This is a genomic window from Serratia sp. G204Y (assembly GCF_051172435.1).
Taxonomy (GTDB): Bacteria; Pseudomonadota; Gammaproteobacteria; order Enterobacterales; family Enterobacteriaceae; genus Serratia; species Serratia sarumanii.
The window spans coordinates 171,708-227,360 of record NZ_JBPIZA010000007.1 but is presented as its reverse complement, the minus strand read 5'-3'; the positions used below and the strand labels follow the sequence as shown (position 1 = coordinate 227,360).

The window sequence follows — 55,653 nt, the reverse complement described above, 5'->3', positions numbered from 1 at the left end:
CCGCCGGCGCCACGCCGCTGCAGGTGATGACCGCCGTCAGCCTGCCGATGGTGCGGCCGTCTATCCTGTACGCCGGGGTGCTGCTGTTCTTCCTCGGGCTGGAAGTGTTCGGCCTGATGCTGGTGCTGGGGGATCCGGAGGGCAATCTGGTGCTGGCGACCTACCTGTACCAGTTGACCAACAAGCTGGGCACGCCGTCTTACCACCTGATGGCGGCGGTGGCGGTGGTGCTGATCTGCATCACCATTCCGCTGGTGATGCTGCAGCGCCGGCTGATGCGCACCGCCAACCGCTTCGTTACCGTCAAGGGCAAAGCCTCGCAGGCCCGTGCGCTGCCGCTGGGCAAATGGCGCTGGGTGGCCGGCGCGGTGGTGGTGTTCTGGCTGACCGTGACCATCGGCGTGCCGCTGATAGGTGTGGTGCTGCGCGCCTTTATCTCCAACTGGGGCGTGGGCGTGTCTGTTTGGGACGAGCTGTCGATCAACACCTTCCGCACCATCTGGGCGCAACCCAACCTGCTGCGCGCCATCGTCAACTCAATGGCGATTGGGGTGATCGGCGGGGCGCTGGCGGTGGCGTGCTACCTGTTCATCGGCATCGCCATGCACCGCAAGCCGGATGGCGCCACGCGCTTCCTCGACTACAGCGTGCTGGTGCCGCGCGCGGTGCCGGGGCTGCTGGCCGGTCTGGCGTTCCTGTGGGTGTTTCTGTTCCTGCCGATGTGGTTGGACAAATCGCTCAAGGAGGGCTGGCTGTCGGCGCTGCCGATGGCCGAGTGGCTGCGTGCTAACTGGATTGTCTGGCTGCGTTCGCTGCGCAGCACCATCTTCAGCGTCTGGCTGGCGTACACCGTGGTGTGGATGGCTTACGGCCTGCGGCTGATATCTTCCACGCTGCTGCAGGTGGGGCCGGAACTGGAGGAGGCGGCGCGCAGCGCCGGCGCCAGCCGTGGCCAGATCACTCGCCACGTCACCATTCCGCTGTCGCGCTACGGCCTGATCGGCTCCTGGCTGCTGATGTTCCTGATTTTTGAACGCGAATATTCTACCGGGGTGTATCTGCTGTCTCCGGGCACGGAAACCATCGGCTCGATGCTGGTTTCCCTGTGGGCCGCGGGCGCTATCGATATCGTCGCCGCGCTGTCGTTCATCAATATCCTGCTGGTGGTGCTGGGGCTGGGGATTGCCTTGCGCTTTGGAGTGAAATTACATGATTGAACTTTCGGTAGAGAATCTGCATTTGACCTATGGCGACAACCCGGTGTTGAAAGGGGTGTCGATGGATCTGAAACGGGGCGAAGTGGTCTCGCTGCTGGGTCCGTCGGGCAGCGGCAAAACCACGCTGCTGCGGGCGGTGGCCGGGCTGGAGAAACCGAGCCAGGGGCGGATCGTCATCGGCAATAACGCGGTGTACAACGGCAGCGCGCGCAGCGAAATTCCAGCCGAAGAGCGCAATCTGGGGCTGGTGTTTCAGTCCTACGCGCTGTGGCCGCATAAAACGGTGTTTGAGAACGTCGCTTACCCGCTGAAGCTGCGTAAGATCGCCTCGGCGGAAATCACCCAGCGGGTGCAGGCGGTGCTGGATCAGCTCGGGTTGGGGCATCTGGCCAAGCGCCATCCGCACCAGCTTTCCGGCGGCCAGCAGCAGCGCGTGGCGATCGGACGGGCGCTGGTCTACAACCCGCCGGTGATCCTGCTGGACGAGCCGCTGTCCAACCTTGACGCCAAGCTGCGCGAAGAGGCGCGGGTATTCCTGCGCGAGTTGATCATCAAGCTTGGCCTGTCGGCGCTGATGGTGACCCACGATCAGAACGAGGCGATGGCCATCTCCGATCGCATCCTGCTGCTCAATAACGGCAAAATCGAACAGCAGGGCACGCCGCAGGAGATGTACGGTTCGCCCACCACGCTGTTCACCGCCGAGTTCATGGGCAGCAACAACCGCTTGCCGGGCAAGGTTGTCGCGCTGGAAGGCGACCGGGCGCGCATCGAAGGCAAGGATTGGGCGCTGTGGGGCAAAGCGGGCGCAGGCGTGCAGGTCGGCCAGGAGGGCTCGGCGGTGATCCGCGTGGAGCGCGTGCGGTTGGGCGAAGATCCGCAGGGCAACCAGCTTGAGCTGCCGCTGCTGGCCAGCATGTATCTCGGCGATCGCTGGGAATACCTATTCCGCACCGTGGCCGAGGATTTCGTGGTGCGCGCCTATGGCCACGAAGCGCGCGATCGGGCGCTGTGCCGGCTCTCCCTGCCGGCCGAGCATCTGTGGATATTCCCGAAAGCCTAATCAGGACGCCCGCAGGCGCGGGCGTTCCGTTTACAGAGTTAAACCGCTAGCGGCGATCTTTTCCGGGCGGTGTACGTTTCCCGGCTGGCAACGTCGGCGAAAGTGCGGGTGACGGTCGAATTTTTGCGCGACTATTTCCGCGAGCACTACGGCGAAACGGGGCCGGCGAGTGAAAATCCGCCGCGGCCTTGAAGCCAAAAATGTGCGCCAGATCATCTTATGCTCGTAAAACTCCCCTCCGTTACTTGTGGAACTGTTGCACCTGTTCCTTTTGCCAAAACTTTGGTTTATGCTCAGCTGAAGCGTTTCAGTTGAAGCACTCTTCGACAGAAATGCCGATGTGACGGCGGCGAAAAGCCGCTGAAACGCGGGAATAATGCAAACGCGGCGATTCACAGCGGGCGGTGCGATCCACTACTCTATGCGGGTTAGTGAGACAACCAGTCAGCGCCGGCCCGGCGCCGGTGAGTCAGCCCGGCGGGACGGCCCTTTTTCAGGAGCAGCATGACCATCCGCATAGCGATAAACGGCTTTGGCCGCATCGGCCGCAGCGTATTGCGCGCACTGTACGAATCGGGACGACGGGCGGAAATCTCCGTGGTGGCGATCAACGAGCTGGCGAACGCCGAGGGCATGGCTCATCTGCTGAAGTACGATTCCAGCCACGGCCGCTTCGCCTGGGATGTGCGGCAAGAGTGCGACACGCTGAGCGTCGGGGACGACGCGATTCGCCTGTTGCATCAGCCGGCGGTGGAGCAGTTGCCCTGGGGCGAGCTGGGCGTCGACGTGGTGCTGGACTGCAGCGGCGTGTACGGCAGCCGGGCGGATGGCGAAGCCCATCTGGCGGCGGGGGCGAAGAAAGTGCTGTTCGCCCATCCGGGCGGCAACGATCTGGACGCCACCATCGTGTTCGGCGTCAACCATCAGACGCTGCTGGCGGAACATCGCATCGTGTCCAACGCCTCGTGCACCACCAACTGCATTATTCCGGTGATCAAGCTGCTGGACGACGCCTACAGCATCGAATCCGGCACCGTGACCACTATTCACTCGGCGATGAACGATCAGCCGGTGATCGACGCGTATCACGCGGATTTGCGGCGCACCCGCGCGGCGAGCCAGTCGATCATTCCGGTCGACACCAAGCTGGCCGCGGGCATCACCCGTATCTTCCCGCAGTTTTGCGATCGCTTCGAGGCGATCTCGGTGCGCGTGCCGACCATCAACGTGACGGCTATCGATCTCAGCGTCAGCGTGAGCGCCGCGGTGAAGGTGGCGGAGGTCAACCAGCTGTTGCAAAAGGCCGCACGGGAATCATTTCGTGGTATAGTTGACTACACGGAATTACCATTGGTCTCGATCGATTTTAACCATGACCCGCACAGCGCTATCGTCGACGGTACGCAGACCCGGGTCAGCGGGCAGCACCTGATAAAGACCTTGGTCTGGTGCGACAATGAATGGGGCTTTGCCAATCGGATGTTGGATACAACACGGGCAATGGCCGCCAGCGGTTTCTAGTACGGCGGCGCCGGCGTGATTGGCGCGCTGCTCAGGCAATTTTATAGAGATTCAATAAAGAGGGTTCACCATGTCTGTAATTAAGATGACCGATCTGGATCTGGCGGGTAAACGCGTACTGATCCGCTCCGATCTGAACGTGCCGGTAAAAGACGGTAAAGTGACTTCCGACGCGCGTATCCGCGCTTCCCTGCCGACTATCGAAGCTGCGCTGAAGCAAGGCGCCCGCGTGATGGTAACCTCCCACCTGGGTCGTCCTACCGAAGGCGAGTACAACGAAGAATTCTCCCTGCTGCCTGTGGTCAACTACCTGAAAGATCACCTGAAATCCCCAGTGCGTCTGGCGAAGGATTATCTGGATGGCGTCGACGTCGCCGAAGGCGAACTGGTGGTGCTGGAAAACGTCCGTTTCAACAAGGGCGAGAAGAAAGACGACGAAACCCTGTCCAAGAAATACGCGGCGCTGTGCGACGTGTACGTAATGGACGCGTTCGGCACCGCGCACCGCGCGCAGGCTTCCACCCACGGCGTGGGCAAGTTCGCGCCTGTCGCCTGTGCCGGCCCGCTGCTGTCCGCCGAGCTGGAAGCGCTGGGCAAGGCCCTGGGCAACCCGGCCCGTCCGATGGTTGCCATCGTGGGCGGTTCTAAAGTCTCCACCAAACTGACCGTGCTGGATTCCCTGTCCAAAATCGCCGATCAGCTGATCGTCGGCGGCGGCATCGCCAACACCTTCGTGGCGGCGCAGGGCAACAACGTGGGCCAGTCCCTGTACGAACCTGACCTGATCCCGAACGCGCAGAAACTGCTGGAAACCTGCGACATCCCGGTTCCGACCGACGTGCGCGTAGCGACCGAGTTCTCCGAAACCGCGACCGCGACCGTGAAGCAGGCCAACGAGATCCAGGACAACGAGCAAATTCTGGATATGGGCGACGTCTCTGCCGAGCGTCTGGCCGTTATCCTGAAGAACGCCAAGACCATTCTGTGGAATGGCCCGGTTGGCGTATTCGAGTTCCCTAACTTCCGTAAGGGCACCGAAATTGTCGCCCGCGCGATCGCCGATAGCGACGCTTTCTCTATCGCTGGCGGCGGCGACACTCTGGCAGCCATCGATCTGTTCGGTATCGCTGACAAAATTTCCTACATCTCCACCGGCGGTGGCGCATTCCTGGAATTCGTTGAAGGGAAACCGCTGCCTGCAGTCGTGATGCTGGAAGAGCGCGCTAAGCAGTAATTCAGACAACGGGAGGCGAAAGCCGCCCGTTTGTTTTATACCGCGCGGCTCACGCTGCGCGGCGTGAAAACATCGATTTACATCCATCTACGGCCGACGAAACAGGACAAAGTAACATGTCTAAAATTTTTGATTTCGTAAAACCGGGTGTCATCACGGGTGATGACGTTCAGAAAGTCTTCGCAGTTGCTAAAGAGAACAACTTTGCGCTGCCAGCGGTAAACTGCGTGGGTACCGACTCCATTAACGCAGTGCTGGAAGCCGCGGCTAAAGTGCGCGCGCCGGTCATCGTTCAGTTCTCCAACGGCGGCGCCGCGTTCATCGCCGGCAAAGGCGTGAAGACCGATGTGCCTCAGGGCGCAGCGATTCTGGGCGCTATCTCCGGCGCACACCACGTTCACCAGATGGCTGAACACTACGGCGTGCCGGTGATCCTGCACACCGACCACTGCGCGAAGAAACTGCTGCCATGGCTGGACGGCCTGCTGGACGCCGGCGAGAAGCACTTCGCCGCTACCGGCAAACCGCTGTTCTCTTCTCACATGATCGATCTGTCTGAAGAGTCTCTGGAAGAAAACATCGAGATCTGCAGCGCCTACCTGAAGCGCATGGCCAAAATCGGCATGACGCTGGAAATCGAACTGGGCTGCACCGGCGGTGAAGAAGATGGCGTGGACAACAGCCATATGGACGCTTCCGCACTGTACACCCAGCCGGAAGACGTGGCTTACGCGTACGAAAAACTGAACGCCATCAGCCCGCGCTTCACCATCGCTGCCTCCTTCGGTAACGTGCACGGCGTGTACAAGCCAGGCAACGTCAAGCTGACCCCGACCATCCTGCGTGATTCTCAGGACTACGTGTCCAAGAAATTCAACCTGCCGCACAACAGCCTGAACTTCGTGTTCCACGGCGGTTCCGGTTCTACCGATGCAGAGATCAAAGAGTCTGTGGGTTACGGCGTGATCAAGATGAACATCGACACCGACACCCAATGGGCGACCTGGGACGGCATCCTGCAGTACTACAAAGCGAACGAAGCTTACCTGCAGGGCCAACTGGGCAACCCGAAAGGCGCCGATCAGCCGAACAAGAAATACTACGATCCACGCGTATGGCTGCGCGCAGCGCAGACCAGCATGGTGACGCGTCTGGAGCAGGCCTTCAAAGATCTGAACGCGGTAGACGTTCTGTAATCTTCGGCACCTGTTGCACGATGCAAAAGGCTCCCTGCGGGGAGCCTTTTTCTTTTTCAGCCCAGCAGGCCGGCGCCGACGTTGATAGACAGGCCCAGGATCAGCATGTTGAACGCGAAGGAGATCACCGACTGCAGCAGGGTGACCTTACGCACCTCCGCCGCCCCGACCGCCACATCTGCGGTCTGCGACGCCACCGCGATGGTGAAGGAGAAGTAGGCGAAGTCCAGATAGGTCGGCTCGGTGAGGTTGCCGGGGAACAGCAGCGGCAAAGGCTCCTGCTGCGCACCCTGGCGATAAAATTGATGGGCGTAGTGCATGGTGAAGGCGGTCGGCAGCAGCAGCCAGGAGACCGCCAGCGTTCCGCCGGTTAACGCCAGATGCAGGGTTTTCAGCGAGTCGCTGGCCTGTTTGGCGCTGCTCAACTCGAACAGGATCGCCAGAATGCTCACCAGACAACCGAAACTAACCAGCGCCAACACCGTGCTGGCGCTTTCATCCTGCCGCCGAGCGATCTGGCGAATGTGCTGCGGCGTGCTGACCAACATCAGCCGCCAGAGAAACAGCAGGTAAAGCCAGGCCAGCGTATTCCAGCCGATCATCAGGCGCTGTAGCAGCGAGAGCTGGGCGGGCAACAGCAGAAAACACAGCAGCCCGGCGCCGACGGAAAACAGCAGCCTGGGCCGCACTTGCCAATAATGTTTGAGCGAAGAGCGAACGTGCATGATTAACGGATCCCTTGTCGTGAAATGGCCAACGCGCTGTTCTCAGCATAGAAGAAGCGGCGGGCGGTTTCGGCTATTTTTAACGCTGACGGTTGGCATGAGCCTTTAATGTTGGTTACCCTTAGGCGGTGGTTTCCTACTGGCTGCCGAGGCCAGTGTATTTTTGCGAGTTTCTCCCGTTAGGGACTGAGTTAGGACGACACGAATGAAAGATTTGAATGTAGTAGACGGCATCAACGGTGCCGGCAACTGGTTGGTGAAGAACCAGGATCTGTTGATCCAATACGCGGTGAATATCGTCGCCGCCATCGTTATCCTCATCATCGGTTCGATCGTGGCCCGCGTAGTCGGTAATGCGCTGAACCGCGTGATGAAACTGCGCGGCATCGACGCCACGGTGGCAGACTTCCTGTCGGCAATCGTGCGCTACGGCGTGCTGGCGTTCACCTTCATTGCCGTGCTGGGGCGCGTCGGCGTGCAGACCACCTCGGTGATCGCCGTGCTGGGTGCCGCCGGTTTGGCCGTCGGCCTGGCGCTGCAAGGCTCGCTGTCCAACTTCGCCGCCGGCGTGCTGCTGGTGATCTTCCGTCCGCTGCGCGTGGGTGAATATGTCGATCTGGGCGGCGTGGCCGGTACCGTCGATCAGGTGCAGATTTTCTCCACCACCCTGCGCACCGCAGACAACAAAACCATCGTGGTGCCGAACGGTAAAATCATTGCCGGCAACATCATCAACTATTCTCGCGAGCCGAACCGCCGCGTGGATATCGTGGTAGGCGTGGCCTACAACGCCGATATCGACGTGGTGAAGAAGGTGCTGGGCGACGTGATCGCCGCCGACAAGCGCATCATGCACGCCAAAGGCGTGACCGTGCGTCTGAACGAGATGGCGCCGTCTTCCCTGAACTTCGTCACCCGTTCCTGGACCACCAACGCGGAATACTGGAACGTGTACTTCGATCTGATGGAAAACTTCAAGCGCGCGCTGGATGCCCACAACATCGGCATTCCGTTCCCGCAGATGGACGTACACCTGTATCGCACCGAAGACGCTTCCGCCAAGGCGGAATAACAGAGAAGGGGGCCTTGGCCCCCTTTTTGATTACAGGCCGAGACGTCTCCAAGGGCGTCTCGGCCTTTTCTTTTCCGCGAGTTCAGGCGCCGGCGACCGGCTTGGCGAGCGGCGCGCGGCGGCGCAGGCTGAGGCGATAGAGCAGGAAGATGGCGGCCGCGCCCAGCAGCGCCGGCAGCGCCAGCCAGAGGAAGAACACTTCCGCCGAGCCGGCGGCGGTCATCATCCAGGCGCCGAGCATCGAGCCGACGATTGAGCCGAAGCGGCCATTGGCCATGGCCCAGCTGACGCCGGTGACGCGGGCCGCGGTCGGATAAAGGGTGGCGGAAACCAGATTCAGGCCGTTCTGCGCGCCGGCCACGCCGAAGCCTATCAGGAACACGACGGCGGCCAGCGTGTAGACGTCGCCCATCAGATACCCGGTCGCGCCGATCACCAGCGCGGCCCCCAGGTAGGAGACGGCCAGCACGCGGTAGGGCCCGATCCGGTCCATCAGCAGCGCCATCAGGATGGCGCCCAGGGTGCCGCCGAGCGGCACCATCGCCCCGATGCGCGAGGCGTGGACGATATCGTAACCGGCGTCTTTAAGTATCGTCGGCAGCCAACTGGTAAGCAGGTAGAACACGAACAGCGAGCAGAAGAACGCCGCCCACAGCAGCAGGGTGCGCGCGGCGCGCCCTTCGATAAACAGGTGCGAGATCGGCGACTTGGCCTGCGCCGGGCGCTCGTCATCGACAATGGTTATCCCCGTCCAACGTTGGCCGGTGATACGCTCGACCACCCGGCGCAGCCGATCGGCATGCCTGGCGCTGGCGGCCATAAAGCGTACCGACTCGGGCATCTGCCAGGCCAGCAGCGGCAGCAGCGCCAATGGCGCAATGCCGCCCACCAGCAGCACGCCGCGCCAGCCGAACGCCGGGATGATCTGCCCGGCCAGCAGGCCGCCCAGAGCCAATCCGGCGGTAAAGCCGCTCCAGCTCAGGGTGACCATCAGCATGCGGCGGCGCGCCGGTGAGTACTCCGAGCTGAGGGTGATGCAGGTCGGTATCGCGCCCCCGAGGCCAATGCCGATGATGAAGCGCAACAGGGTCAGGGATTCGATTGAGTGCGTATAGGCCGAAGCCAGGGTGCAGCCGCCAAATACCAGCACCGCGACGAGCAGCACGCGTTTGCGGCCGATGGCGTCGGCGATCGGCCCGAACAGCAGGCTGCCGATCAGCAGGCCGAACAACCCCGCGCCGAAGGCGGGGGAGAGCTGCGAGGGCTGCAGGCCCCACTCTTCGCGCAGCGCCGGGGCGATATAGCCGATGATGGCGGTATCGAACCCGTCCAGCAGGGCGATCAGGAAACACAGGGTGAGGATGAGGATTTGATAAGGCGAGATCCTGGCGCGATCGATAATTTCGCTGATGCGAGCGGTATCTGGGCTCATGAGGGTTCCACTGTTATTAAGCTGGTGTGGGCTGGCTGAGGGGCCGTTCAGGCCGCTGTGGCTGGCATCGCGTAGAAATCCGAGTATACACCAGAGCGGGGGCGTTGCGGGGAGGGGGAGTCGATGATCATCGCCCGCCGCAGGAGGCTACTGCGGCGGGCGATGGCGCGATTATTTGGCCAGCAATTCTCGGCGCACGATCTCGGCGCCGGCACTCAAGGCATTCAGCTTGCCGCTGGCGACCTGACGAGGCAGGGGAGCCATGCCGCAGTTGGTCGACGGATAGAGCTTGTCGGCATCGACAAACTGCAGCGCTTTGCGCAGCGTAGCGGCCACTTCCTCCGGTGTCTCAACGGTATGATTCGCCACATCAATGGCGCCGACCATCACTTTTTTGCCGCGAATCAGTTCCAGCAGATCCATCGGGACGTGCGAGTTATGACACTCGAGCGAGATAATATCGATAGTAGACGTTTGCAGCTTGGGGAACGCCTCTTCATATTGCCGCCACTCTGAGCCCAGCGTCTTTTTCCAGTCGGTATTGGCCTTAATGCCGTATCCATAGCAGATATGCACCGCCGTTTCACACTTAAGCCCTTCAACGGCCCTTTCCAGGGCGGCGATGCCCCAGTCATTCACCTCGTCAAAGAACACGTTAAATGCGGGCTCATCAAACTGAATAATGTCGACGCCGGCGGCCTCGAGCTCTTTGGCTTCCTGATTGAGGATCTTGGCGAACTCCCAGGCCAATTTCTCGCGGCTTTTATAGTGGTTGTCATAGAGCGTGTCGATCATGGTCATCGGCCCCGGCAGGGCCCATTTAATCGGCTGCTTGGTCAGCTGGCGTAAAAATTTGGCGTCTTCAACGAAAACGGGCTTTTGGCGCGCCACCGCACCCACGACGGTTGGCACGCTCGCCTCATAGCGATTGCGGATTTTAACCACTTCGCGTTTCTCGAAATCGACGCCGCTGAGGTGCTCGATAAACGTCGTGACGAAGTGCTGGCGCGTTTGCTCGCCATCGCTGACGATATCGATGCCGGCCTGTTGTTGTTCAGCCAGCGACAAACGCAGGGCATCCTGTTTCCCTTCGATTAATTCTTCATTTTGCAATTTCCAGGGCGACCACAGGGTTTCCGGTTGGGCCAGCCAGGAAGGTTTGGGCAAGCTGCCGGCGGTCGAGGTAGGGAGCAATATTTTCATAATAGATGACCTGTATTTGAGTGAATCAAAGCGCGTAGTGAGCAGACCATTGCTCAAGAATGGGCTTGTAGGGTTTGATAAATTGCTCTTCCGTAAATTTCCCCTGCTCAATCGCTAACTGGCTACGCTCTTCGCGATCGTAAACAATCTTGGTTAATGAATAGTCCTGGTTATTCAGGCTTGGCTGATAGCATTGCCCCGCCGCCGAGTTGGCATTGTAAATTTCAGGCCGATAGATTTTTTGGAAGGTCTCCATCGTGCTGATGGTGCCGATCAGCTCCAGATCGGTGTAATCGCTCAGCAAATCCCCGGGGAAATAAAACGCCAGGGGCGCGACGCTATTTTTCGGCATGAAATAGCGCACCTGCAGGCCCATTTTTTTAAAATACCGGTCGGTCAGCGAAGCGCCGTCTTGCCGATACTCGTCGCCCAACACCGGATGTTGATTGCCCGTCCGATGATAGGTGTCTTTGCTGGACACGCTGAGGCAGATCACCGGCGGTTTGCTGAAATTCTCATGGTATTCGTTTGAATTGACGAAGTGCTTAAAGATATTGCCGTGCAAATCGCCGAAATCATTCGGGATAGTGAATTCCGCCGTGTTTTTATTGTGCGCCGGCAGCAAGACGCTAAAGTCATAATCGCGCACGTAAGACGAGAAGTTGTTCCCGACGATGCCCTCAATTCGCTTTTGCGTTTTTTTATCGATGATGTTGGTTTTCAGGATTTCGATCACCGGGAAGCTGGCGCCCTGATCTTCAACGCGCATCTCCACCGAAATGATGTCAAGCTCAACCGAATAGCGGTCGGCCTTGGGGTTATCCCAATGCGCCAACGAATTGAAGCGATTGTTAATCATCACCAGCGTGTTGCGCAGGTTCTCCCGGCGGTTTTCCCCTCTGGCCAAATTGGCGAAGTTGGTGGTGATACGCGTACTTTCAGAAGGGTTATAATCTTCATCGAAAGAACTGCTCTTAATCGTAAAGGCAAAGTCTCTATTCATCGTCTTATAGCATCCTGTTATATGATATGAAGGCTGGATTTATCCATTTCTTTCAATGGGTTGTTTTTCTCTTTTTTTATTCAGCCGATTTCATATTGTCTGTCGTTAATGAGGTCTATTTTTGCCAGAGTCCCGCAGGGAGTGAAAGAGACTTAATTTCATTACCACATGAGCGGTATTCATGATCTGGCGTTCGGGCCGGTTGGCCGCCGTCGCCCTGCGGCGCAAACCGCCAATGCGCAGGGCCGGCAACCTGGTGCAGCCTGAAAAATTACGGGTATAATCCCCCCATGATCCCACGGCTTCAGACACGAACATGACAAAACTCACCTTACAAGAGCAGATGCTCAAAGCGGGCTTGGTAACCAGCAAGAAAATGGCCAAAGTCCAAAGAACGGCTAAAAAATCACGCGTTCAGGCCCGCGAGGCCAGAGAGGCGGTGGAAGAGAATAAAAAGGCGCAGCTTGAGCGCGATAAGCAGCTGAACGAGCAGCAAAAGCAGGCCGCGCTGTCCAAAGAGTACAAGGCGCAGGTGAAGCAGCTGATCGAGATGAACCGCATCGTTCTGGCGAAAGGCGATATCGGTTTCAACTTCACCGACGGTAACCTGATCAAGAAAATCCTGGTGGATAAGGCGACGCAAACCCAGCTGATCAATGGCCGCCTCGCCATTGCACGCCTGGTGGTCGAGAACCGGGAAGAGTGTGAATACGCGATTATCCCCGCGAGCGTCGCCGATAAAATCGCGCAGCGCGATGCGGCCAGCATTGTGCTGCACAGCGCGCTGAGTCAGGAGGAACAGGATGAAGACGATCCGTACGCCGACTTTAAAGTGCCCGACGATTTGATGTGGTAAGCCGCGTTTAGAACGGCGCGGCGTGACGAGCGGCGATCCGCTCCCCGCTAATGGGGTGCACAAAGTCCAGCTCGCTGGCGTGCAGCATCAGCCGCGGCGTCTGTTCGGTACCTGGCAGCAGTCGCCCGCCATACAGATCGCAGCCTAAAATAGGGTGGCCCAACTGCCGGCTGTGAATACGCAGCTGGTGGGTGCGCCCGGTCTCCGGGATGAGCTGCACCCGCGTCAGCGGCAGCGAGATCCCGTCTTCCGCTTCACGATAAAAACGCTCGACGACCCGATAGCGGGAGCGGGCGGGCTTGCCGTGGAGGGCGCAAATCGACATCAGCGGGAACAGCGCCGGATCTTTGGCGATCGCCGCGTCTATTACCCCTTCGTTATCCGCCAGATGGCCGCACAGCAGCGCGCTGTACACTTTGCCGACGGTGCGCTCGCTGAACTGCCGGCAGAGTGCGGCGTTGACGGCCTTGTTGCGGGCCACCACCATCAAGCCGGACGTGCCGAAATCCAGGCGGTGCACCAGGGTGCAGCCGGGGAAGATCTGTACCAGCCGATGGTGTACCGAATCGAGATTCTGCGGATTCTTGCCCGACAGGCTGAGCAGCCCGGCCGGCTTATTGATCAGCGCCAGATGATCGTCCTGATAGAGGATCTCTATTTGGTCATGGCATGGCGGGGCGATAAAGGTATCGGTGACGGTAGACATCGGGCGGCCGGCTGGAGGGTGGGTGCGGATGATAGCGAATTTTTCGCCGATGGGCGAATCTGGCGGCGCGCTCATTTAATCATTAGCATCTCTGATACTGGATTAGAAACATCAATTTCACCTAATGATCGCTTCCTCGTATGATGCGCGTGTTGACCGATACGCGCCCTCGTCCGGCGCCTTTTATCATTCGAGGAATCTCCCATGTTAGCCGTCTTCCTGCAGGGTTTTGCCCTGAGCGCCGCCATGATCCTGCCGCTGGGCCCGCAGAACGTATTTGTGATGAATCAGGGCATTCGCCGCCAGTATCATTTGATGATCGCCTCGCTGTGCGCGTTGAGCGATATCGTGCTGATCTGCGCCGGTATTTTCGGCGGCAGCGCGTTGCTGACCCGCTCGCCGCTGCTGCTGGCGCTGGTCACCTGGGGCGGGGTGGCGTTTCTGCTGTGGTACGGCTGGGGCGCGTTCCGTTCCGCCTTCAGCCCGCAACCGGCGCAGGCCGCGGCGCAGGAGCTGGCGCAGAGCCGCTGGCGCCTCGTGGTCACCATGCTGGCGGTCACCTGGCTGAACCCGCACGTTTATCTGGATACCTTTGTGGTGCTCGGCAGCCTGGGCGGGCAACTGACGGCGGACGTGCGCTCCTGGTTCGCGCTCGGCGCGGCCAGCGCGTCGGCGGTGTGGTTCTTCGGGCTGGCGCTGCTGGCCTCCTGGCTGGCGCCGTGGCTGAACACCCAGCGGGCGCAGCGCATCATCAACGCGCTGGTCGGGCTGGTGATGTGGGGCATCGCGCTGCAGCTGGCCTGGCAGGGGGCAAATTTATAAGAATTTGCCACTAATCCGAATTCAAAACGCCGCGCGATATGCTACGTTTGATGCCAGGAATCCGGCGGTTCTCACAGGGAAAAGCCGGCGATCAGAGACAGTCTGTCATTAAGGAGACACTGTGAAGCTAAAAGCATTGGCTATGGCCGCAATGGTCGGATTAGGGACGTTACCGATGGCGCTGCAGGCGGCTGAAGTGCCTGAAGGGCCGCACGTCGTCACCTCCGGCACCGCCAGCGTGGACGCCACGCCGGATATCGCCACCCTGGCGATCGAAGTGAGCGTTTCCTCCAAAGACGCCGCCCAAGCGAAGAAGCAGGTGGACGAGCGCGTAGCGCAGTACTTTGATTTCCTGCAGAAAAATAACATCGAGAAGAAAGACATCAGCGCCGCCAACCTGCGCACCCAGCCGGAGTACGACTACCTGAAAACCGGCGAGTCGGTGCTGAAGGGCTACCGGGCGGTGCGTCAGGTGCAGGTGACCCTGCGTCAGTTGGACAAGCTGAACGAGCTGCTGGACGGCGCGCTGAAATCCGGCCTGAACGAGATCCGCGCGGTGGAGCTGGGCGTCGCCAAGCCGGACGTGTATCGCGAGCAGGCGCGGCAAAAAGCGATCGAGAACGCGACTCAGCAGGCCGAATCCCTGGCCAAAGGCTTCCACGCCAAGCTGGGGCCGGTGTACAGCATTCGCTACCGGGTTGCCAACTACCAGCCGATGCCGGTGGCGCGGATGTATAAGGCGGCCGGTGCGGCGGCGGAAAGCGACGCGGCGCAAACCTATGAGCAGCAAAGCATTCACTTCGACGATCAGGTGGATGTGGTGTTCGAGCTGCAGCGCAACGCCGCGCAGTAAGGTGTTCGTGTTGAAGAAAAGGTTCGCTGCGGCGAACCTTTTTTCGTTTTAATCCTGGCGCAGCACCTGGTGGCCGTGTTCCAGCAGCGCGTCGGTCACTTTGCGCATCATGCGGCTTTCCGGCGCGAAGCGGTGCCAGTACAGCATGCGGCGCTGATACAGCCCCGGCGTCAGATCGATCAGCTCACCGGAAGCCAGCTCCTTTTCGATCTGCAGATGCGGGATCATACAGCAGGTGGTGCCCTGACGCGCCAGCTGCACGAAGGCTTCCGACGAGTTCACGATATGGCAGGGCACGCTGCCCGGCGACAGATCGAAGTTCTGCTGCAGGAACGCCTGATGCATGTCGTCGAGATGATCGAAGGCCACCGCCGGCGCTTTCAGCAGCGCGGAGCGGGTGACGCCGCTCGGGAAGTAGCGCTCGGCGAAGCCGCGGGAGGCGACGAACAGATAATCCAGCGCCCCCAGCCGATCCACCAGGCAGCTCGGCAGCGGCTGCGGCTGAATACTCACCGCGCCCACCACCTCACCGCGGCGCAGCCGCTCCTGGGTGCGGGTTTCATCTTCCACCTGCAGATTCAGGCGAATGGGGGAATCCGCCAGCACCGGCTTCAGCGCCGGCAGCAGCCAGGTTGCCAGACTGTCGGCGTTGACCGCCAGCGACAGCAGCAGCGGCGTATCGACGCCGGTATCGTTGCCCAGCCACTCTTCTTCCAGCAATTCCACCTGATGCAGCAGCGCGAGCAGCTTTTGCCCTTGTTCGGTGGGGCGCGGCGGCACGGTACGGACCAGCAGCGGTTGGCCGAACAGATTTTCCAGCTGTTTGATGCGTTGGGATACCGCCGATTGCGTGATACAGAGTTTTTGAGCGGCGCGCTCGAAGCCGCGCTCACGGATCACCGCGTCCAGCGCTTGCAGCGTACGATAGTCTGGGCGTTTCATCGGAAAGATATCCCTTAAATTAGAATGATACCGGCACTATGCCACATTTTGCGCACGGCGCAGGTGGAAAAATCACGCCCCCGTCTCGCCGCTAAGCGGCTAAAAATGCGGGCTGCGGTAAATAAGTGTGATCCTGCCGGCGTGAAAAACAGCGTTTTACCCTATAATACGCACACGTTTTCGTACAGAGGCAAGGGACATATTATGACGCAGGATGAACTGAAAAAAGCGGTGGGCTGGGCGGCGCTGGAATACGTGACGCCGGGCACCATCGTCGGGGTCGGCACCGGCTCTACCGCCGCCCACTTTATTGACGCGCTGGGCTCCATCAAGCACCAGATCGAAGGCGCGGTATCGAGCTCCGACGCCTCCACCGCCAAGCTGAAAAGCCTCGGCATCCATGTGTTCGACAGCAATGAAGTGGACTCGCTCGATATTTATGTGGACGGCGCGGACGAAATCAACGGCCATATGCAGATGATCAAAGGCGGCGGCGCGGCGCTGACGCGCGAGAAGATCATCGCCGCCATCGCCAAGAAATTTATCTGCATCGTCGACGCCAGCAAGCAAGTGGACGTGCTGGGCAAGTTCCCGCTGCCGGTGGAAGTGATCCCGATGGCTCGCTCTTACGTGGCGCGTGAGCTGGTGAAACTCGGCGGCCTGCCGGAGTATCGCCAAAACGTGGTGACCGACAACGGCAACGTGATCCTCGATGTGCATAACCTGAGCATCACCGACGCCATCGCGCTGGAGAACAAGATCAACGGCATCGCCGGCGTGGTGACCGTGGGGCTGTTCGCCAACCGCGGCGCGGACGTGGCGCTGGTCGGCACCCCGGAAGGCGTGAAAGTGGTCAAATAAACCTCCGCCGTTTGTGGCCCGGTAGCGCCGGGCCGCATAATTCTTCGGTTAAAATATCTTTTCTGAAAAACGGCAAATTTGGTGACTTATGTCACATTGTGAAAACTGACTCCCCAAAGCTTCTGCCGAAAACTTTCCCTATGGCATTTTCTGCCGTAAACCGCCATCAACGCTGCGCCTTGTCCTGCCGGGCAGGCAATCGTTTGTATTGCCGCCCGCGTTATTTTTGTTATGTTGGATGGGAGCTGTGTCGTCACAGCCGCTTCTGAAGTCTGAACATAGGGTCGGGTAAATGGCAAAAGTATCATTGGAGAAAGACAGGATTAAATTCCTGTTGGTGGAAGGGGTTCATCAGAGCACGGTCGATAATTTACGTGCCGCCGGTTATACCAACATCGAATACCACAAGGGTGCGTTAGACACCGAATCGCTGAAGGCATCCATCCGCGATGCGCACTTCGTCGGCATCCGATCGCGTACGCATCTGACCGAAGAGGTGTTTGCCGCCGCAGAAAAACTGGTGGCGGTGGGCTGCTTCTGCATCGGCACCAACCAGGTTGATCTGAAAGCGGCGACCAAGCGCGGTATTCCGGTCTTCAACGCCCCGTTCTCCAATACCCGATCCGTGGCCGAAATGGTGCTGGGCGAGCTGCTGTTGATGCTGCGCGGCATTCCGGCCGCCAACGCCAAGGCGCACCGCGGCGTGTGGCACAAACTGGCCGTGGGCTCCTACGAGGCGCGCGGCAAAAAGCTGGGCATCATCGGCTACGGCCACATCGGCACCCAGCTGGGCATTCTGGCCGAAGGGCTGGGCATGAAGGTGTTCTTCTACGACATCGAGAACAAGCTGCCGTTAGGTAACGCGCAGCAGGTGCGCCATCTGTCCGATCTGCTCAATATGAGCGACGTGGTGACGCTGCACGTGCCGGAAACGCTGGCCACCAAGAACATGATGGGGGCGGAAGAGCTGGCGCTGATGAAGCCGGGCGCCATTCTGATCAACGCTTCGCGCGGCACCGTGGTGGATATTCCCGCGCTGTGCGACGCGCTGGCCAGCAATCACCTGGCGGGCGCGGCGATCGACGTCTTCCCGGAAGAACCGGCGACCAACAGCGATCCGTTCAACTCGCCGCTGTGTGAGTTCGACAACGTGCTGCTGACGCCGCACATCGGCGGCTCCACCCAGGAAGCGCAGGAGAATATCGGCGACGAAGTGGCCGGCAAGCTGGCGAAATACTCCGACAACGGGTCGACCCTGTCCGCCGTCAACTTCCCGGAAGTGTCGCTGCCGGCGCATGGCCCGAACGCCAGCCGCCTGCTGCACATCCACGAAAACCGCCCGGGCGTGCTGACGCAGATTAACCAGATCTTCGCCGAAGAGGGGGTTAACATCGCCGCACAGTATCTGCAAACCGGGCCTGAAATCGGCTACGTGGTGATCGACATCGAAGCGGAAACCGCGCGCGCCGACGCCGCGCTGCAGCGTATGAAGGCCATCGACGGCACCATTCGAGCCCGTCTGCTGTTCTGATTCGGCGGCTCGCCGCAACGAAAAAGGCCGGAGCGATCCGGCCTTTTGCTATTTGGGCTCGTGCCACGCCCAGCTGCAGAGCGGGGTGAGGATTTCCGGCAGCGGGATATCCCAGTGCTCGATCGGCAGGCGCTCCACCTGCTGGCAATCATGGGCCAGGCCGATAGGATAGGGGCCGCCGCTGCGCCAGTTTTGCAGGGTGCGATCGTAAAAGCCGCCGCCCATGCCCAGACGCTGCCCGGTATGATCGAACGCCACCAGCGGCGTCAGCACGACGTCCAACTCGCCCAGCGGCAGCACCTGGCGCACATCGAGGCGCGGTTCGAGAATATTGAAGCGATTGCGCACCAGCGGCGTTTCCGGCGCATAGCGCAGGAACAGCAGGTGGCCCGGGCTGAACGGGTGCAGCACCGGCAGGTAAACCCGTTTGCCGAGCGTCCACAGTTGCTCGATCAGCGGCCCGGTGTCGAGTTCACCGTCAAACGACAGGAATACCGCGATGCTGTGCGCCGCCTTAATGTGCGTATGCGCGACGAGGCGCTCGGCTATCTTGTCTGCGGCAAAGCGTTGCTGGCCCGGCGTAAGCTCGCGCCGACGTTGGCGTATGAGTTGACGAATGGCTTGGCGCTGCTGCGCAAATTGGGGTTGAAAAGGCATCGTATCAGGCTTGCTCAGTGTGGCGTTCGGCACACATAAACCGCTGAGAAGGGGAATCTCCGAGATGCCGTCGCAGGCTGTAACCCTTGAACCCATGGTTCAAGGTGAACGTGCCGTCGCAATCTTAAGGCTTCTCGGCGCACCGAGCGTGCTCACCGATCGCGGAGCAACACATTCTGTTTGTACTAAATATCGGCTCAGGGGACTGGCCCGCTGGCGAACATCTCAGAGAAATTTTGTACTCGTTGCCGAAACTGTGATTTCAACAACTTAAGTTATTCGAATTGTGCATCCTGACGTTCAGAGATGCGACCTTGTTCAAGCAACGCTTGTTCAATGGTCTGCTGCAGCATCCGTATGCGTTGTTCCATATTGGACGCATAGTCACGGGTTTTCAACCGTTCTTGAGCAAGTTCGTGACAGACGTTCAATGCCGCGATGAAAACCAGTTGCTCAGTATTGGAGACTCTAGTGCGAACTTTAAGATCTTGCAACCGTTGGTTAAGATCGTCCGCCGCCATATTCAACGCATCTTGTTGTTCTGGCGGGCAATTGACTCTTAACGAGCGGCCAAAAATTTGAATATCTACCGGTTGTGCAGACATGCCACCTTCCTGCCTAAATTTCGCGCCAGCCTTGTCCGCCCTGGCCGGGCCGTCAAAGCGGGCGCCACTATATATACCTCGGTACCAAGATACAACCCCTTTTTCAGTACCTGGTTGTAATCTACTGTGGCGCACATTGCCAGTCAAAAAAGGGTTTCAAAATGCGTATTTACCGCACTTTCGTCACCCGCCGGCGCAGTGTGAAACCTGCCACATCGCGATTATAACTAGCCACTGAGGTGTCGCGCTTATCTGGTATAGCGACGGACCTTGGTGGTAGCATAACACGAACTTATCCTGCCAACGATGACGAATGCGCATGTCTATACAGAATACATTTCCAAGTTACCAATCTTTGACCGTGGCCCTCAACCAGCAGTCGGTGGCGCTGACCGCGGCAGAAATGCACGGCCTGATCAGCGGCCTGCTGTGCGGCGGCAGCCGTGATGCCGGCTGGCAGGCGCTGGTGCACGATCTGACCAATGAAGGCGTCGCCTTCCCGCAGGCGCTCAGCCAACCGCTGCAACAGCTGTATGAAGTGACGCGCGAAACGCTGGAAGACGACGAATTCCTGTTCCAACTGATGTTGCCGGAAGGGGAAGCCGTCAGCGTGTTCGATCGCGCCGACGCGTTGGCCGGTTGGGTCAACCACTTCCTGCTCGGGCTGGGCATGATGCAGCCCAAACTGGCCCAGGTGAAAGACGAAGTCGGTGAAGCGATCGACGATCTGCGCAACATCGCGCAGCTGGGCTACGACGAAGACGAAGATCAGGAAGAATTGGAGCAGTCGCTGGAAGAAGTGGCGGAGTATGTGCGGGTTGCCGCCATCATGTGCTACGGCGAATTCACCCGTCACAAGCCAACGGCGCCGGAAAACATCAAACCGACGTTGCACTAAACGTCCTATCGGCCCTCCGCCGGCGATGCGGATGGCATGATTTCAGGAGAAGGTAATGACTCAGCAGGAATTCAACAACCGCCGTCAGGCGCTGTTGGCGAAAATGGCGCCGGCCAGCGCGGCGGTTATTTTCTCTGCGCCGGAAACGACGCGCAGTGCAGATTCAGACTATCCCTATCGGCAGAACAGCGACTTTTGGTACCTGACCGGCTTCAATGAGCCGGAAGCGGTGCTGGTGCTGATCAAAAGCGACGAAACGCACAACCACAGCGTGCTGTTCAACCGGGTGCGCGATCTGACGGCGGAAATCTGGTTTGGCCGCCGCCTGGGGCAAGACGCCGCGCCGGCGAAGCTGGGCGTGGATCGCGCGCTGCCGTTCGATGAAATCAATGACCAGCTGCACCTGCTGCTCAACGGCCTGGACGTGGTCTACCACGCGCAGGGCGAATACGCCTATGCCGATCAGATCCTGTTCGGCGCGTTGGACAAGCTGCGCAAGGGGTTTCGCCAGAATCTGCAGGCGCCGGCCACCGTGACCGACTGGCGGCCGTGGCTGCATGACATGCGCCTGTTCAAATCGCCGGAAGAGCTGGCGGTGATGCGTCGCGCCGGTGAGATCAGCGCGCTGGCGCACACCCGCGCGATGGAAAAATGCCGCCCGGGCATGTTCGAATACCAGCTGGAAGCGGAAATTCACCATGAATTCACCCGCCTCGGCGCCCGCTACCCGTCTTACAACACCATCGTCGGCAGCGGCGAAAACGGCTGTATCCTGCACTACACCGAGAACGAGAGCCAGATGCGCGACGGCGATCTGGTGCTGATCGACGCCGGTTGTGAGTACCAGGGGTATGCCGGCGACATCACCCGCACCTTCCCGGTCAACGGCAAGTTCAGCAAGCCGCAGCGCGCGGTGTACGACATCGTGCTGGCGTCGTTGCTGCGCGCTTTGGAACTGTTTAAACCCGGCACCAGCATCCGCGAAGTCAACGACGAAGTGGTGCGCATCATGGTGGTCGGGCTGGTGGAACTGGGCGTATTGAAAGGTGAAGTCGATCAGCTTATCGCCGAGCAGGCGCACCGGCAGTTCTTCATGCACGGGCTGAGCCACTGGCTGGGCCTCGACGTGCACGACGTCGGCCACTACGGCACGCCGAGCCGCGATCGGCTGCTGGAGCCGGGCATGGTGCTGACCGTGGAACCGGGGCTGTACATTGCGCCGGATGCGGACGTGCCGGCGGAATACCGCGGCATCGGCATCCGCATCGAGGACGACATCGTGATCACCGCCGACGGCAATGAAAACCTGACCGCTACCGTGGTGAAAGACGCCGATGCCATCGAAGCGTTGATGGCGGCGACAAGGTCATAAAATGAGCGTAATTATCGTTGGTGGCGGTATGGCGGGCGCGACGCTGGCGCTGGCTATCTCGTCGCTTACTCAGGGAAGAATGGCGGTGGATCTGGTCGAGGCGACTCGGCCGGATGACCACAGCCATCCGGGCTTTGACGCCCGCGCCATCGCACTGGCGCAGGGCACTTGCCAACAGCTGGCGCGCATCGGCGTTTGGCCGGCGCTGCGCGATTGCGCTACGCCGATCGCTCAGGTGCACGTTAGCGATCGCGGCCACGCCGGTTTCGTGAATCTGCAGGCGCAGGATTATCAGGTCGATGCGCTCGGCCAGGTGATCGAACTGCATGACGCCGGGCAGCGGCTGTTCGCGCTGCTGGCGAAGGCGCCGGGCGTTACGCTGCACTGCCCCGCGCGGGTGGTGGACGTGATTCGCACCGCCGAGCGGGCGGAAGTACAACTGGATACCGGTCTGCGCCTGTGCGGGCAACTGCTGGTGGCGGCCGACGGTTCGCGTTCGGCGCTGGCGCAGGCCTGCAACGTGCAGTGGCGGCAGGAGGACTATCCGCAGTTCGCCACCATCGCCAACGTCACCACGGCGGAAGATCCGCAGGGGCGCGCCTTCGAGCGTTTTACCCGCTACGGGCCGCTGGCGCTGCTGCCGATGTCGCAGGGGCGCAGTTCTTTGGTGTGGTGCCATGCGCGCGAAGATCGCGCCCGGGTGGATGCTTGGGACGACGAGCGTTTTATCGCCGAGCTGCAACAGGCCTTCGGCTGGCGGCTGGGGCGCATCCTCAAGGCCGGTAAACGGCACAGCTATCCGCTCAGCCTGCTGACCGCCGATCGCCATGTCAGCCATCGTCTGGCGCTGGTGGGCAACGCGGCGCAGACGCTGCATCCGATCGCCGGGCAGGGGTTCAACCTCGGTCTGCGCGACGTGATGTCGCTGGCGGAAACGCTGGCAGAAGCGATGAACAGCGGCGAAGACGCCGGTGGTTATGCGCTGCTGAGCCGCTATCAGCAGCGGCGGCAAAACGATCAGCAGGCGACGATCGGCGTGACCGACGGATTGATCCGCCTGTTCGCCAACCGGTATGCCCCGCTGGTGGTCGGCCGCAACCTGGGGCTGATGGCGATGGAGCGTTTGCCGGCGGTGCGCGACGCCTTCGCCAAGCGCACGCTGGGCTGGGTGGAACGTTAGACACAGAATCGGGCGCCCTGTGGCGCGCCCAAAACGCGGCGCGGCAAGGCGTCGCGCGTTATTTAAGGAAATCGAGCAGCATGCAATCATTTGACGTGATTATCGCCGGTGGCGGTATGGTGGGGCTGGCGTTGGCCTGCGGCCTGCAGGGCAGCGGGCTGCGCGTGGCGGTGCTGGAGCAGCGCCAGCCGGACATGGCGCCGCCGTCGGAGCAGCCTGCGCTGCGGGTCTCCGCCATCAATGCCGCCAGCGAGCGTTTGCTGCAGCATATCGGCGTGTGGGATGACATTCTCCAGCTGCGCGCCAGCGCTTATAACGCGATGGAAGTGTGGGATCGCGACAGCTTCGGCAAAATCGCCTTCCGCGGCGACGAGTGCGGCTTCAGCCATCTCGGCCACATCATCGAAAACTCGGTGATCCAGCAGGCGCTGTGGAAACGCGCCGAAAGCCTGTCGGACATCACGCTGATTACCCCGGCCGCGCTCAAGCAGGTGGCGTGGGGCGAGAACGACGCTTTCGTCACGCTGGAGGATGGCCGCATGCTGACCGCCCGCCTGGTGATCGGCGCCGACGGCGCCCAGTCGTGGCTGCGCCAGCACGCCGACATTCCGCTTACCTTCTGGGATTACCGCCACCATGCGCTGGTCGCCACCATTCGCACCGAAGAGCCGCATCAGGCGACGGCACGGCAAATTTTCCACGGCGACGGCATTCTGGCGTTCCTGCCGTTCAGCGATCCGCATTTGAGCTCCATCGTCTGGTCGGTGACGCCGGAAGACGCCGAGCGGCTCAAGCAGCTGGAACCGGCGCAGTTCAACCGCGAACTGGCGATGGCCTTCGACATGCGCCTGGGGGCTTGCAGCCTGGAAAGCGAACGGCTGGCGTTCCCGCTGACCGGCCGCTATGCGCGCAGTTTCGCCGCGCACCGCCTGGCGCTGGTGGGCGATGCGGCGCATACCGTGCATCCGCTGGCCGGGCAGGGCGTGAATCTGGGCTTTATGGACGCCGCCGAGCTGATTTCCGAACTGCGCCGCCTGCAGCGGCAGGGCAAGGATATCGGCCAGCACCTCTATCTGCGTCGCTATGAGCGCCGCCGCAAACATGGCGCGGCGGTAATGCTGGCCAGCATGCAGGGGTTCCGCGAACTGTTCGACGGCAACCACCCGGCCAAAAAGCTGCTGCGCGACGTGGGCCTGCGGCTGGCGGATAGCCTGCCGGGCGTCAAGCCGAAGCTGGTGCGTCAGGCGATGGGCCTGAACGATCTGCCCGAGTGGCTTGCCTGACATCCTGCCTTCTGCGAGCCCTCCGCGGGCTCGCGCTTCTTGCCTTATGCCATCGTCTTTCCTTAATAACCCTTCATTTGAAATAATCTAATTTCAGCCGCTTTTTATCATTACTTTTTCTAATTCCATGTTCGGTTATCAAAAGTCGGAATCTCATGTGCGGCCGTCGGTTTGTTATATAACTTCGGAGTTTTGCCGCTTTAATTGTTAATTTTGTGCCTTAAAGCGCATTTTTCCAGTGAAAAACTCTGCACACTAGCCCGGCATTTTACCGCCCCGGAACGGCGATGAGCCTATTTTAACTTATGGTTAATGTGGTCGTTCGGTGATAAGTTCGAGGGAAAGGTATCGTTTGCGTCACGGCGGTTGCACGCAGTTTCCGCCCGTCCCGGCGCAGCATTTGTGTTGAGCAGTCAGTGCGCCATGGCGATCGGGCCGCGAGCCAGGCTCCGCCGCATTGCGTGGCAGCACCCTAACTTCTAGCGACGAGTGGAAAGAGGGAAAAGATGGCAAAGCAAACCCCACTGTACGACCAGCACGTGGCGTGCGGTGCGCGCATGGTAGACTTTCACGGCTGGATGATGCCGCTGCACTACGGCTCGCAGCTTGATGAGCACCACGCGGTGCGTCAGGATGCCGGCATGTTCGACGTGTCCCACATGACCATTGTGGATCTGCACGGCGCCCGCACCCGCGAGTTCCTGCGCTACCTGCTGGCGAACGACGTCGCCAAACTGACCCAACCCGGCAAAGCGCTGTACACCGGCATGCTGAATGCCTCCGGCGGCGTGATCGACGACCTGATCGTTTATTTCCTCACTGAAGACTATTTCCGCCTGGTGGTGAACTCCGCCACCCGCGACAAAGACCTGGCCTGGATCGAAGAGCACGCCGCGCCGTATGGCGTTGCGCTGACGGTGCGCGACGATCTGGCGCTGATCGCGGTGCAGGGCCCGCAAGCCAAAGAGCGCGCCGGCACGCTGTTCACCCCGGAACAAAAAAGTGCGGTCGAAGGCATGAAGCCGTTCTTCGGCGTGCAGGCCGGCGAGCTGTTCATCGCCACCACCGGTTACACCGGCGAGGCCGGCTATGAGATCGCGCTGCCGAAAGATCAGGCGGCGGATTTCTGGCAAAAATTGCTGGCCGCGGGCGTCAAGCCGGCCGGTCTGGGCGCGCGCGACACGCTGCGTCTGGAAGCGGGCATGAACCTCTACGGGCAAGAGATGGACGAAGGCGTTTCGCCGCTGGCCGCCAACATGGGCTGGACCATCGCCTGGCAGCCGGAAGATCGCCGTTTCATCGGCCGTGAAGCGCTGGAACAACAGCGCGATCAGGGCACCGAGCAACTGGTCGGCTTGATCATGACGGAAAAAGGCGTATTACGTAATGAGCTGCCGGTGCGTTTCACCGACGCGGCGGGGCAAACCCACGAAGGCGTGATCACCAGCGGTTCGTTCTCTCCGACGCTGGGCTTCAGCATCGCGCTGGCGCGCGTGCCGGCGGGCATCGGCGAGCAGGCCATCGTGCAGATCCGCAACCGTGAAATGCCGGTCAAAGTGACCAAGCCCGGTTTCGTTCGCGCCGGCAAGCCGCTGACAAATTGATTTTTTATTGATTGATTCTTTTATTTCTTCGAAGGAGTAACCGGCGATGAGCAATGTGCCAACAGAATTGAAATACGCATCCTCCCACGAGTGGGTTCGTTCAGAAGGTAACGGCGTTTACACCGTAGGCATCACCGAACACGCGCAGGAACTGCTGGGCGATATGGTGTTTGTCGATCTGCCGGAAGTGGGCCGCAAAGTCGCCGCCGGTGAAGATTGCGCCGTGGCGGAGTCCGTCAAGGCAGCGTCGGACATTTACGCGCCGATCAGCGGCGAAATCGTGGCGGTGAACGGCGAGCTGGAAAGCTCCCCGGAGCTGGTGAACAGCGAGCCTTACGGTGACGGCTTCCTGTTCCAGATTAAAGCCGCCGACGAAGGCGAGCTGGCGAACCTGCTGGACGCCGCGGCTTATCAGGCCTCGATCGACGAGTAATCGTGACCACGCCCCAGGCCTTTTGGCCGGGGCGTTTTAGTTACCGCTCAAGCTATATCCCGTATCACGCAAGCATTCAGGAATTTGTAGCAATGACCCAGACACTCAGCCAACTCGAACACAGCGAAGCGTTCATTGAACGCCACATCGGCTCTTCTGCGGAACAACGCCAGGAGTTGCTGGCAGCGGTGGGCGCTCGCTCGCTCAGCGCGCTGATCCAACAGATCGTGCCGGCGGACATTCAGCTGCCGGGGCCGCCGCCGGTCGGCGACGCGGCGACCGAACACCAGGCGCTGGCTGAGCTGAAGGCGATCGCCTCGCAAAATCAGCGCTACAAATCCTATATCGGCATGGGCTACAGCGCCGTGCTGACGCCGCCGGTGATCCTGCGCAACATGCTGGAAAATCCGGGTTGGTACACCGCTTATACCCCTTATCAGCCGGAAGTGTCGCAGGGCCGCCTGGAAGCGCTACTGAACTTCCAGACCGTGACCCTCGATCTGACCGGCCTGGATCTGGCTTCCGCTTCGCTGCTGGATGAAGCCACCGCCGCCGCCGAAGCGATGGCCTTGGCCAAACGCGCCAGCAAGCTGAAAGACGCCAACCGCTTCTTCGTGGCTGACGACGTGCATCCACAGACGCTGGACGTGGTGCGCACCCGCGCCGAAACCTTCGGCTTCGACGTCATCGTCGATAAAGCGGAAAAAGTGCTGGAGCTGGACGGCGTGTTCGGCGTGCTGCTGCAACAGGTGGGCACCACCGGCGAGCTGCACGACTACAGCGCGCTGCTGGCTGAATTGAAATCGCGCAAAATCATCACCAGCGTGGCCGCCGACATCATGGCCCTATTGCTGCTGACCGCGCCGGGCAAGCAGGGTGCCGACGTGGTGTTCGGCTCCGCGCAGCGCTTCGGCGTGCCGATGGGCTACGGCGGCCCGCACGCCGCCTTCTTCGCCTGCCGCGACGAGTTCAAGCGCTCGATGCCGGGCCGCATCATCGGCGTTTCCCGTGATGCCGCCGGCAACACCGCGCTGCGCATGGCGATGCAGACCCGCGAGCAGCATATCCGCCGCGAGAAGGCCAACTCGAATATCTGTACCTCGCAGGTGCTGCTGGCCAATATCGCCAGCCTGTACGCGGTGTACCACGGCCCACAGGGGCTGCAGCGCATCGCCGGGCGTATCCATCGCCTGACCGACATTCTGGCCGCCGGGCTGCAGAAGGCCGGCCTGACGCTGCGTCACAACACCTGGTTCGACACCCTGACCGTTGAAGTGAAAGACAAAGCGGCGGTGCTGGAACGCGCGCTGAGCTTCGGCATCAACCTGCGTACCGATATCCACGGCGCCGTAGGCATCACGCTGGACGAAGCCACCTCGCGCGAAGACGTGCAGACGCTGTTCGCACTGCTGGCCGGCGACAACCACGGCCTGGACATCGACGCGCTGGACGCGGCGGTGAGCAAGAGCAGTCAATCGATCCCGGCCGCCATGTTGCGCCAGGATCCGATCCTGACCCACCCGGTATTCAACCGCTATCACAGCGAAACCGAGATGATGCGTTACATGCATCGCCTGGAGCGCAAGGATCTGGCGCTGAACCAGGCGATGATCCCGCTGGGCTCTTGCACCATGAAATTGAACGCCGCGGCGGAAATGATCCCGATCACCTGGCCTGAATTCTCCGAGCTGCACCCGTTCTGCCCGCCGGAGCAGGCTGCCGGCTACCAGCAGATGATCGGCCAACTGTCTCAGTGGCTGGTGCAACTGACCGGCTATGACGCGGTGTGCATGCAGCCGAACTCCGGCGCGCAGGGCGAATACGCCGGCCTGCTGGCGATCCGCCGCTACCACGAAAGCCGCAACGAAGCGGGCCGTCACGTCTGCCTGATCCCGAGCTCCGCGCACGGCACCAACCCGGCCTCCGCCCAGATGGCGGGCATGAGCGTGGTGGTGGTCGCCTGCGACAAGAACGGCAACATCGATCTGCACGATCTGCGCGTCAAGGCGGAGCAGGCGGGCGAAGAGCTCTCTTGCATCATGGTGACCTACCCGTCGACCCACGGCGTGTATGAAGAAACCATCCGCGAAGTGTGCCAGATCGTGCATCAGTTCGGCGGCCAGGTGTATCTGGACGGCGCCAACATGAACGCCCAGGTGGGCATCACCACGCCAGGCTACATCGGCGCGGACGTTTCGCACCTCAACCTGCATAAAACCTTCTGCATCCCGCACGGCGGCGGCGGCCCGGGCATGGGCCCGATCGGCGTGAAAGCGCACCTGGCGCCGTTTGTGCCGGGCCACAGCGTCGTGCAGATCGACGGCGTAACCACCCAGCAGGGCGCGGTTTCCGCAGCGCCGTTCGGCAGCGCCTCCATCCTGCCTATCAGCTGGATGTACATCCGCATGATGGGCGCGGAAGGCCTGAAGCAGGCCAGCCAGATGGCGATCCTGAATGCCAACTACATCGCTACCCGCCTGAAAGACGCCTATCCGATTCTGTATACCGGCCGCGATCACCGCGTGGCGCACGAATGTATCCTTGATATTCGTCCGCTGAAGGAAGAGACCGGTATCAGCGAAATGGACATCGCCAAGCGCCTGATCGACTTCGGCTTCCACGCGCCGACCATGTCGTTCCCGGTGGCGGGCACGCTGATGGTCGAGCCGACCGAGTCGGAAAGCAAAGTGGAGCTGGATCGCTTTATCGATGCGATGCTGGCGATCCGCAGCGAGATCGACCGCGTCGCCAAAGGCGAATGGCCGCTGGAAGACAACCCGCTGGTGAATGCGCCGCACGTGCAGGCTGAGCTGGTTAACGACTGGCAGCATCCGTACAGCCGTGAGCTGGCGGTGTTCCCGGTGGCCGGCGTGCGCGAGAACAAGTACTGGCCGAGCGTTAAGCGTCTGGATGACGTGTACGGCGACCGTAACCTGTTCTGCTCTTGCGTGCCGATGAGCGACTACGAATAACACGTTCGGCAAAGTTTGTGTTCGGGGGACACCGCATCATGCGGTGTCCCTTTTTATTTTATTGCGGCCTATTCTTTCCCGTACGTTCCCACGATTTGAGGAGTCACCATGCAAGCGGCAATCGTAACAGCGTTGGGGCAAGCCCCGGTTTTCGGCACCTTTGAGGAGCCTCAGGCGCAGGCGAATGAAGTGCCGATCGACGTTCTGGCGGCCGGTATCAAACAGCTGGATCGCGCCACCGTCGCCGGCACCCATTACTCCAGCCCCAAGCAGCTGCCGATCGTGCCCGGCACCGACGGCGTGGGCCGGACGGCCGACGGGCAACGGGTGTATTTCGCCTCCTTCCGCCGCCCTTACGGCGCGATGGCTGAGCGCAGCGTCGCGTCATGGACGGTGCCGGTGCCGGAGGCGGTGGACGACGCCACGGCGGCGGCGCTGATCAATCCGGCCTTCGCCGCCTGGCTGCCGCTGCGCTGGCGGGCGGATCTGCAGCCCGGTGAAACGGTGCTGATCATCGGCGCTACCGGCACCTCGGGCAAACTGGCGGTCGCCGCGGCGCGTCAGGCGGGAGCCGGGCGCATCGTTGCCGCCGGCCGTCGGCTGAGCGTGCTGGAAGCGTTGGGCGTGGATGCCACGGTGGATCTGAGCCTGCAGGGCGAGGCGCTGACGCAGGCCTTCGCGGCGGCGGCGGGGCCGGGCGGTTATCAGGTGATCGTCGATTATATCTGGGGTCCGGCGACCGAAGCGCTGCTCGCGACGCTCAATAATCACGATCTCTCGTCTTACGCCGGCGGGCGCGGCATTCGCCTGGTCAACGTCGGCTCGATGGCCGCGCCGGACATCCGGCTGCCGGCGGCGGTGCTGCGCAGCAATCAGCTGCAAATCCTCGGCAGCGGCACCGGCAACTTCCCGCCGATCCCGGAGATGCAGCGCTACGCGACCGAAATTCTGGCGCTGGCGGCGACGGGCGCGCTCACTATCGAGACGCAGGAGCACGCGCTGGCGGAGATCGCCGAGGTATGGGATCTGAACAAAAAAAGCGACGTGCGTTCGGTGATACGCATCGCCCGCTAAGTTCCTGCCGCTAGCGGCAAGGGCAGACCAGGTGAATATCCTCCGGCTCGCGGGCGAACAGCTCGGCATCCGGGCGCTCGATGAGCCGGCACCCTTGCGCCAGATAGAAGTCTACGGTGCTTTTGTTGGGGATGGAGGAGACGTACAGCCCGGCGGCGCCTTCTTGCGCCGCCTGACGCAGGCAGAGCTGGAACAGCTGCTTGCCTAACCCCTGGCCGCGTTGGTGCGCGCTGACGTAAAAGAACAGCAGCTGGCGCAGATCCCGCTGCGGGCCGCGCGGCTCGGTATCCAGCGCCGCCGCCGCCACGATCTCCTCGCCTTCGAAGCGCGCGAAAAACGCGCCGCCGCGATCGAAGCAGGCTTCGTGGATAGGCGTATAGGTTTCCCGGTCGTGCGGATCCCAACCGCGCACGTCGTAGTAGTCCGGGTAGGCTTGCAGTTTACCGTCCTGCAGGCGATACAGGGTGTCGATGATTTCGCTGCGGTCAATATCCCATAGTCGGTCGAGTTGCTGCCGTTGCAGCAGGACAGGGGCGCTCATGATCGTTGTTCACTCTCAGTCTGTGGCCGGTAACTTTCCGGCAAATCGATAATAAAACCGATGCCGCGATCGTCGAGGCCTTCGGTGACGCGCAGCTGCGCGCCAATCTTGTCGGCCAGGTTCCGGGCGATGGCCAATCCCAGTCCGCTGCCGGTCTGCTGCGTGCCGGGCACGCGGTAAAAGCGTTCAAACAGGCGCGGAAGGTGCTCTTCGCTCACTCCGGGGCCGTTGTCGCGCAACGTAATATAGCAGCCGAGCGGTGCCAGTGAACGGATATGGGCTTCGATGCGGCTGCCGGGCGGCGCGTACTTGAGTGCGTTGTCCAGCAGGTTGGTGAAGATGGCGATCAGCGCATGGCGATCGGTGGTTACCACCACGTCCTCGCTGCCGTCGAGCGAGAGTTCCACATCCTTTTCCAGCGCATAGGGGACGTGCTGCGCGATGCATTTTCCGATCTCTGCGTAGATGTCCACTGCCTCGATTTTCAGCGGAAAATCTTCCGCCTCCAGCTTGGCCAGGTTGATCAGCTGGCGCGACAGCGACGCCGCGCGATCCAGCCCCTGCTGCATGTCGCCGATGATCTCCCGGCGCTCCTGCTGCTCGCTGACCTGGGTCAGCAGATGCAGCTGCGCCAGCACGGCGGCGATCGGCGTGCGCAGTTCGTGCGCCGCATCGGCCATAAAGCGTTTTTCGCGCTGGTTGGCGGCGTCGATGCGCGCCATCAGCTTGTTGACCTCCACCACCACCGGCCGGATTTCCTGATACTGCTCGCTGACGTTGATCGGCGACAGATTACCCGGCTGGCGATCGGAGATGGTGCGGGCGATCTGGCGCAGCGGCCGCAGGCTGAAGTAGGCGGTAAACAGCAAGGTGATGATGATCGCCGCCAGAATGCCCAGCAGCGGCATGGCAGTGCTTTCCGCCGGGTTACCGAACAGCGTGGTGCGATCGTTGAACGACTCGCCGACGATCACCCGGTACTGACGCTTTTCGCTCCAGCTGCCGGCAAGATGCCAGTTGGCGCCGGCGTACTTAACGGAGCCCGACAGCACCGAAGGCGGCAGGCGCAGCGGTTCTCCCTGCGTTTGCGAACTGTAAAGCACCCGGTTGTCCCGATCGTAAACCACGAACAGCGGGTGGTAATCGATTTGATCCTGCATGCCGTTATTGATGGAATCAATGTACATGCCTTCAATGGTCTTGATGATGCCGCGGTAATCGATATTGTCGGTGCCGGTTTCATCGAGAATATTGGCGATACCCACGGCGACGATGCGTTGCTGGTTATCGAAATATTTTTCCATGTCGGGGTAATACCAATATTTCACCCAGGCGACGAGGATCCCCCACAATAATAAAATGGCCAGGACCTGGAAAATAATGGTGCGCATAAAGAAGGATTTGAAACCGATCATCTTGCTACTCTTTCTTCAGCAAATAACCAATGCCGCGTACGGTAATAATTCTTTCTTTACCGATCTTGCGCCGTAAATTATGCATGTGCACTTCCAGCGAGTTGCTTTCCACGCTGTCGCCGTGGCCGAACAGCCGCTGTTCCAACACCGCTTTGCGCACCACTGTGCCGGCACAGCGCATCAGCTCGTGCAGCAGGTGATACTCTTTTTTCGACAGCATCAGCAGTTCGTTATCCAGCGTCACCTGATGGTTGACCGGGTCGAGATACAGCGTGCCGAGGCTCCAGGTTTGCGAAGCGAAGCCCGCCATGCGTCGGTTGACCGCCTTGACGCGTGAGATGAGCTCGGGCAGCGCAAAGGGTTTGGCCAGAAAGTCGTCCGCGCCGGAATCCAGGCTGTTCACCAGGCTTTCGATGCGGTCGCGGGCGGTCAGGATGATGATGGGGATATTTTGCCCGGCGGCGCGCCAGGCGATCAGCTTTTGCAAACCGTCGCCGTCCGGCAGCGTGAGATCCAACAGCATCAGGTCGAACCCGCCGGGTGAAAGTTTATTTTCCGCGTCCGCGAGCAGGCGCACCCAGCACAAATTAAAGCCGGTGAGCTCCAATGCGCGGCACAGCGCCTTGCCTAATTGCAGGTCGTCTTCCACCAACAGTATGTTCACGTTTGTTCCGCTGAGATCCTCAAGTCGCGATTATCTAACTATAACCCTGCCGGGAAGACAACGGGGAAACTCGCTTTGCCTGTACGTTCTTAAGCAAACCTTAATCTGGCTTTAATCTCGCGTTAAGGGAGCAAAAGGGAATTTCAGTTATTTTGCAGCCATTCGAAATCATGACAGAGGGCGCGAAACATGCAGACTGACGGTTCCCCGCTCGCGGGCACCTCGCGGCGGCTGATATATACAGGCGTGGCGGCGCTGCTCGTTCTGTTGACGCTGTCTTTTCGCGGCGATGCGCAGAGCCATAGCGACAATGGCCCGCATGCTGCCGGCTTGCAACGGGGGCATCAGGCAGCGACGTCGGACGCCTACGGCTGCGTCAAAGCGCGGATTAAAAAGCAGCTGCGCCGCCTGGCTCAGCTTTGAAGCGCTTTTTAGGGCGCAGCTCTATACTCTGACGGACAAACGGGGCGCCTGTGCGCAGGCCGCTGTGTTGATATCGCCAACCAGAGAAAAACAGTATGACGAAAGTGGCATTGGTGACCGGCGCGAGCCGGGGAATTGGCCGTGCGGCCGCGTTGTTGCTGGCTCGGCAGGGTTATGCGGTGGGCGTGAATTACCTGCGTGACGAAAGCGCGGCGCGGCAGGTGGTGGCAGAGATTGAGGCGCAGGGCGGCAAGGCGCTGGCGCTGCAGGCCGATGTGGCCGACAAAGCGCAGGTGATGGCGATGTTCGCCGCGCTGGACGCGGGGCTGGGCACGCTCAGTGCGTTGGTCAACAATGCCGGCATTCTGTTCCGGCAGGCGAACATTGAGCAGTTGACCGCCGAGCGCATCAATCAGGTGCTCGGCACCAACGTTACTGGCTACTTCCTGTGTTGCCGCGAGTCGGTGAAGCGCATGGCGCTGCGCCATGGCGGCCAGGGCGGCGCCATCGTCAACGTTTCTTCCGCCGCTTCTCGTTTAGGCGCTGCGGGGGAGTACGTGGATTACGCCGCCTCGAAAGGCGCCGTCGATACCCTGACCATCGGGCTAGCGCGCGAGGTGGCGGCGCAGGGCATCCGCGTCAACGGCGTGCGGCCCGGATTCATCTATACCGAGATGCATGCCAGCGGCGGCGAGCCCGGCCGGGTGGATCGCGTGAAGGACAGTTTGCCGATGCGGCGCGGCGGGCAGCCGCAGGAAGTGGCGGAGGCGATCGCCTGGCTGCTGTCTGACGCCGCGTCTTACGTGACCGGCACTTTTATCGAGGCCGCAGGCGGGCGTTGAATGCATGAGGGGTTTTGACATCCCGCCGTGCGGAGTGTATTTTGATTAAATAATAATCAAAATGTAGTTACAAAAATGTATGTTTATTTTGAATGGAATCAGGATAAAAATCACAGTAACCAGCGTAAACACCGCGTCAGTTTTGAGATTGCGCAACGGGTTTTTCTGGATCCCAACCATTTGGCCGTGCTGGAAAGGATTGAGGATGGAGAAGAACGCTGGCAAACGATCGGTATGGTCGGCTCCTGTTTGTTGCTGCTGGTGGCACATACGACGACCGAAACGGATGTCGAAGGCGATGCCGTAGAGATCGTGCGCATCATTTCAGCACGCAAGGCCGATGCCAAAGAGAGGGGAAGATATGAAGCGCAAAAATTCCGCCAAAAATCTGGCGCATAGCGTACTCCCTCCGTTGACGGAGGAGCAGAAAGCGCAAATTGCTTCACTGAGCGCGCTGCCGGATGAGGATATCGATTATACCGATGCCCCGGCCCTGGGTAAGGAGAAGTGGCAGGCTGCGGTTCAGGGGCGTTTTTATAAACCGATGAAAGTATCGAAAACCATCCGAATCGATGCGGATGTGTTGGCCTGGCTTCAGCGGCCAGGCAAGGGCTATCAGAAACGCCTGAACGCTGTGCTGCGTGAGGCGATGTTGAAAGAGCATGAGCACGAGGAATAATTTGTGTCAGGTGGCTAACGGTCCGGTGAGATTCTCACCGGATTTTTTTTGCTGTTTTTTAAGGCAACGCCTACCCACGTCGGCCACCTCTCGACGGAGCTCGGTCAAAACTATAAAAACGGTCATTCCGCGGAGCGTGAAATGTGACCGTTTACCGTTTATCTCCTGCTCATCGGCAGAACAGGGTCATCATAACTATTCCCGGTAATATCCTGCGCCGCGGGGTTACCCGTCGTGCAGCAGCGCGCTGCGGAATGACAAGATATGCGCCTGCGCGGCCTCGGCGGCGGCGGCGCTGTCTTGTGCGGCCAGCGCGGCGATAATTGCCCGGTGTTCGTCGATCACTTCGCGCATATGCCCTTCCCGCGACAGGGTGCTGGCCCAAAAACGCTGCGCCCTGGCGTGCAGCACACTCAGGATATCCGCCAACATGTTATTGCCGGCGATCTGCGCCAGCTCCTGGTGAAACTCATGATCGAGTGTCATCATTCGCACTCTATCTCGCTCCTGGCTCGCGGCTTCGATTTGCCGATTGAGTTCGGTCAGCGTCGCGATTTGCCTCTCGGTAATCCTCTGGCTCGCCAGCTGCATGCACAGCATCTCGTTAGCCAGCCTTACTTCGATCAATTCCAACGCATCGTCCATCGACAACGGTGAAACCATCACGCCTTTGCGCGGGATGACCTGCAGTAACCCCTCGTTGGCCAAGCGGTGGATTGCCTGATTGATCGGCGTTCTGCCCATATCCAGATCGTTCATCACCTGCGCGGTATTGAGATATTCGCCCGGCTTGTAGCTGAGTGTGACCAGCGCCTGTTTGAAGCGCCGGTAGGCCAGCTCGTTCAGTGAGACGCCGGCTTCTTCCGTCATCGGGCGCTGCGGGCTTTCTGCGTCAACAGTCTTCACGTTTTGCTCCTGCAAGAAGAAAGTTTTTAGACATAGTACACAAAAACATGGCATGAAAATCGCTTATTTGGTAACTAAAGATATAGTGAAATTTCACAGCGTTTTAACAATAGGGGCGAAACTGCCATGAGACTGACCTTCACTTTACCTGAATCCCGCGGCGCAGCGACGTTGAATGTTGAGATTGATCATCTGGTGATCGCCGGTTGGACCGGGCGCGATCGCGAAGCGATCTTGCACCATATTCGTGAATTGGCCGAGCTGGGCGTGCCCCAGCCCAGTGCAATCCCCCTGTTTTACCGCGTTGCCGCCAATCAGTTGAGCCAGCAAGAGACCATTGAAGTCATTGGCAACGCGACGTCCGGCGAAGCGGAGCCGCTGATTTTTGCCCATCGCGGCGAACTGTTCGTGTCATTGGCGTCCGATCACACCGATCGTCAACTCGAAGCGCACAGCGTGGCGCTGTCGAAACAGATTTGCGTTAAACCGGTGGCGCGAGCCGCCTGGCCGCTGCAGGAGGTGCTGGAACATTGGGACAGTTTGATCTTGCGTTCGTGGATCAAGGAAGAGGGCGAATGGCGATTGTATCAACAGGGCAGCCTTGCCGCGCTGCGTACGCCCGGTGATTTGCTGGAGCGTTACTTCACCGGTATGCAGCCGCCGGAGTGCGGGCTGGCGCAACCGCAAACGCCCGACGGGTTGGCGATGACTTGCGGCACGGTGGCGGCGATCGGCGGCATTCGACCGGCCGGCGAGTTTCGCATGGAACTGGTGGACGATGTGCTTGGGCGCACCATCAGTCACGGTTATCGCAGCATTGAACTGCCGGTGGTGGCGTGATGAAAAAGCTGACGTTGATGCAGGCCAGCGCCGGCCTGGCTAGCGGGGAGTTCACCGCAGCGCAGCTGACCGCCGCCGCTTTGGCGCAGATCGCCGATGAGCGGGGGGAGGGCGCGCGCGCGTTTACGCGAACCTACGCCGAGTGGGCGCAACGGCAAGCGCAGGCCTCCGATCGGCGGCGCGCCGCCGGCTCGCCGCTGTCGGCGCTGGATGGCGTGCCTGTCTCAATCAAGGGTCTGTTTGACGTGGCCGGTGAGGTGACCACGGCGGGCTCGCGCGTGTTAGCCGACGCGCCGCCCGCAGAAAAGCACGCTGCGGTAGTAGAACGGCTGTTGCAAGCCGGCGCGGTGGTGGTGGGCAAAACGACGATGACGGAATTTGCCTATTCCGGACTGGGCATCAACCCGCATTACGGGACGCCGGCCAATCCCTGGGAGCGCCAGGCGGCACGCATTCCCGGCGGCTCCTCTTCCGGTGCGGCGGTGGCGGTGGCCGACGGCATGTGCCTGGGCGCGATTGGCAGCGATACCGGCGGGTCGGTACGCATACCCGCCGCGCTGTGCGGATTGACCGGTTATAAACCCACTGCACGGCGCATCAATGACGCTGGCTTATTGCCGCTGTCGCCTTCGCTGGATTCGATCGGCGTGATTGCTCATGACGTCGCCAGCTGTATTGCGCTGGACGCACTGATTGCCGACAGCCCGCTGCGGGTGCCGCAAAAAAGCTTGGCGCAGGCGCATTTTGCCGTGCCGCAAACGGTGGTGCTGGATGAACTGCAGCCGGCGGTTGCCGAGGCATTCCAGCGCAGCCTGCAATGCCTGTCTCAGGCGGGAGCGCAGATTGAATTCATTCCTGCTACGGCGTTTGCCGAGCTGGCGGCGATCAATGCCAACGGTGGTTTCACCGCGCTGGAGTCCTGGCGCTGGCATCAAGCGTTGATCGCTGAACGGGCCGAGGGCTATGACCCGCGGGTGCTGTCGCGCATTCGCCGCGGTGCATCCTTGGGCGACGCCGATCTGCAGCTGTTGCAGCGGCAACGCGCCGACTGGCAGCGGCGGATTACGGCGGAGCTGCAGAGGTTTGACGCTCTGCTGATGCCGACCGTGCCGATGATTGCGCCAACTATCGGCGAGCTGGCGGCGGATGATGCCTACTTCCGTTGCAACGGACTGATGCTGCGCAATCCCGCGATCGTCAATTTCCTCGACGGCTGCGCGCTGTCCTTGCCCTGCCAGCGGCCGGGCGCCGCGCCGATCGGCCTGATGCTGGCGGGCTTGCCGATGTGTGATGAGGCGCTGCTGGGATGGGCGCTGGCGATCGAACGCCGTCTTGCCAAGGCGTGATTTTCCGGTGGGCGCAGGCCTGCCTTTTGAGATGACCAGGAGAATATCCATGAACGATTCCCCGAACGGAATGCTGTTTGTCGCGACGGATGTCGCCACGCAGGATGATGCGGATTTCAATCGCTGGTATGACCGCGAACACGTGGAGGAGCGGGTGCGGGTGCCCGGCTTTTTATCCGGCACACGCTATCGGGCATTGCAGGGCGGGCGTCAATATTTGGGGCTGTATAAAACCGAATCGTTGGCCAGTTTTACCTCCGAAGCCTATCGCGCCGCGTTTCAACACCAAACGCCTTGGTCGGTGGCCAGCCTGGAGAAAATGCGCGATCCAATGCGCCGGGTGTGTGCGGTGGAGGCGGTCACCGGCCAAGGGTACGGCAGTCATCTCTGTATCTTCGTGCTGCCGTCGGCGGCATCGGAAGCGCTGCATGCCCGCATCTTGCAACTGGGCGCGCGGCTGGCTGAACAGCCCGGCTTTGTGCGCAGCAGCCTGTTGACGCCGGATGCCGAACTCAGTTCCCCGCTGCCGAAAGAATCGCGAGAAAACCGCCGAATGCTGCCGATGCTATTGATCGAAAGCAGCGACGCCGAAGCCGGCCTGCGTTTAAGCGAGCAGGCCGCTGAAGCGCTGAACATGCCCGCCGCCGATGCCTGGCACTATGCCCTTGGCTGGCAACTGACCGCACAGGAGCTGACATCATGAACGCATACACCTCTGAAACGGCACAGGCTGCCGCGCCGGCCGCAGAAAGTGCCGCCGCACCGCCCAATACCGGCAAGCTGGCGGCGGCCAGCTCGATCGGCACGGCGTTGGAATGGTACGATTTCACCGTCTACAACATCATGGCCGCGTTGATTTTCAACCATGTATTCTTCCCATCGTTCGATCCGCTGGTGGGCACGATTCTGGCGTTCTCCACTTACGCGGTGGGTTATGTTTCCCGGCCGATCGGTGGCATCGTGTTCGGCCACCTTGGCGATGTGTTGGGGCGGCGCTTTGTACTGGTCACCACGCTGGTGATCATGGGCGTGACCACGGCGCTGATGGGATTGTTGCCCGGCTATGCCAGCTGGGGGATTTGGAGCCCGTTGCTGCTGGTGACGCTGCGCTTTATTCAGGGCATTGCGCTGGGCGGAGAATGGGCGGGGGCGGTGCTGTTGTCGATGGAACACGGTAAGCCGCATCAGCGCGGGCGCAACGCGTCCTTTGCTCAGGTAGGGCCGTCCTGCGGTTCGCTGATCGGCACCGGCCTGATTACGCTGGTGACGTTGGCGATGTCGGCGGACGATTTCCAGCAATGGGGCTGGCGGATCCCGTTCCTGCTGAGCCTGGTGCTGGTCATCTTCGGTTTGTGGCTGCGTCGGGGGGTGGGTGAGACGCCGGCATTTTTGCAACTGGAGGCGTCGAAAGATGTTACGCAGTCGCCGATCCGCGAAGTCTTCACGCAGCACATGCGCCCACTGCTGATCGCCGGCGGATCGCGTATCGGCTCTGACGTGCTCTATGCGTTGGTGGTCGTGTTCACATTGACCTACGTCACCACCGTGCTGAATCTGCCGCGCCCGCTGGCGCTGGGCGCCACCATGCTGGGGGCGATAGGCAACGCCGTCGCGGTACCGCTGTTTGGCGCCTTGTCGGATCGCTTCGGCCGTCGTCCGGTGTATATCGGCGGTGCATTGGCGGCGATAGCGTGGGCGTTTGGGTTCTTCGTCCTGCTCGACAGCAGTCAACCGGTGTTGATCTGCATGGCAGTGGTGATCGGGCTGTTGATCCATGCGGCGATGTATGGGCCACAGGCGGCATTCATCACGGAACAGTTCCCGACACGGGTGCGTTATGCCGGATCGTCGTTAGCCTATACCTTGGCGGGGATTATCGGTGGCGGCTTTGCCCCGCTGATCATCACTTCGTTGTTTAAATCTTACGACAGCACGCTGGCGATTTCCGCCTATGTCGCGTTGGCTCTGCTTATCACGCTTTGGGCGGTATGGGCGGCGCGGGAAACGGCGCATAAGCCGCTGTAAATAGAATGCCGGGCTACTTTAGGCCCGGCGTTCGGTCAAAACCACAAAAACGGTCATTAACGGTCATGTTGCGGAACGTGGAATTGTGACCGTTTACCGTTTCTCTCTTGTCTGTCTAAGACGCTCACGCATCATAACTGCCTGTAACTCCACACTTTCGTAATTATTCATTTCATTTCCTTCCCGATTTTTTTGACAACTATCACACCGCCATCGTTGACCGAGCGCGGGGCGATGCGCTTTGCGTCTGCGCGCAAAACGCGGCGCGGCAAATCGATATCGTAGTCATCGTCCTGGAGGAGAAAAGAAACATGCTGCCTGTAGAACGTCATCGTTTTATCACCGAAGTCTTGAGCCAGCGCGGCCGCGTGATGGTGCAGGAGGTGGCGCAGCTGTGCCACATCTCTATCGAGACGGCGCGGCGTGATCTGGCCTTGCTGGAACGGCGCGGCCTGCTGCTGCGCAGCCACGGCGGCGCGGTGTTCGTCGAGCCGCCGGCGGTGGAGAAAACCTATGTGCCTGCCGAGATAGACCAGGGGGAATCTTTCCGCCAGCGCAGCAACGAGGCGCCGGAGCAGAAGACGCGCATCGCCAAACGCGCGCTGGAGTTTATCGCGCCGGGGGATTGCCTGCTGCTGGACAGCAGCTCCACCAGCTGGTTTTTGGCGCGCCAACTGCCGGATATCTCGCTGGTGGTGTTGACCAACTCGCTGCACATCATCCAGACGCTGGCCTGCAAGGCCAACGTGCGCACCATCGGACTGGGGGGCGAGTATTCCGCCAAGTATGAGGATTTTATCGGCGTGCTGGCGGAGCAGATGCTGAAAGAGTTCGTGATCAACAAGCTGTTTTTCTCCTGTCACGGCATCTGCCAGGACGGCGGCATCCGCGAAAGCAACGAGCACCATGCGCGGCTGAAGCAGCAGATGCTGCTGGCGTCGGAACGCAAGTTCCTGCTGGTGGACAGCAACAAGTTCGGCCGCCGCTCGTTCGCGCGCATCTGCCACTACCGGGAGATAGATACCTTAATCACCGATCGGCTCAGCGACGACGAATTTCGTCAGGAACTGGCCTGGAACAACGTCGACGTGATTGAAGTTTCACCCGCCGCGAAAAGGGCGGCGCGATAACAACAACGAAACCCCCTTATTTACAGCCAACACTTGTGGAGAGAGAACAATGAAAAAATCCGTACTGGTCGGTCTGTTTGCCTCGCTGCTGCTGTCGCTATCCGCGCAGGCGGCGGACAAGCTGAAAATGGGCGTGGTGGTGAAGATCGGCGGCATTCCGTGGTTCAACGCCATGGAGGCCGGCATCAAAAGCGAAGGCGCCAAACGCGGCATCGACGCCTGGATGGTCGGGCCGACGGCGGCGGATCCTGCGCTGCAGGTGCGCGCCATCGAAGATCTGATCGCGCAGAAGGTGGACATCATCGGCGTGGTGCCGAACGACGCCCGGGTGCTGGAGCCGGTGCTCAAGCGCGCGCAGGAGGCGGGCATCAAGGTGATCGTGCACGAATCCCCCGGCCAGAAGTACGCCGACTGGGACTTTGAGCTGGTGGACGCCTCGCAGCACGGGGTCAACCACATGAAAGCGCTGGCCGCCTGCATGAAAGAGCAGGGCAAGTACGCGGTGTACGTCGGCAGCCTGACGGTGCCGCTGCATATCACCTGGTCGGACTCGGCCATCAACTACCAGAAGCAGCACTACCCGAACATGCAGCTGGTGGGCGACAAGTTCGGCGTGGGGGAATCGCTGGATGACAGCGTGCGCACCACCAACGATCTGATGGCCAAATATCCCGATCTGAAAGGCGTGCTGGCGTTCGGATCGCAGGGGCCGATCGGCGCCGGGCGCGCGGTGCTCAACCGCGGCAAAAGCAACGATATCTGCGTCATCGGGCCGTTCAGCCCGGGCCAGGGCGCTTCGCTGGTCAATCGCGGCGCCATCAAGGGCGGTTACATCTGGAACCCGATGGTGGCGGGCGAAGTGTTCGTGCGCATCGCCGACATGATGCACAAGGGAGAAAAGATCACCGACGGCATGACCATCGAAGGCATGGGCAAGGTGCAGGTGGATGCACAGCAGCACACCATTCTCGGCAACGCCACCGAAAGTCTGGATAAGCAAAACCTGCCGAAGCTGGTGAAGATGGGGCTGTAATCATGGCGATTTCCGGCAATACGGCAACCCAGGGCGCGCCGCTGATCGCGCTGCAACAGCTGTCGATGACCTTTGGCGGGCAGCGTGCGCTGAACGCTATCTCGCTGGCGCTGATGCCGGGGGAAGTGCACTGCCTGGCCGGTACCAACGGCTGCGGCAAGAGTACGTTGATCAAGGCGATCGCCGGCGTGTATCAACCGGACGACGGCAGCCGCATCACCATCGACGGGCAAACCTTCGGCCGGCTGTCGCCGGATCAGGCGCGCGCCTTCGGCATTCAGGTGATCTACCAGGATCTGTCGCTGTTTCCCAACCTGACGGTGGCGGAAAACATCGCCTTCGAGCACAACCTGCATGGGCTGCTGGGATGGTACCGCCCGGCACGGCTGCGGCGCACCGCCGAGCGCCTGCTGCAAGAGCTGAGTTTCCATCTGGATCTCGACAAACGGGTGGCGGAGCTGCCGATCGCCCAGCGGCAGCAGGTGGCGATCTGCCGCGCGCTGGTGGCGGAGGCGCGGCTGGTGATCATGGATGAACCGACCGCCTCGCTGACCCGCACCGAGGTCAATCAGCTGCTGCGCACGGTGGATTACCTGAAAGCGAAAGGCATCTGCGTGGTGTTCGTCAGCCACCGGCTGGACGAGGTGCTGGAGATTTCGGATCGCGTCACGGTGATCCGCGACGGCAACAAGATCGGGACCTGGCCGGCGGCGGAGATCACCGGCGATCGTCTGACCGAGCTGATGACCGGTCTGAAGCTGGACTATCGCCTGAAGTCACCCAGCATGAATAAGGATCGGGTGCTGCTGGAGGCGGATCGCCTCAGCCGCGCCGGGCAATATCAGGACGTGAGCTTCCGGCTGCATCAGGGCGAGGTGCTCGGTCTATGCGGGCTGCTCGGCTCCGGGCGCACCGAGCTGGCGCTGAGCCTGTTCGGCATGACCCGGCCGGACAGCGGCAAGCTCTACCTCGACAGCAAACCGGTGCGCTTTCGCGGCCATGAGGACGCGATCAAGGCCGGCATCGGCTACGTCTCGGAGGATCGCCTGACGCTCGGCCTGGTGCAGCAACAGTCGGTGGCGGACAACGCGGTGCTGACCATTCTTGATAAGCTGCGCGGGCGTTTTCGCCTGATTGACGACTACCGCAAGAATCGCATCGTCGCGGAGTGGATCGCCAAACTCGGCGTGCGGGTGGCGGATCCGGAGCAGGCGGTTTCGACGCTGTCCGGCGGCAATCAGCAAAAGATCGTGTTGGCCAAGTGGGTGCTGACCCAGCCGCGGATCCTGATCCTCGACTCGCCGACCGTCGGCGTCGACGTCGGCGCCAAGGCCAGCATCTACCAACTGATCCATCTGCTGGCGCAGGAGGGGATCGCCATTTTGCTGATCTCCGACGAAGTGCCGGAGGTGTATTACAACTGCGATCGGGTGCTGCACTTCAGCGGCGGCAGCGTGATCGGCGAGTACCTGCCGGGGCAGGTGAGTCAGCAACAGCTGGCGGAGGCGGTCAATGCGTAGATTCAGCCTGAAACCGCGCGGCAACGAAGGCTACCTGGCCTGGGTGCTGCTGCTGACGGTCATCGTCTTTTCGCTGCTCAGCGAGCAGTTTTTAACGGTGCAAAACCTGCTCGATCTCTGCGAAAGCTATGCGGTGAGCGGCATCTTTGCCCTCGGCCTGTTCGTGGTGCTGGTGACCGGCGGCATCGATATCTCCTTCGCTGCGGTGGCCTCGGTTGTGCAGTACCTGATCGCCACGCTGGCGACCCATTACGGCCTGGCCAGCCCGGCGGGCAGCATTCTGCTGGCGTTGGCGATCGGCGCCGCGCTGGGCATGGTCAACGCGCTGCTGATCTACTGCCTGCGCATCGTCTCGATCATCGTCACCATCAGCATGCAGGCGTTCTTGTTCGGCATGCTGATGTGGCTGACCAACGGCCGCAGCCTGTACGCGCTGCCGGACTGGTGGACGCTGCCGCGCAGCGTGCTGCCGTTCCAGTTGGGTGAACAGAGCTATCAGCTCGGTTTGCCGACGCTGGTGATGCTGGCGGTGGCGCTGCTGACCTGGCTGCTGCTGAACAAGACGCACCTCGGGCGCCAGCTGTTTGCCGTCGGCGGCGATGCGGAATCGGCGCGGCGCATCGGCATTCGCGTCGGCCTGCTGCACCTGTTCGCCTACGGCTATCTGGGCGTGATGGCGGCGATCGGCGGCCTGGTGCAGGTGTATCGCATGGGCGAAGTGGTGCCCAACGCGCTGGTGGGCGGTGAGCTCGACGTACTGGCGGCGGCGGTGCTGGGCGGCGCCAGCCTGAACGGCGGCAAGGGCAGCGTGATCGGCACGCTGATGGGCGTATTCCTGATTGGCGTGCTGAAAAACGGCCTCAACCTGATCGGCGTGTCCAGCTACTTCATGAACGTGGTGATCGGCCTGGTGATCGTCGCGGCGATTACCGTCACCCACTACAAGAAACGCAAAGAAACCGACGTCGGTTTCACCTGAGGAGCGCCTGATGGGTAACTACCTGAAATTTCGTCCGGACGGCACCGCCGTCGGCCTGTTGGCGCTGCTGGTGGCGGTGGTGCTGGCCTTCAGCCTGCTGATGCCGGGGCGCTTCTTCAGCGGCGCCACCTTCACCAGCGTGGCGTTCCAGCTGCCGGAGCTGGGCCTGCTGACCCTGGCGATGTTCATCCCGATCCTCAGCGGCGGCCTGAACCTGTGCATTATCGCCAGCGCCAACCTGACCAGCCTGCTGATGGCCTGGCTGTTCATCAGCTATCTGCCGCCGGACGCCGGGCTGGGGCTGCAGGCGCTGTGGCTGGTGTTGGCGCTGGCGGCGGCGATGCTGCTGGCCGTGACGATCGGCGCGGCGACCGGCGCGTTGGTTGCGTACGTCGGCGCGCATCCGATTCTGGTGACGCTGGCGACCATGACCACGGTCAACGGCATCGGCATCTACCTGACGCGCGGCGCGGCCCTGAGCGGCATGCCGGAGATCGTGCGGTTTATCGGCGCCGAGCGCGTGCTGGGCGTACCGGTACCGCTGTGGATCTTCCTGGCGGTCGCCGTGCTGCTGGCGCTGTTCTTGCAGAAAACCCGGCTCGGCAAATGCATCTACATGAGCGGCAGCAACATCAACGCCACCCACTTCAGCGGCGTGAATACCCATCGGGTGCTGATCGCCATTTACACCCTCTCCAGCCTGCTGTGCGTCATTGCCGGGCTGGTGATGATGGCGCGCTTCAACTCGGCGCGCATGGGCTACGGCGACTCTTACCTGCTGCTGACGGTGCTGGCGATCATTCTGGGCGGCACCGATCCGTTCGGCGGTTTTGGCCGGGTCAGCGGCGTGGTGCTGGCGCTGATCGTGCTGCAGGTGATCGCCACCGGTTTGAACCTGATGAACGTCAGCCCGCACTTCAGTCTGGCGATGTGGGGCGCGGTGCTGATTGCGGTGCTGGCGCTGAAATTTTTCCGCCATCGCTATCGGCAGCGGCGGGCGATGCGCCGCAGCGCGGCTCAGGCCAGAGCCGCGGCGGGCCACTGATCCTTTTTCCCTTTTGCGCAGGATAACGCTAATGAAATACCAGATTTCACCTTCACTGATGTGCATGAACCTGATGGATATCCGGCAGCAATTGGCGGTGCTGAACCGCCGCGCCGATATGCTGCATATCGACATCATGGATGGGCACTACGTTAAAAACATCACGCTGTCGCCGTTCTTTATCGAACAGATCCGCCCGCACACCTCGTTGCTGCTGGACGTGCATCTGATGGTGGAGAACCCGACCGATTTTATCGACCCGATCGCCCGCGCCGGCGCGGACTTTATCTGCCCGCACGCCGAAACCATCAACCGCGACGCGTTCCGGGTGATCAACCAGATCCGCGCGCTGGGCAAAAAAGTGGGGGTGGTGCTGAACCCGGCTACGCCGGTGGAGTTTATCCGCCACTATCTTCATCTGCTGGATAAGATCACCGTGATGACTGTCGATCCGGGCTATGCCGGGCAGCCGTTCATTCCCGAAATGCTGGAAAAGATCCGCCAGTTGCGCGATCTGAAACGCCAGCAAAACCTGAGCTATCTGATCGAGATCGACGGATCCTGCAATCAGCGCACCTACCGCGATCTGATGGGCGCCGGCGCGGAAGTGTTGATCGTCGGCAGCTCCGGGCTGTTCAACCTCGATCCGGATCTGGAGACGGCATGGGAAAAAATGCTGGATCAGATGCGGCAGGCGGCCTGAGGCGGGGGACATGATGCGGCATTTTCTTGGCGTAGACGTCGGCGGCACCAACACCCGCCTGCTGTTGATGGATGATGACGGCGAGTTCAGCGGTTACCGCAAGATAGCGACCGCCGATTGGGCACGGCAGGCCGATCCGCTGGCGGCGTTGGGCCGCCTGATCGCCGGGCATTGCCAGGATCGTCAGGTGGCGCAGGTGATGCTTGGGCTGCCGGGTATCCTCAGCCGCGATCGCTCGCGGGTGCTGTCGCTGCCGTTCATTCCGGCGTTGGATGCTCAGCCGGTGGCGGCGCTGTTGGCCGATTTGCTGGCGCTGCCGGTGCGGATGGATAAAGACGTCAATCACCTGCTGTGGTGGGACTTGCAGCAGCTGCCGGCGCTGCCGCAGGTGGCGGTAGGGCTGTATTTGGGCACCGGCATGGGCAATAGCCTGTGGCTGAACGGCAATTTTTACCACGGGGCGCACGGCGCCGCCGGCGAGCTGGGGCACATACCCTGGCCGGGCCATCAGGGCGAGTGCCCGTGCGGTAAACGGGGCTGCGTCGAGAGCCTGACCTCCGGTCACTGGCTGACCGGCTGGGCGCGCGCCAACGCGGCGCAAACGCCGTTCGAACGGCTGTTCGAACGCCACGGCGAGCATCCGGATCTGCGGCGCTTCGTCGAACGATTGGCGCAGACCATCGCCATCGAAATGAACATGCTCGATCCAGAGCGGCTGATCCTGGGGGGCGGCGTGATCGCCATGAATGGTTTCCCGTTGGCGCAGCTGGAGCAAGAGATCCGCCGCCATCTGCGCGGGCCGCAGCCGGCGCAGGGGCTGGCGATCTCCGTCAGCCGCCTTAGCGATGAGACCGGCAGCAAAGGCGCCTGCCTGGCCGCCCGGCGCCATTTCCAATTAAGCAGGGAGTACCCGCAATGAAAGGCAAAGTCTGCGTGTTCGGTTCGTTCAACCTGGATATCGTCGCCGGCATGGCGCGCTTTCCGCAGCCCGGCGAATCGCTGATCGCCCGCAACAGCATGATGGGCGCGGGCGGCAAGGGCGCCAATCAGGCCACCGCCGCGCTGCGCGCCGGGGCGCGGGTGCATTATATCGGCAAGGTGGGGCGCGACGACTTCGGTACCTTTGCCCGGCGCCATCTCGCCGCCGCCGGTTTCGATGCGGTGACGCTGTTCTCGACCGGCGATTGCCCGACCGGCAATGCGCTTATCTATGTTGCCGGCGAGGAGGCGGAGAACATGATCGCCGTCGATCCCGGCGCCAACCTGACGGTCAGCGAAGATGAGGTGCGCCAGTGCCGGCCGGCGATCGCCGCGGCGGACATTCTGTTGACCCAGCTGGAGAACAATCTGCCGGCGATTGAGCAGGTGATCGCCATCGCCCGCGAGGCGCAGACGTTCATCATTCTCAACCCGGCGCCGTTTCAGCCGGTGCCGGACAGCCTGCTGGCGCAGGTTGATATGCTGACGCCCAACGCCACCGAATGTACGTTGCTGACCGGCGTGCCGGTGCGGGATGTGGCTTCGGCGCGCCAGGCGGCGCAGGTGCTGCACGCCAAGGGCATTCGCTTGCTGATCGTGACCTTGGGGACGCAGGGAGCGTTGTTCTCGGACGGGGAAAACAGCGAGCTGATCCCGGCGTTTCCGGCGCAGCCGAAAGACACCACCGGCGCGGGCGATGCGTTTAACGGCGCCCTGGCGGCGCAGCTGGCGAATCAGGTGCCGTTAGCCGATGCGGTGCGCTTCGCCGCCGCCTACGCGGCGGTCTGCGTGGAGCGCGCCGGGGCGGCGGGATCGATGCCGAGCTATGAGGAGGCGTTGGAACGCCAACGGGCGTTCGCGTGACGATAACGGGCTGCGGCGGCGGCCCGGTTCACTTACTTCAACCAGCCTTTGCGCTGCGCATCCCGCAGGCGGCACTCATCACCGAACCGTTTCTGACCCGGGTACGTTATTCCGGGCCGTTGTTGGCCTGCATGCTGGGGGCGTTACTGAGCGCGCTGTGGGCAGTGATTGCCGCGAAGGGGAGGGCGCACAAACCGTAGTAACTTTCACACCGGGTCAAAGCCCGGCGTGAAAGTTGTGCATGATAAATAGCAGCTATGCAGCGACGGCATCATGGGTAAAACTGCCAATGCCATTAATTTCCAGAACGGGTGAATCGTAATGGGCCATGTTGAAGGCATTGTCGTTTGTGAGACCAAAAATAATGTCATCGTTGTCTAAACTGTGATTCAGATTCTTATCCACCATCACAAAATAGAATCCATTCAACGATAAGGCGCTGACTTCGCTCAATGCACTCTGACTGTGGCCTTGAGTGACTGTAGATACCAGTTCAATGAACAATTGTTGCGGAGTCGTATTCGTCTGGACATTCATTCCGGAGAGTAGCACTGTCAGCTCATTCAGGGATAAGCTGCCGACGAGATCGATAGTCTTGCTGCCACCCGCGGAAAAGAGCCACTGCCGGTCGATATCACCGACGGCAATGTTGTCGCCTTCAACCCATGATGCATTTTGCGTACTGCTGTTTTCGTAATCGTTAAAGGTGACCATGTTATCAATGGTACTGTGGTTGAATACCACCGTATCCGCGCCTTTGCCGGTTGCCAGACTCGTATTGCCCATTACGTTGTAGATATGATTAGCCTGGATGCCGCTGGTCGTAGGGGCATCGTTGGCGATCGACAGTTGGTAACCGGCCAATTGGGACATGATGGCATCGTATCCCGTCAGTCCGTCTAATTGTTTTAGCAGCTGATAGAACTGCCCGCCGCCGGTCCCCCCTTGTTCCACGGTCAAATGCAGTGGTGTGCTATTAGCCATGTGACTGGTGATGGATTTCAATTCTTCGCTGAAATTGTTTTTGATGGTGAGGTTAAGCGCCTTATCACCGGTAATGTTAATTTCACTGATATGGTTGTCATGGCCCTCAAGGCGTAGGGTGTTTTCCGCATCTCCCTTGGATGATATTTCCAAAAACTCTCTGACCTCCGGAATACCAGAGTCAATATAGACCGTATCGGTTTTGAACGATAAAGTGCCGGCATCAGCGTGAACTATATTTTTCGCATCAAAACTAATTGTCATCACGGGTGAAAAATTTTTATAACGGTAATCGGGGGCGTACTCGAAGGTAATATGGCTGTTTTCACCGGCATTACCGGTGATTTCCAGAGCGCGTTGGCTAAAAGGGGCATCCATAAATGAATCTACCGGCACATTAATCACCGTAACGTTATCGGCAAAGCCAGACAGCGCAAAACCGTATGAACCCGTAAAACCGTTTGGCATTCCCCACGCAGGATCCCAAAGCTCGGGGGCTTTCAGGTCGGTGATATGCTTATAATCCTTGTTGTGTATGTTAGCGATAGAGGGATCGGCCAAGAGGCCGATATCAAATACGTGCCTGCCCTCGTTGCCGACTAATTGTCCGTCAAGGTAGATAGAACCCGTACCGCGATAGCCCGCCAAATCGATCTGGGGGAAAAGCGTAAAGTTACCTACATTGGTGGCAATCGTGCCGGAAAGCGTACCTTCGCTACCTGTGGTGAGATACACATTCTTGGTGATGAGGTTAGCCGTTAATACCGAACCTTGGTCATACCCCTTAATTTTGAATGTATTGCTAACGTTATTAGCGCCGTCATTGATGCTATTGCCTTGCCACTGTACATTGATATTTTTTGCAAAATTGAATCGAAGCTCGCCGGTGGCATGCGCCATATCCGCATCTGCCGTGATGATAACGTTTTGATTGTTCCCAGTAATAGGGTTTGCCAAGGTGACATTCGGGTTTTTCAGGAATATATTAATATTATTGAGCGCTTGCGTGAACAACTTCAGCAAAACATTCTCAGTACCGTCAATGGTAAGGGTATGCCATCCATTCAATTGACTAATGTCGACAGTGCCTGATTTCATGACGTTCAACGTAATGTCATTCAGCATGAGTAACTCAGCATTGGAAATAACATGTTCGACGCCATGATTATTTATTGTTCCCGTTAATGCTCCGTTTTCATCACTTTTTGTCAGTACCCCCTGTTTGACATAGTTTAAATTGGCTCCGATCTTTTTTTCGAATTGTTGGACTGCATGACTGCCCGGAGCTCCGCCATTGCCTGAAATAATACTCTCATTAGCACGAAAGTGCGCCAATACCGCCAGTGTTGCCTTCAGTGCATCATTGCCACTTTCGTTCATAATTGCGACAGACTCGGCTGTCGTCATGGGTCTTCCCCATAAATTACTGAATATTATCTGATATGAGACGGCTTTGGCGAATGCAGGCTGCTTAGCGAACATGGCGAGGATATCACTCTCAGAGCGCCCTGCGGCTAATTGCTTACTGTAGGTATCCAATGCATTGGCATCAATATAATAACCGGCAATGCTCAAGTATATTGCAGTTATGGCCTCTTGATACTCCGGTGCCGGTAACTCTCCGGCAGCATAAACATGCGTGTTAGCCAAAAAAATCGCTTTGGCATCAGCATGTTCGCCGGTGTCATCATTGCGGATGTCATTAATCATTCGTACTATAACATCGCCACGGTTTTCCGTATTGATAGTTAACCCGGCAGTATATTTTTGTAGTTGGTTGTTATCGGGGGCTGATCCAAAAATATTTTCATAAATTTTGATGACGAAATCATTGTCGCTAAGGTTCGACAACGTTTTTTTACCATCGACAAATTTTTGTGCAATCAGATTTAACTGTTCAGGGTGCTTATTTATCACGTTGCCCCAATAGTTTATACCATCGGATGTCATCGTTGATTTCACTGCATAATAAAAACCCTGCACCCATTCGGCTCCGTCTGATACTGAGCCGTTAAAAGAGGGGAATAGCGTTTGATTGACGGTTTCAATCAACGCGGATTGTTGTTCTTTTAAAATGACTTCTTGCCCGGAGTAGTGCAAAAGTTCGTTGTTCATGTAAGCCGCAAGACTTCCGAGATCGCCACTTTTTTCCAATTGGCTGAGAAGGTAAGCGAGTATTTCCTCCGATGCGTCGGCACCATGAAGATTATGGTAAATAAACTGTATTTTTTCACTGTTATTTAATTGCGACAGGCGTGATTGACCTAATTCAGAATTGATTAATTTATTTGTTAATGTAGCAAGGGAGAGGTTTTCTTGTGCCAATTTTTTTGAAAAATAATCGATATCTTTAATGTCGGCTTTTTTTCCTATGACGGCATAAAATAATGCGGCGACATCGCGTTGAACGAGAAGTGAGCTCATGACTTTCCCCAAAGAAATGGATGCGAAAAAGGTAAGTAAAGGAGAGAACCTGGGGTTAAGCAAGTGAGACACATATCCCGTGCCGGGGCTGGGTTTGCTTGAACTGACCGCTACGATGACGTCTAAAAGCAAGTATGGAGCCGCCGTCGGGTGAAATAAACAGGCTGCAGTGTATTCACTGCAGCAGATACTATTACTTCAACCAGCCTTTGCGCTGCGCATCCCGCAGGTGTTGCTCCATGTGGTGCCACAGCTCGGGGTGCACGTCGGCGATCGATGCATTGCGCGCCAGCACCTGCTCCAGGCTGATGCCGTTTTCCACCCAGCTCTGGCCTTCATTGTGCAGGTTCATCAGCATCGGCATGGTGCGATCCAGCAGCAAGGCGAAGCGTGCATCGGCGCTTTCGCCATCTTCATATTCCTGCCATAAAGCGGTGAAATACTCGCGCTGAGCCTCCGGCAACATGCCGAACAGGCGGCGCGCCGCTGCCACTTCCTGATCGTGGATCGCCGCGCGGGCCGCCAGATCGTAGACCAGCACGTCGCCGGCGTCGATTTCCACAATGTCATGCAGCAGCGCCATCTGGATCACGCGCTGAATGTCTACGTCAGCACCGGCGTAGGGCGCCAGGCTCATGGCGGCGATGGCGAAGTGCCAACTGTGTTCGGCGGAGTTTTCCTGGCGCTGGGTGCCCAGCACTTTGGTGCGGCGTTGCACGCCTTTCAACTTATCGATTTCCATCAGGAACTGGATGACCTGGGTCATTGAGCCGAAATCTAACGCGGGTACAGCGGATGACATGGTGTAAACCTCAAGGTGGGTGGGTTGAAGCCTGACGATTGTAGACCACCGGGCGGGCGATTTCGATGGTTACACGCGTTCACATTTTTATTTTAGCGTACACGTGTACACTGGAATTATTCTCAGTTAAGCTGCTTTGCGTTAATTTCGCACAAAGCAGGGCATTTTGAGGGGTTGCGCGTTATGGGGAAAACGGACGTAGTGAAAGCCGGGAACAATAAGATTGTCGCCGCAGCTTATCCGTGGGCGGAAGAGATCGCCAACAGCATCAGCCACGGCATCGGGCTGGTGTTCGGTATCGTCGGCCTGGTGTTGCTGCTGGTGCAGGCGGTGAATACCGGCGCCGATGCGACGGCCATCACCAGTTACAGCCTGTACGGCGGCAGCATGATCCTGCTGTTTCTCGCTTCCACGCTGTACCATGCGATCCCGCATCAGAAGGCCAAGCATTGGCTGAAAAAATTTGACCACTGCGCCATTTATCTCCTGATTGCCGGGACTTACACCCCGTTTCTGCTGGTGGGGCTGGATTCGCCGCTGGCGAAGGGCCTGATGGCGGTAATCTGGGGATTGGCGCTGCTGGGGGTGCTGTTCAAGCTGGCCTTCGCTCACCGTTTTGAAGCCCTGTCGCTGGTAACCTACCTGACGATGGGCTGGCTGTCGCTGATCGTGATTTATCAGCTGGTTACGCGGCTGGAGGCCGGCGGCGTCACGCTGCTGGCGATAGGCGGGGTGGTCTATACCCTCGGCGTGATTTTCTACGCCTCCAAGCGCATTCGCTTTGGCCACGCCATCTGGCACGCCTTCGTGCTCGGCGGCAGCGCCTGCCATTTCATGGCGATCTACCTCTACGTCTAAACGTTATCGCTACGTCTGAATGCGTATTGAACGGGCGCCTCTTTTGTTTTAAAAAATAGGCGCTTGCTTCTTTCGGGTATCCAGCAAGCCCGTTCTTTCATTTCTGAGCCCGCATACTCTTTCTCTAAACTTTGTTCAGGACTCATCACAATGATCGTTCGCTTATCCAAAGCGCTGCTGGTCTGCGCTATCGCTTTGTTCGCTTCGCTGGTGGCCTTCGGCAATATCACCGATTACGGCTCCAACTTCGCCTTCGTGCGCCACGTCTTTATGATGGACACCATTTTCCCCGACGCCACCATCGGCTACCGTTCGATACAAACGCCGTGGCTGCATCACGCCGGCTATATCTTCATCATTGCGCTGGAGAGCCTGACCGCGCTGCTGTGCTGGATAGGTGGCCTGCGCTTGCTGTGCGCCCTGAAACTGCCCGCTAAAGCTTTCAACGGCCGGAAAAAGCTGGCGGTAGTGGGGCTGACGCTGGGCTTCCTCACCTGGCAGGTCGGCTTTATGTCGATTGGGGGCGAGTGGTTTGGCATGTGGATGTCGAAACAGTGGAACGGCGTGCCCGATGCGTTTCGCTTCTTCGTCACCATCATTCTGGTGCTGATTTATCTGGTGCAGCGCGACGGGGAGTTGGACGAGTAACGAAGACGGCCGCAGGCAGGGCGCCTGCGGCCGACGGATTATTTCTCTTCGGCCAGCGAATACGGCAGCGGTTTGATCGCCAGCTGGCTGGCGGCATCCTCGCGCACCCGCAGCTTGCTGTCGGCGTCCAAATCGTTGTTCATCACCACCTGCACCCACAGCCTGCCGTCGGCCAGTTGGCTCGACGCCAATACGGTGCCGGTGCGGCGCCAGTTTTCACCCAGCTGCAGCTCCAGGTCTTCCGCCGCCTGCGGGGCGCGGGCCGCCTTACCTTCCAGCCAGTAGAGCGCACGCTTGTTGGCGCCGCGGAATTTGGCGCGCGCCACCATCTCCTGACCGGTATAGCAGCCTTTGCTGAAGCTGATGCCTTCCAGCGCCTGCAGGTTGGTGGCCTGCGGGATCAGCTGCGCGCTGTTGGCGGCGTCGATAACCGGATAACCGGCCTCGATCTCCAGCGCCAGCCACTGGCTGCTGTCATTCAGTTCCGCCTGGTCATGCAGTTTGCCGATCAGCTGTTCGGCCACGGCGGGGCGGGTCACCAGCAGAAAACGTTCCGCCGGCGCATTGAAGTGCAGGATCGTGGTCTCGCCGTCCTGCACTACCGGGTGCTCGGCGCTCGGCAGCGTGGCGAACAGATCCGCCAGCGCGGCGCGCGCCTGGAAACCGGCGACGCCCAGCAACACCGCGTCGTTATCGGCGGCGATGGTGACTTTGGAGAACACCGCGTATTTTTTGATTTCCGCCAGCTGGCTGTCCAGCACGCTGCGGCGTTCCAGATAGGCGAAGCCTTCGCCACGGTGGAACAGACGCAGGTTGCTCCACATTTTGCCCTTGGCGTCGCAGTGGGCGCACAGCACGTGTTGATCGGCCGCCAGCGCGTCGATGTCCGCCGTCACCTGGCCCTGGAGATATTTCACCGTGTCCGGCCCGTTCAGCGTCACCAGCGCCCAATCTTCCAGCGAGATCAGCGTGAGGGGCAGATGGGTGGAAGCGGAGGGCTGACGGGGTGGGAATGGAATGTTATGCGCCATAGTAAGTTCCTGCTCAACGTTTAGCTTACCTGAAGGGTATTGAACCCATGGTAAAAGAGGCGGCGGGCTTTGCAAACTGTTATTCGCGCCGCGGCGCCGGGGTGCGCTTTTTTTGGCATTTTGCGCTTTATTACGCTTTCCGCAGCAAAGCGTCTTCCCGGCGTGTATGTCAAATTGTTACTCTATAGGCTTGCGGCCAGGGCACCCTTGTAGACAGCTCCCCGGCTGATGGAATTATATTGCGACGGCGTTGCCATACAGTGTGTCATTTGAACCCTGCGCTGGCGCTGCCGCGCTGAAAAGAGGTGAGTCATAACAACATGGATATTAACAACAAAGCACGTATTCACTGGGCTTGCCGCCGTGGCATGCGCGAGCTGGACATCTCCATCATGCCGTTCTTCGAGTACGAATACGACAGCCTGAATGACGCGGACAAGGCGCTGTTTATCCGCCTGCTGGAGTGCGACGATCCCGATTTGTTCAACTGGCTGATGAATCATGGCGCGCCGCAGGACGGCGAGCTGCAGAGAATGGTGACCCTGATCCAAACGCGAAATAAAGACCGTGGCCCAGTGGCGATGTGATATCCGCATTTCCTGGCGCACCCAGCTGTTTTCACTGTTGACCCACGGCGTGTTGATCCTGCTGATCCTGA

At 60.0% G+C, this 55,653-nt stretch carries 54 protein-coding genes, 1 other RNA gene and 1 pseudogene (2 of these 56 running past the window's edge); 40 read left to right on the top strand and 16 right to left on the bottom strand.

Annotation, left to right across the window (positions count from 1 at the left end):
* The 6 genes and pseudogenes from ACSBQQ_RS22840 to fbaA form a co-directional block, all read left to right on the top strand.
* Positions 1-1,217, top strand: partial view of an ABC transporter permease gene (locus ACSBQQ_RS22840; RefSeq protein WP_033635883.1) — the 3' portion only. The gene continues 553 nt to the left of window position 1, outside the view; only the last 1,217 of its 1,770 coding nucleotides appear in the window; its start codon lies beyond the left edge, outside the window; its stop codon occupies positions 1,215-1,217.
* Positions 1,210-2,280 (top strand): ABC transporter ATP-binding protein, encoded by a 1,071-nt coding sequence (locus tag ACSBQQ_RS22835; RefSeq protein WP_033649407.1) that lies wholly within the window; start codon positions 1,210-1,212, stop codon positions 2,278-2,280. The genes ACSBQQ_RS22840 and ACSBQQ_RS22835 overlap by 8 nt, the downstream gene beginning before the upstream one ends.
* A 66-nt stretch (positions 2,281-2,346) precedes the next feature.
* A pseudogene (locus tag ACSBQQ_RS22830) lies at positions 2,347-2,472 on the top strand (LysR family transcriptional regulator); the annotation flags it as partial.
* 312 nt (positions 2,473-2,784) lie between these two features.
* Positions 2,785-3,801 carry an erythrose-4-phosphate dehydrogenase gene (gene epd / locus ACSBQQ_RS22825; RefSeq protein ID WP_004931582.1) on the top strand — a complete coding sequence of 339 codons (1,017 nt, stop codon included), beginning with the start codon at positions 2,785-2,787 and terminating at the stop codon, positions 3,799-3,801.
* Positions 3,802-3,871: 70 nt separating this feature from the next.
* Complete coding sequence (gene pgk, locus ACSBQQ_RS22820) at positions 3,872-5,035, top strand: phosphoglycerate kinase (RefSeq protein WP_025160206.1); 1,164 nt, start codon at positions 3,872-3,874, stop codon at positions 5,033-5,035.
* A gap of 116 nt (positions 5,036-5,151) precedes the next feature.
* A complete protein-coding gene (gene fbaA, locus ACSBQQ_RS22815; RefSeq protein WP_025304179.1) occupies positions 5,152-6,231 on the top strand; it encodes a class II fructose-bisphosphate aldolase in 1,080 nt (359 codons plus the stop codon).
* A 56-nt stretch (positions 6,232-6,287) separates the two neighbouring features.
* Here fbaA and ACSBQQ_RS22810 read toward each other — a convergent pair whose 3' ends face one another.
* Positions 6,288-6,956, bottom strand: coding sequence for a DUF1345 domain-containing protein (locus ACSBQQ_RS22810; RefSeq protein ID WP_060429276.1), 669 nt, complete (start codon positions 6,954-6,956; stop codon positions 6,288-6,290).
* Positions 6,957-7,161: 205 nt separating this feature from the next.
* On the opposite strand from ACSBQQ_RS22810, the gene mscS reads away from it, so the two are divergent.
* Positions 7,162-8,028 (top strand): small-conductance mechanosensitive channel MscS, encoded by an 867-nt coding sequence (mscS, locus tag ACSBQQ_RS22805; RefSeq protein ID WP_025304177.1) that lies wholly within the window; start codon positions 7,162-7,164, stop codon positions 8,026-8,028.
* Positions 8,029-8,110: 82 nt separating this feature from the next.
* Here the strand turns inward: mscS and ACSBQQ_RS22800 are convergent, their stop codons facing one another.
* The 3 genes from ACSBQQ_RS22800 to ACSBQQ_RS22790 all read right to left on the bottom strand — a co-directional run bounded on the left by ACSBQQ_RS22800 (position 8,111) and on the right by ACSBQQ_RS22790 (position 11,666).
* The gene (locus ACSBQQ_RS22800) at positions 8,111-9,460 is read right to left on the bottom strand and encodes an MFS transporter (protein WP_060429277.1); all 1,350 of its coding nucleotides are present in this window, start codon (positions 9,458-9,460) and stop codon (positions 8,111-8,113) included.
* Positions 9,461-9,631: 171 nt separating this feature from the next.
* Complete coding sequence (locus ACSBQQ_RS22795) at positions 9,632-10,663, bottom strand: methionine synthase (RefSeq protein WP_033635869.1); 1,032 nt, start codon at positions 10,661-10,663, stop codon at positions 9,632-9,634.
* Positions 10,664-10,688: 25 nt separating this feature from the next.
* On the bottom strand, positions 10,689-11,666 hold the full coding sequence (locus tag ACSBQQ_RS22790; protein WP_033635868.1) for a DUF1852 domain-containing protein: 978 nt from the start codon (positions 11,664-11,666) through the stop codon (positions 10,689-10,691).
* A gap of 316 nt (positions 11,667-11,982) precedes the next feature.
* On the opposite strand from ACSBQQ_RS22790, the gene ACSBQQ_RS22785 reads away from it, so the two are divergent.
* The gene (locus ACSBQQ_RS22785) at positions 11,983-12,522 is read left to right on the top strand and encodes a DUF2058 domain-containing protein (RefSeq protein WP_033635867.1); all 540 of its coding nucleotides are present in this window, start codon (positions 11,983-11,985) and stop codon (positions 12,520-12,522) included.
* A 7-nt stretch (positions 12,523-12,529) separates the two neighbouring features.
* Here the strand turns inward: ACSBQQ_RS22785 and ACSBQQ_RS22780 are convergent, their stop codons facing one another.
* Positions 12,530-13,228 carry an RluA family pseudouridine synthase gene (locus ACSBQQ_RS22780; protein ID WP_060429310.1) on the bottom strand — a complete coding sequence of 233 codons (699 nt, stop codon included), beginning with the start codon at positions 13,226-13,228 and terminating at the stop codon, positions 12,530-12,532.
* Between the two features lie 204 nt (positions 13,229-13,432).
* Between ACSBQQ_RS22780 and argO the strand changes: the two genes are divergently transcribed.
* On the top strand, positions 13,433-14,050 hold the full coding sequence (gene argO / locus ACSBQQ_RS22775; protein WP_033649428.1) for an arginine exporter ArgO: 618 nt from the start codon (positions 13,433-13,435) through the stop codon (positions 14,048-14,050).
* Between the two features lie 121 nt (positions 14,051-14,171).
* The gene (locus ACSBQQ_RS22770) at positions 14,172-14,903 is read left to right on the top strand and encodes an oxidative stress defense protein (protein WP_025160209.1); all 732 of its coding nucleotides are present in this window, start codon (positions 14,172-14,174) and stop codon (positions 14,901-14,903) included.
* Between the two features lie 48 nt (positions 14,904-14,951).
* Here the strand turns inward: ACSBQQ_RS22770 and ACSBQQ_RS22765 are convergent, their stop codons facing one another.
* A complete protein-coding gene (locus tag ACSBQQ_RS22765) occupies positions 14,952-15,845 on the bottom strand; it encodes a LysR family transcriptional regulator ArgP (RefSeq protein ID WP_033649429.1) in 894 nt (297 codons plus the stop codon).
* Between the two features lie 204 nt (positions 15,846-16,049).
* Here ACSBQQ_RS22765 and rpiA point away from each other — a divergent pair, with 204 nt between their 5' ends.
* Together rpiA and serA are read left to right on the top strand one after the other, a co-directional pair.
* Positions 16,050-16,706 carry a ribose-5-phosphate isomerase RpiA gene (gene rpiA / locus ACSBQQ_RS22760; protein ID WP_025304157.1) on the top strand — a complete coding sequence of 219 codons (657 nt, stop codon included), beginning with the start codon at positions 16,050-16,052 and terminating at the stop codon, positions 16,704-16,706.
* A 292-nt stretch (positions 16,707-16,998) separates the two neighbouring features.
* Positions 16,999-18,237: a phosphoglycerate dehydrogenase gene (gene serA / locus ACSBQQ_RS22755; RefSeq protein ID WP_025304156.1), complete on the top strand. Its 1,239-nt coding sequence runs from the start codon at positions 16,999-17,001 to the stop codon at positions 18,235-18,237.
* 48 nt (positions 18,238-18,285) lie between these two features.
* Here the strand turns inward: serA and ACSBQQ_RS22750 are convergent, their stop codons facing one another.
* The 3 genes from ACSBQQ_RS22750 to zapA all read right to left on the bottom strand — a co-directional run bounded on the left by ACSBQQ_RS22750 (position 18,286) and on the right by zapA (position 19,499).
* Complete coding sequence (locus tag ACSBQQ_RS22750; RefSeq protein WP_033638575.1) at positions 18,286-18,894, bottom strand: 5-formyltetrahydrofolate cyclo-ligase; 609 nt, start codon at positions 18,892-18,894, stop codon at positions 18,286-18,288.
* A 52-nt stretch (positions 18,895-18,946) separates the two neighbouring features.
* Positions 18,947-19,129, bottom strand: a non-coding RNA gene (gene ssrS / locus ACSBQQ_RS22745) — 6S RNA.
* Between the two features lie 40 nt (positions 19,130-19,169).
* Positions 19,170-19,499 carry a cell division protein ZapA gene (gene zapA, locus ACSBQQ_RS22740; RefSeq protein WP_004931621.1) on the bottom strand — a complete coding sequence of 110 codons (330 nt, stop codon included), beginning with the start codon at positions 19,497-19,499 and terminating at the stop codon, positions 19,170-19,172.
* Positions 19,500-19,818: 319 nt separating this feature from the next.
* Here zapA and ACSBQQ_RS22735 point away from each other — a divergent pair, with 319 nt between their 5' ends.
* The 8 genes from ACSBQQ_RS22735 (at position 19,819) to ACSBQQ_RS22700 (ending at position 30,315) form a co-directional block, all read left to right on the top strand.
* Positions 19,819-20,397, top strand: coding sequence for a YecA family protein (locus ACSBQQ_RS22735; protein ID WP_033635861.1), 579 nt, complete (start codon positions 19,819-19,821; stop codon positions 20,395-20,397).
* Positions 20,398-20,452: 55 nt separating this feature from the next.
* Positions 20,453-21,769 carry a Xaa-Pro aminopeptidase gene (pepP, locus tag ACSBQQ_RS22730; protein ID WP_033649430.1) on the top strand — a complete coding sequence of 439 codons (1,317 nt, stop codon included), beginning with the start codon at positions 20,453-20,455 and terminating at the stop codon, positions 21,767-21,769.
* A gap of 1 nt (position 21,770) precedes the next feature.
* Positions 21,771-22,949, top strand: a complete 1,179-nt coding sequence (ubiH, locus tag ACSBQQ_RS22725) for a 2-octaprenyl-6-methoxyphenyl hydroxylase (RefSeq protein ID WP_033649431.1) — start codon at positions 21,771-21,773, stop codon at positions 22,947-22,949.
* 80 nt (positions 22,950-23,029) lie between these two features.
* The gene (gene ubiI, locus ACSBQQ_RS22720) at positions 23,030-24,232 is read left to right on the top strand and encodes an FAD-dependent 2-octaprenylphenol hydroxylase (protein ID WP_033649432.1); all 1,203 of its coding nucleotides are present in this window, start codon (positions 23,030-23,032) and stop codon (positions 24,230-24,232) included.
* Positions 24,233-24,738: 506 nt separating this feature from the next.
* Positions 24,739-25,836: a glycine cleavage system aminomethyltransferase GcvT gene (gene gcvT, locus ACSBQQ_RS22715; RefSeq protein ID WP_033649433.1), complete on the top strand. Its 1,098-nt coding sequence runs from the start codon at positions 24,739-24,741 to the stop codon at positions 25,834-25,836.
* 46 nt (positions 25,837-25,882) lie between these two features.
* Complete coding sequence (gene gcvH, locus ACSBQQ_RS22710) at positions 25,883-26,269, top strand: glycine cleavage system protein GcvH (RefSeq protein ID WP_049199255.1); 387 nt, start codon at positions 25,883-25,885, stop codon at positions 26,267-26,269.
* A 92-nt stretch (positions 26,270-26,361) separates the two neighbouring features.
* The gene (gcvP, locus tag ACSBQQ_RS22705; RefSeq protein WP_060429278.1) at positions 26,362-29,241 is read left to right on the top strand and encodes an aminomethyl-transferring glycine dehydrogenase; all 2,880 of its coding nucleotides are present in this window, start codon (positions 26,362-26,364) and stop codon (positions 29,239-29,241) included.
* Positions 29,242-29,349: 108 nt separating this feature from the next.
* Positions 29,350-30,315 carry a quinone oxidoreductase family protein gene (locus ACSBQQ_RS22700; RefSeq protein ID WP_047570626.1) on the top strand — a complete coding sequence of 322 codons (966 nt, stop codon included), beginning with the start codon at positions 29,350-29,352 and terminating at the stop codon, positions 30,313-30,315.
* Positions 30,316-30,325: 10 nt separating this feature from the next.
* On the opposite strand, the gene ACSBQQ_RS22695 is transcribed toward ACSBQQ_RS22700, so the two are convergent.
* The 3 genes from ACSBQQ_RS22695 to ACSBQQ_RS22685 are packed head-to-tail and all read right to left on the bottom strand — an operon-like array spanning position 30,326 to position 32,935.
* Complete coding sequence (locus tag ACSBQQ_RS22695; protein WP_033649436.1) at positions 30,326-30,856, bottom strand: GNAT family N-acetyltransferase; 531 nt, start codon at positions 30,854-30,856, stop codon at positions 30,326-30,328.
* Positions 30,853-32,271, bottom strand: coding sequence for an ATP-binding protein (locus ACSBQQ_RS22690; RefSeq protein WP_060388367.1), 1,419 nt, complete (start codon positions 32,269-32,271; stop codon positions 30,853-30,855). Before ACSBQQ_RS22690 ends, ACSBQQ_RS22695 begins: the two co-directional genes overlap by 4 nt.
* Before the next feature lie 4 nt (positions 32,272-32,275).
* On the bottom strand, positions 32,276-32,935 hold the full coding sequence (locus tag ACSBQQ_RS22685; RefSeq protein ID WP_019455640.1) for a response regulator: 660 nt from the start codon (positions 32,933-32,935) through the stop codon (positions 32,276-32,278).
* Positions 32,936-33,124: 189 nt separating this feature from the next.
* On the opposite strand from ACSBQQ_RS22685, the gene ACSBQQ_RS22680 reads away from it, so the two are divergent.
* The 4 genes from ACSBQQ_RS22680 to ACSBQQ_RS22665 all read left to right on the top strand — a co-directional run bounded on the left by ACSBQQ_RS22680 (position 33,125) and on the right by ACSBQQ_RS22665 (position 34,879).
* Positions 33,125-33,358, top strand: a complete 234-nt coding sequence (locus ACSBQQ_RS22680) for a hypothetical protein (RefSeq protein WP_060388368.1) — start codon at positions 33,125-33,127, stop codon at positions 33,356-33,358.
* A gap of 95 nt (positions 33,359-33,453) precedes the next feature.
* Positions 33,454-34,200: an SDR family oxidoreductase gene (locus ACSBQQ_RS22675; RefSeq protein WP_060388369.1), complete on the top strand. Its 747-nt coding sequence runs from the start codon at positions 33,454-33,456 to the stop codon at positions 34,198-34,200.
* Between the two features lie 75 nt (positions 34,201-34,275).
* Positions 34,276-34,599, top strand: a complete 324-nt coding sequence (locus ACSBQQ_RS22670) for a BrnT family toxin (RefSeq protein WP_060388370.1) — start codon at positions 34,276-34,278, stop codon at positions 34,597-34,599.
* A complete protein-coding gene (locus ACSBQQ_RS22665) occupies positions 34,562-34,879 on the top strand; it encodes a BrnA antitoxin family protein (protein ID WP_033649438.1) in 318 nt (105 codons plus the stop codon). The genes ACSBQQ_RS22670 and ACSBQQ_RS22665 overlap by 38 nt, the downstream gene beginning before the upstream one ends.
* A 225-nt stretch (positions 34,880-35,104) precedes the next feature.
* Here the strand turns inward: ACSBQQ_RS22665 and ACSBQQ_RS22660 are convergent, their stop codons facing one another.
* On the bottom strand, positions 35,105-35,749 hold the full coding sequence (locus ACSBQQ_RS22660; protein WP_170929847.1) for a GntR family transcriptional regulator: 645 nt from the start codon (positions 35,747-35,749) through the stop codon (positions 35,105-35,107).
* 162 nt (positions 35,750-35,911) lie between these two features.
* Here ACSBQQ_RS22660 and ACSBQQ_RS22655 point away from each other — a divergent pair, with 162 nt between their 5' ends.
* The 12 genes from ACSBQQ_RS22655 (at position 35,912) to rbsK (ending at position 48,248) form a co-directional block, all read left to right on the top strand.
* Complete coding sequence (locus ACSBQQ_RS22655) at positions 35,912-36,625, top strand: DUF2848 domain-containing protein (RefSeq protein WP_033635845.1); 714 nt, start codon at positions 35,912-35,914, stop codon at positions 36,623-36,625.
* Positions 36,625-37,971, top strand: coding sequence for an amidase (locus ACSBQQ_RS22650; RefSeq protein ID WP_033649439.1), 1,347 nt, complete (start codon positions 36,625-36,627; stop codon positions 37,969-37,971). The genes ACSBQQ_RS22655 and ACSBQQ_RS22650 overlap by 1 nt, the downstream gene beginning before the upstream one ends.
* A 49-nt stretch (positions 37,972-38,020) precedes the next feature.
* The gene (locus ACSBQQ_RS22645; protein WP_033649440.1) at positions 38,021-38,674 is read left to right on the top strand and encodes a DUF4286 family protein; all 654 of its coding nucleotides are present in this window, start codon (positions 38,021-38,023) and stop codon (positions 38,672-38,674) included.
* Positions 38,671-39,996: an MFS transporter gene (locus tag ACSBQQ_RS22640; protein ID WP_033649441.1), complete on the top strand. Its 1,326-nt coding sequence runs from the start codon at positions 38,671-38,673 to the stop codon at positions 39,994-39,996. Before ACSBQQ_RS22645 ends, ACSBQQ_RS22640 begins: the two co-directional genes overlap by 4 nt.
* 311 nt (positions 39,997-40,307) lie before the next feature.
* Positions 40,308-41,126: a DeoR/GlpR family DNA-binding transcription regulator gene (locus ACSBQQ_RS22635; protein ID WP_004931653.1), complete on the top strand. Its 819-nt coding sequence runs from the start codon at positions 40,308-40,310 to the stop codon at positions 41,124-41,126.
* 49 nt (positions 41,127-41,175) lie between these two features.
* A complete protein-coding gene (locus ACSBQQ_RS22630) occupies positions 41,176-42,159 on the top strand; it encodes a substrate-binding domain-containing protein (RefSeq protein ID WP_033635841.1) in 984 nt (327 codons plus the stop codon).
* Positions 42,160-42,161: 2 nt separating this feature from the next.
* Entirely contained in the window at positions 42,162-43,679 is a 1,518-nt protein-coding gene (locus ACSBQQ_RS22625; protein WP_033649443.1) for a sugar ABC transporter ATP-binding protein, read from the top strand.
* Complete coding sequence (locus ACSBQQ_RS22620) at positions 43,672-44,658, top strand: ABC transporter permease (protein ID WP_060429280.1); 987 nt, start codon at positions 43,672-43,674, stop codon at positions 44,656-44,658. Before ACSBQQ_RS22625 ends, ACSBQQ_RS22620 begins: the two co-directional genes overlap by 8 nt.
* A 10-nt stretch (positions 44,659-44,668) precedes the next feature.
* Positions 44,669-45,703, top strand: coding sequence for an ABC transporter permease (locus tag ACSBQQ_RS22615; protein WP_033654064.1), 1,035 nt, complete (start codon positions 44,669-44,671; stop codon positions 45,701-45,703).
* Positions 45,704-45,734: 31 nt separating this feature from the next.
* Positions 45,735-46,406 (top strand): D-allulose 6-phosphate 3-epimerase, encoded by a 672-nt coding sequence (alsE, locus tag ACSBQQ_RS22610; RefSeq protein WP_033635837.1) that lies wholly within the window; start codon positions 45,735-45,737, stop codon positions 46,404-46,406.
* A gap of 10 nt (positions 46,407-46,416) precedes the next feature.
* Positions 46,417-47,325, top strand: a complete 909-nt coding sequence (gene alsK / locus ACSBQQ_RS22605; RefSeq protein ID WP_039567291.1) for an allose kinase — start codon at positions 46,417-46,419, stop codon at positions 47,323-47,325.
* Entirely contained in the window at positions 47,322-48,248 is a 927-nt protein-coding gene (gene rbsK, locus ACSBQQ_RS22600) for a ribokinase (RefSeq protein ID WP_038871218.1), read from the top strand. The genes alsK and rbsK overlap by 4 nt, the downstream gene beginning before the upstream one ends.
* 255 nt (positions 48,249-48,503) lie before the next feature.
* Here rbsK and ACSBQQ_RS22595 read toward each other — a convergent pair whose 3' ends face one another.
* Both ACSBQQ_RS22595 and ACSBQQ_RS22590 read right to left on the bottom strand, forming a co-directional pair.
* Positions 48,504-51,656 carry a DUF4214 domain-containing protein gene (locus ACSBQQ_RS22595; protein ID WP_060388372.1) on the bottom strand — a complete coding sequence of 1,051 codons (3,153 nt, stop codon included), beginning with the start codon at positions 51,654-51,656 and terminating at the stop codon, positions 48,504-48,506.
* 193 nt (positions 51,657-51,849) lie between these two features.
* A complete protein-coding gene (locus ACSBQQ_RS22590; RefSeq protein ID WP_048321922.1) occupies positions 51,850-52,458 on the bottom strand; it encodes an HD domain-containing protein in 609 nt (202 codons plus the stop codon).
* A gap of 183 nt (positions 52,459-52,641) precedes the next feature.
* Between ACSBQQ_RS22590 and trhA the strand changes: the two genes are divergently transcribed.
* Positions 52,642-53,316, top strand: coding sequence for a PAQR family membrane homeostasis protein TrhA (trhA, locus tag ACSBQQ_RS22585; RefSeq protein WP_038871224.1), 675 nt, complete (start codon positions 52,642-52,644; stop codon positions 53,314-53,316).
* 150 nt (positions 53,317-53,466) lie between these two features.
* Entirely contained in the window at positions 53,467-53,964 is a 498-nt protein-coding gene (locus tag ACSBQQ_RS22580; RefSeq protein WP_033635831.1) for a DUF2165 family protein, read from the top strand.
* 38 nt (positions 53,965-54,002) lie between these two features.
* On the opposite strand, the gene ygfZ is transcribed toward ACSBQQ_RS22580, so the two are convergent.
* On the bottom strand, positions 54,003-54,995 hold the full coding sequence (gene ygfZ / locus ACSBQQ_RS22575) for a tRNA-modifying protein YgfZ (protein WP_033654068.1): 993 nt from the start codon (positions 54,993-54,995) through the stop codon (positions 54,003-54,005).
* 320 nt (positions 54,996-55,315) lie between these two features.
* Between ygfZ and sdhE the strand changes: the two genes are divergently transcribed.
* Positions 55,316-55,582, top strand: a complete 267-nt coding sequence (sdhE, locus tag ACSBQQ_RS22570; protein ID WP_004931679.1) for an FAD assembly factor SdhE — start codon at positions 55,316-55,318, stop codon at positions 55,580-55,582.
* Positions 55,563-55,653 carry the 5' portion of a protein YgfX gene (locus tag ACSBQQ_RS22565; RefSeq protein WP_033649453.1) on the top strand. 332 nt of this gene lie beyond the right edge of the window, so only the first 91 of its 423 coding nucleotides appear in the window; the start codon lies at positions 55,563-55,565; its stop codon lies off the right edge, out of view. Before sdhE ends, ACSBQQ_RS22565 begins: the two co-directional genes overlap by 20 nt.

What these genes read in the sequence shown, in the direction of transcription:
- ACSBQQ_RS22835 (WP_033649407.1), top strand. Translation starts at nt 1,210, where the DNA reads ATGATTGAACTTTCGGTAGAGAATCTGCATTTGACCTATGGCGACAAC.
- epd (WP_004931582.1), top strand. Translation starts at nt 2,785, where the DNA reads ATGACCATCCGCATAGCGATAAACGGCTTTGGCCGCATCGGCCGCAGC.
- pgk (WP_025160206.1), top strand. Translation starts at nt 3,872, where the DNA reads ATGTCTGTAATTAAGATGACCGATCTGGATCTGGCGGGTAAACGCGTA.
- fbaA (WP_025304179.1), top strand. Translation starts at nt 5,152, where the DNA reads ATGTCTAAAATTTTTGATTTCGTAAAACCGGGTGTCATCACGGGTGAT.
- ACSBQQ_RS22810 (WP_060429276.1), bottom strand. Translation starts at nt 6,956, where the DNA reads ATGCACGTTCGCTCTTCGCTCAAACATTATTGGCAAGTGCGGCCCAGG.
- mscS (WP_025304177.1), top strand. Translation starts at nt 7,162, where the DNA reads ATGAAAGATTTGAATGTAGTAGACGGCATCAACGGTGCCGGCAACTGG.
- ACSBQQ_RS22800 (WP_060429277.1), bottom strand. Translation starts at nt 9,460, where the DNA reads ATGAGCCCAGATACCGCTCGCATCAGCGAAATTATCGATCGCGCCAGG.
- ACSBQQ_RS22795 (WP_033635869.1), bottom strand. Translation starts at nt 10,663, where the DNA reads ATGAAAATATTGCTCCCTACCTCGACCGCCGGCAGCTTGCCCAAACCT.
- ACSBQQ_RS22790 (WP_033635868.1), bottom strand. Translation starts at nt 11,666, where the DNA reads ATGAATAGAGACTTTGCCTTTACGATTAAGAGCAGTTCTTTCGATGAA.
- ACSBQQ_RS22785 (WP_033635867.1), top strand. Translation starts at nt 11,983, where the DNA reads ATGACAAAACTCACCTTACAAGAGCAGATGCTCAAAGCGGGCTTGGTA.
- ACSBQQ_RS22780 (WP_060429310.1), bottom strand. Translation starts at nt 13,228, where the DNA reads ATGTCTACCGTCACCGATACCTTTATCGCCCCGCCATGCCATGACCAA.
- argO (WP_033649428.1), top strand. Translation starts at nt 13,433, where the DNA reads ATGTTAGCCGTCTTCCTGCAGGGTTTTGCCCTGAGCGCCGCCATGATC.
- ACSBQQ_RS22765 (WP_033649429.1), bottom strand. Translation starts at nt 15,845, where the DNA reads ATGAAACGCCCAGACTATCGTACGCTGCAAGCGCTGGACGCGGTGATC.
- rpiA (WP_025304157.1), top strand. Translation starts at nt 16,050, where the DNA reads ATGACGCAGGATGAACTGAAAAAAGCGGTGGGCTGGGCGGCGCTGGAA.
- serA (WP_025304156.1), top strand. Translation starts at nt 16,999, where the DNA reads ATGGCAAAAGTATCATTGGAGAAAGACAGGATTAAATTCCTGTTGGTG.
- ACSBQQ_RS22750 (WP_033638575.1), bottom strand. Translation starts at nt 18,894, where the DNA reads ATGCCTTTTCAACCCCAATTTGCGCAGCAGCGCCAAGCCATTCGTCAA.
- zapA (WP_004931621.1), bottom strand. Translation starts at nt 19,499, where the DNA reads ATGTCTGCACAACCGGTAGATATTCAAATTTTTGGCCGCTCGTTAAGA.
- ACSBQQ_RS22735 (WP_033635861.1), top strand. Translation starts at nt 19,819, where the DNA reads ATGTCTATACAGAATACATTTCCAAGTTACCAATCTTTGACCGTGGCC.
- pepP (WP_033649430.1), top strand. Translation starts at nt 20,453, where the DNA reads ATGACTCAGCAGGAATTCAACAACCGCCGTCAGGCGCTGTTGGCGAAA.
- ubiH (WP_033649431.1), top strand. Translation starts at nt 21,771, where the DNA reads ATGAGCGTAATTATCGTTGGTGGCGGTATGGCGGGCGCGACGCTGGCG.
- ubiI (WP_033649432.1), top strand. Translation starts at nt 23,030, where the DNA reads ATGCAATCATTTGACGTGATTATCGCCGGTGGCGGTATGGTGGGGCTG.
- gcvT (WP_033649433.1), top strand. Translation starts at nt 24,739, where the DNA reads ATGGCAAAGCAAACCCCACTGTACGACCAGCACGTGGCGTGCGGTGCG.
- gcvH (WP_049199255.1), top strand. Translation starts at nt 25,883, where the DNA reads ATGAGCAATGTGCCAACAGAATTGAAATACGCATCCTCCCACGAGTGG.
- gcvP (WP_060429278.1), top strand. Translation starts at nt 26,362, where the DNA reads ATGACCCAGACACTCAGCCAACTCGAACACAGCGAAGCGTTCATTGAA.
- ACSBQQ_RS22700 (WP_047570626.1), top strand. Translation starts at nt 29,350, where the DNA reads ATGCAAGCGGCAATCGTAACAGCGTTGGGGCAAGCCCCGGTTTTCGGC.
- ACSBQQ_RS22695 (WP_033649436.1), bottom strand. Translation starts at nt 30,856, where the DNA reads ATGAGCGCCCCTGTCCTGCTGCAACGGCAGCAACTCGACCGACTATGG.
- ACSBQQ_RS22690 (WP_060388367.1), bottom strand. Translation starts at nt 32,271, where the DNA reads ATGATCGGTTTCAAATCCTTCTTTATGCGCACCATTATTTTCCAGGTC.
- ACSBQQ_RS22680 (WP_060388368.1), top strand. Translation starts at nt 33,125, where the DNA reads ATGCAGACTGACGGTTCCCCGCTCGCGGGCACCTCGCGGCGGCTGATA.
- ACSBQQ_RS22675 (WP_060388369.1), top strand. Translation starts at nt 33,454, where the DNA reads ATGACGAAAGTGGCATTGGTGACCGGCGCGAGCCGGGGAATTGGCCGT.
- ACSBQQ_RS22670 (WP_060388370.1), top strand. Translation starts at nt 34,276, where the DNA reads ATGTATGTTTATTTTGAATGGAATCAGGATAAAAATCACAGTAACCAG.
- ACSBQQ_RS22665 (WP_033649438.1), top strand. Translation starts at nt 34,562, where the DNA reads ATGAAGCGCAAAAATTCCGCCAAAAATCTGGCGCATAGCGTACTCCCT.
- ACSBQQ_RS22660 (WP_170929847.1), bottom strand. Translation starts at nt 35,749, where the DNA reads ATGACGGAAGAAGCCGGCGTCTCACTGAACGAGCTGGCCTACCGGCGC.
- ACSBQQ_RS22655 (WP_033635845.1), top strand. Translation starts at nt 35,912, where the DNA reads ATGAGACTGACCTTCACTTTACCTGAATCCCGCGGCGCAGCGACGTTG.
- ACSBQQ_RS22650 (WP_033649439.1), top strand. Translation starts at nt 36,625, where the DNA reads ATGAAAAAGCTGACGTTGATGCAGGCCAGCGCCGGCCTGGCTAGCGGG.
- ACSBQQ_RS22645 (WP_033649440.1), top strand. Translation starts at nt 38,021, where the DNA reads ATGAACGATTCCCCGAACGGAATGCTGTTTGTCGCGACGGATGTCGCC.
- ACSBQQ_RS22640 (WP_033649441.1), top strand. Translation starts at nt 38,671, where the DNA reads ATGAACGCATACACCTCTGAAACGGCACAGGCTGCCGCGCCGGCCGCA.
- ACSBQQ_RS22635 (WP_004931653.1), top strand. Translation starts at nt 40,308, where the DNA reads ATGCTGCCTGTAGAACGTCATCGTTTTATCACCGAAGTCTTGAGCCAG.
- ACSBQQ_RS22630 (WP_033635841.1), top strand. Translation starts at nt 41,176, where the DNA reads ATGAAAAAATCCGTACTGGTCGGTCTGTTTGCCTCGCTGCTGCTGTCG.
- ACSBQQ_RS22625 (WP_033649443.1), top strand. Translation starts at nt 42,162, where the DNA reads ATGGCGATTTCCGGCAATACGGCAACCCAGGGCGCGCCGCTGATCGCG.
- ACSBQQ_RS22620 (WP_060429280.1), top strand. Translation starts at nt 43,672, where the DNA reads ATGCGTAGATTCAGCCTGAAACCGCGCGGCAACGAAGGCTACCTGGCC.
- ACSBQQ_RS22615 (WP_033654064.1), top strand. Translation starts at nt 44,669, where the DNA reads ATGGGTAACTACCTGAAATTTCGTCCGGACGGCACCGCCGTCGGCCTG.
- alsE (WP_033635837.1), top strand. Translation starts at nt 45,735, where the DNA reads ATGAAATACCAGATTTCACCTTCACTGATGTGCATGAACCTGATGGAT.
- alsK (WP_039567291.1), top strand. Translation starts at nt 46,417, where the DNA reads ATGATGCGGCATTTTCTTGGCGTAGACGTCGGCGGCACCAACACCCGC.
- rbsK (WP_038871218.1), top strand. Translation starts at nt 47,322, where the DNA reads ATGAAAGGCAAAGTCTGCGTGTTCGGTTCGTTCAACCTGGATATCGTC.
- ACSBQQ_RS22595 (WP_060388372.1), bottom strand. Translation starts at nt 51,656, where the DNA reads ATGAGCTCACTTCTCGTTCAACGCGATGTCGCCGCATTATTTTATGCC.
- ACSBQQ_RS22590 (WP_048321922.1), bottom strand. Translation starts at nt 52,458, where the DNA reads ATGTCATCCGCTGTACCCGCGTTAGATTTCGGCTCAATGACCCAGGTC.
- trhA (WP_038871224.1), top strand. Translation starts at nt 52,642, where the DNA reads ATGGGGAAAACGGACGTAGTGAAAGCCGGGAACAATAAGATTGTCGCC.
- ACSBQQ_RS22580 (WP_033635831.1), top strand. Translation starts at nt 53,467, where the DNA reads ATGATCGTTCGCTTATCCAAAGCGCTGCTGGTCTGCGCTATCGCTTTG.
- ygfZ (WP_033654068.1), bottom strand. Translation starts at nt 54,995, where the DNA reads ATGGCGCATAACATTCCATTCCCACCCCGTCAGCCCTCCGCTTCCACC.
- sdhE (WP_004931679.1), top strand. Translation starts at nt 55,316, where the DNA reads ATGGATATTAACAACAAAGCACGTATTCACTGGGCTTGCCGCCGTGGC.